Raw genomic sequence first — 57,671 nt, 5'->3', positions numbered from 1 at the left:
GTTCTTATAGAAAAGAAAAAGCTTTCTATAGAAGAAGCTATAAAAATATTTGAGACTAATGAGAAAAATGCGAAAGCTGATTTATTTAGATATAAAGAATCAGATACTGTAAGTATATATAAATGTGGATGGATAAAAGATTATTTTTATGGTTATATGGTTCCATCTACAGGATATTTAAAATTATTTGATTTGAAATACTATAATCCTGGAGTTGTTATACTTGGACCTAAAAAAGATCATCCAGATAAGGTAGCTAAATTTATAGATCAACCGAAGCTTGCACAAGTTTACAAAGAAGCAGAGGAATGGGCTAAGATAATGAATGTTCATAAGATTGCTATGTTAAATCGTTTGATTGAAGATGGAAAGTATGGAGATATTATAAGAACTGTAGAGGCTCTTCATGAAAAGAAAATATCTCAAATAGCTGACATGATAGTTAAGAACAAGAAAAAGAGCAAGGTTATATTGATTTCAGGGCCATCATCATCAGGTAAGACTAGTTTTGCACAAAGGTTATCTATACAATTGAGAGTTAATAAGCTAAGTCCTGTATCAATATCATTAGATGATTATTTTGTAAATAGAGAGGATACACCTAAAGACGAAAATGGTAATCACAATTTTGAGTCTATTTATGCTATTGATTTAGATCTTTTCAATGACGATTTACAAAAACTTATAAATGGAGAAGAAATACAAGTTCCTTATTTTAATTTTAAGACTGGCAAAAGAGAGTATAGAGGAAATTCGTTAAAGGTAGATTCGGAGCAACCTATAATAATAGAGGGAATACATGGTCTTAATGATTTGCTAACGGAGTCTATTTCTGAAGATCATAAATTTAAGATATATGTGAGTGCTTTAACTCAGCTTAATTTGGATGAGCACAATAGAATACACACAACGGATGTAAGGCTTATAAGAAGAATGGTAAGAGATAATCAGTTTAGAGGACATAGTGCAGTAAGAACTATTCAGATGTGGTCTATGGTAAGACGTGGTGAGAAAAATTATATTTTCCCATATCAAGAAAATGCAGATGTTATGTTTAATTCTGCTTCTGTATATGAATTGTCTGTATTGAAAAAATATGCAGAGCCTTTGTTAAAAGAAATAGATCCTAATTGTAAAGAATACAGAGAGGCCAATAGATTATTAAAATTCCTACAATATTTTGTTACAATAGAAGATGAGGGTGATATTCCACCAACATCTATACTTAAAGAGTTCATAGGCGGAAGTAGATTGGTACATTAGATAGAACGGGGGAAATGGGAGTTGGAAAAAATATTACAAAAAATAATAGATGATAATAAAATGTATACTGAATATGGAAATGTGGCTACTTATATTCCGGAATTAAAAAAGGCTAATAAGAATGATCTGGGGATTTGTATAGTAGACATGGATAATAATATCTATGAGGCGGGTAATTGCGGTAAAAAATTTACTATACAAAGTGTTTCAAAGCCTATAACTCTTGCTCTAGCTCTTATGGATAATGGAAAGGATAAGGTTTTTTCTAAGGTTGGAATGGAACCTAGTGGAGATCCTTTTAACTCTATAATGAAACTTGAAATATCAAAGCCTTCAATTCCTTATAATCCGATGATAAATGCTGGGGCTATAATGATAACGTCTATGATTAAAGGACAAAACAATGCTGATAAGTTAAATAGGATGCTTCGCTTTTTTAAAAAACTTTCAGGAAATGAAAACTTGAGCGTAAATGAAGAGGTTTACATGTCTGAAAAGCATACTGGTGATAGAAATAGAGCTATGGCATATTTTCTAAAAAGCGAAGGAGTTTTAACTGAAAACGTAGAGGAAGTGCTTGATTTATATTTTAAACAATGTTCTATTGAGGTGACGGTTAGAGATTTAGCTAGAATAGGTGTAAACCTTGCATCACGTGGTGTTGATATATTAACTGGAAAAAGATTAATGGATGAAGAAGTATCTAAGATAGTAAAAACATTTATGGTTACATGTGGTATGTATGATGCATCTGGAGAGTATGCTATAAATGTTGGAATACCTTCAAAATCAGGAGTTGGAGGAGGAATTATGGGAACTGTTCCTAATAAAATTGGAGTAGGAGTATTTGGACCATCTCTTGATAAAAAAGGAAACAGTATAGCAGGTATAAAAGTTATGGAAAGTATATCAGAAAAATTGAATTTAAGCATATTCTAGAAACTATATATAAAAAATATTTTGACAATTGCAATATTAAATAATATAATATATAAAAACTAAGTGAAGGTGATTCTATGAAGGATATATTAGTTTTAAGGGATATTGAACAAATAAAGGCGGTGTCTCATCCGTATAGAGTAGATATACTGGAGGCTTTTGCAGAAGAGCCTTTATCAGCTAAACAATTGTCAGAATTATTATCAGAACCGCATGCTAAAATCAATTACCATATAAAAACATTATTAAATGCGGGCATATTAGAATTAGTAGAAGAAAAAGTTAAGTCTGGAATTATAGAAAAATACTATCTTCCAAAGGCAAAAATGGTTATTATGGATAAGAGTATCTTAAACTCTGCTGTTTACGATGAAAATGTAGCTAGAACACTAAATCAAGTTTCAATATCTTTATTTGAGAAGATAAGCGATGATTTTTATAGAGCAGCTGAAAATGATGAGGTTAAATCTAAGCACGTAAGACATTATAATCAGTATTACTTAACAGAGGACGAATGTAAAGAAATAATGGATGCTTTAGAAAAAAAGATTACTGAGGTTTTAAATGGTAAGGATAAAATAGATAGAGAGAATACTAGACCATATAATATAACATTAATGGGAGTACCTGATTTAAGAAAAGAGAAGAAAGCAAAAAAATAGACATCGACAATTTGTTGATGTCTATTTTTTTTGGGTATATTAAAGGTATAATTGAATTTTTAAAGAGGAGTGATTGTATGTTAGTTATAGGACCACATATATCAATAGCAAAGGGATATTCAAAAGCAGCTAAAGTTGCTTTAGATATAGGAGCTAATACATTTCAATTTTTCACGAGAAATCCAAGAGGAGGTAATGCAAAGGAATTTAATGAAAAAGATATAGCTGAGTTTCAAAGCATAAGAAAAGAAAATGACTTTGGAGCAATGCTTGCTCATGCACCTTATACTATGAATCTTGGTGGTAAAAAAGATGATGTATATGAGTTTGGAAGAAGGATATTTAAAGAAGATATAAAGAGAATGGACAAACTAGAAATAGAATATATGTGCTTTCATCCGGGGAGTCATGTAGGTGGAGGCATAGAATTTGGGGTAGATAGAATAGCGAATGCTTTGAATGAATCTTTAACAGAGGATCAAAATGTAACGATACTTCTTGAAACTATGTCTGGAAAAGGCACCGAAATAGGACATAAATTTGAACATATAAAAAATATTATAGATAAGATTGATTATAAAGACAAAATTGGTGTATGTCTTGACACCTGTCACATATTCTCAGCTGGGTACGATATAGTAAATAATCTCGATGGAGTACTTGATGAATTTGACCAAGTAATAGGACTTGATAAATTAAAAGTAATACATTTTAATGATAGTATGATGCCATTTAATAGCAATAAAGATAGACATGCAGGTATTGGAGAAGGAAAAATAGGTTTTAAGGCTTTGATGGAGTTTATGACTCATGAAAAACTTAAACATCTTCCGTTTTTCTTGGAGACTCCTTATGATGATAAAGGTCATAAAAAAGAAATTGAGATGATAAATAATTTTTTATTTTAACAAAAGACTCTGTTATAATTAATAAATAGTAAATTATAAGGAGGAGTATTTGTGAGAAGACTTGGAAACACAGATTTGTATATAAAAAGAGTAGGATTTGGAGGATTACCTATTCAAAGAGTATCTCAAGAAGATTGTGACAAAATAATTGATGAGCTTATAAAAAATGATGTGAACTTTATAGATACAGCAAGAGCTTATACTGTAAGTGAAGAATATATAGGAAATAGTATAGAAAATAAGGACTATAAATTTATAATAGCTACAAAATCTATTAATAGAGACTATGAAGGAATGAAAAAAGATATAGACATAAGTATTAATAATTTAAAGTGTGAGAAAATAGATTTATATCAAATGCATAATGTAAAAATAGAAGAATATAATTCTTTATTTGAAGATAATATGGCGTATAAGGCTTTATTAGAAGCTAAAGAACAAGGTAAGATAAAGTATATAGGAATAACTAGCCATAATGTAGAGGTCATAAAAAAGGCTATAGAAGATGAAAAATTCGATACAATACAAATACCTTACAATATGGTTGAAACTCAAGGAGAGGAAGTATTAAAGCTTGCAAATGATAAAAAAATAGGAACTATAATAATGAAGCCACTTGCTGGAGGGGCATTGACTGATGTAAAGCTTGCACTTAAATACATAATATCAAAAGAATATATAGATGTTGTAATACCTGGAATGGACAAGGTTGAGCAAATAAAAGAAAATGTATCTGTACTAGATGATCAAATTGAATTGACTAAAGAAGAAAAAGATTGCATAAATAAAATAAAAGAAGAACTAGGAAACAGTTTTTGTAGAAGATGCGAATATTGTATGCCTTGTGTTGAAAATATAAATATACCTCTTCAATTTTTATTAGAGGGATACTATACTAGATATGATTTAAAAGAGTGGGCTGTAAAGAGATATGAAAGTCTAGATAAAAAGGCATCTGACTGTATAGAATGTGGACTTTGCGAACAAAAATGTCCATATAATTTAAATATTAGAGAAATGTTAAAAAATGCAGCTAATATATTAGAAAAATAAAATTCGCTTTATGCTAACGCATAGCTCATATCGCCAACGAGTCCTAACGGGCTCCGTTGCTCAAAAATAGTTGATAGTTTAGTTTTTTTAATCTATATTATGCATAGTTTGGAAATTATAATTTATTTGAAGGTAAAGATTTGCTATGTGAATTAAGTTTCGCCTCTATGGGAACTATATTGGATAATAATATATAGAGAGGTGAAATAGGTGAGTGCTTTTGTTGCTAGTTTGATAACGGGACTTTGTACTGGAGTAGGAGCAGTTCCTATATTATTTATAAAAAAATTAAATGAAAAAACTGAAGATATACTTCTTGGGTTTGCTGCAGGAATAATGGTATTTGCTGGGGCTTATAGTTTAATATATCCTTGTATTGAACAAGGTCATAATATACAGGCTGTAGTTGGAATACTTTTAGGAGCTTTTTTGATGTACTATTTAGAAAAGAAAATACCAGAAGATAAGGTTGACGGAAATTTCATATTTGTTGTAGCTAACATAATACACAACATACCAGAAGGTTTTGTTATAGGGGCTGGGTATGAGGCTGAAGGAAAAAATACTGGAATATTATTTGCAATAGCTATAGCAATACAGAATATACCAGAAGGATTAATTGTAGGAAATGTACTCAAGAATACCCTACATTCAAAGTATAAGGCTATAGTATATACGTTTTTGATAGGCTGTGGAGAACCATTAGCTGCTGGTATAGGGATTTTAACACTTCAATACATAAGGCTTTTAATACCTTTTTCTATGGCGTTTGCTGGAGGGTCAATACTTTATGTTGTGTCTAATGAAATGATTCCTAAGTGTCATTGTAGAGGAAATGAAAAAAAGGCTACATTTGGATTTGTATTGGGATTTGTGGTTATGGTTATTATGAGAGGAATAATATAAAAAAGTATAAGCAAGAAATCTTTATAATGAAGATTTCTTGCTTATACTATAACTAACTTCATATTCTGATGCTTTATAAAGTTCGATTTCAACTCTTGGATTTTCCTTGTCTATAAAGTCGAATAATAATACTGGTTTTAACTGTTTATCATTTTTTATTATTCCGCTTTTTTCTATACCATCGCAAATACTCTTTGGATAATTATGTAGATCTCCCATTTTTTTGTTCGGAAAATAAAGTTTTAAAACTGTAATTACATCACCCTCAAGAGGTTCTGTTTGATGTTGTTGATTTATATGCCCTGCTATCATATTTTCATAAGCTACATATCTTGAATGTTTTCCTTGCTTTGGCATCCAAGATTGACCGTGTACATTATGAAGCTTAAAGTTGGATTTACTTATAGGTCTTCCTGGTATAACAACTTTTATCATTAAATCACCTCTTTAAGTATTTTATAATGTAGAATAAAGGATAGTCAAATTAAATTGTATGAAAGGAAAATTTAGATGAAGCAAAATATTAAAAGATATTGTAAGAACTTAAATATAGATTATGTGGGGATTGCTGGAATCGGATCTTATTATGAATTAGAAACAATATTAAAAAATAAGACTGATAAAGGCCACTATACAGGACTTGAAGAAAAGAATATACAAAAAAGGATAAATCCAAGACTTACAATGGAAAATGTAGAGTCTGTTATTGTTTGTTTATTTCCATATTTCTCGGGAAATGTAGAAAATACGAATATATCAAAATACACACATAGTTTAGATTATCATATACTAGTAAAAGAAAAGCTTGAGCAACTAGCAATGATTATAAAAAAAGACATTGCTGAATTTGAATACAAGATATTTGTAGATAATGGACCATTAGTAGATAGATATTTAGCGCAAATATCTGGACTTGGATACTTTGGGATAAATAACAATATAATAAATGACGAATATGGTTCATACGTATTTATAGGATACATAATGACGAATATTAAATTAGAAGAGGATGATAAATTAGACAAAACATGTATAAATTGCGGAGAATGTATTAGAAAATGCCCTGGTGGAGCTCTTCTTGGAAATTTTGAGATGAATCCTAAAAAGTGTTTATCATTTATAACTCAAAAAAAAGAAGAATTAACTAATGAAGAGAAAACTTTATTTGAAAATAATCTTACTGTTTTTGGATGCGATATATGCCAAGATGTATGTCCTCATAATAAAAAAATAAATACTACTAAAATAGATGAATTTACAAAAAACTTAATGTACAACATAGATTATGAGGAAATAAAAATTATATCAAATAAAGAATTTAAAAGAAGATATAGAGATAGAGCGTTTAGTTGGAGAGGGAGAAAGGTTATACTTAGAAATTTAGAAATAATAAATAAAAAATAAAAGAGTCATATAATACTTTTTATGAATAAAGTATTATATGACTCTTTTTTTCTAATAGGAAATTATATGCTTTCTAGTTTGTAAGAAATTGAGAATATCAGTTATTAAGTGAAATTTTTTTCTAAACAAATAACGTATTAAAACATACTATGTATTAATACGGGAGGGGGTATAGTATGAAATACAAAACAACTGCAGATATTGAACCTTTAAAGGAAATGCTTGGGCAAGAAAAGGCTATAGAGGCTATGGAGTTTGGTTTAAAAATAGATGATGTAGGATACAACTTATATATAAGTGGGGAAACTGGAACAGGAAGAACATCGTATGTATTAAAAAAATTAAAAGAATATACGAAAAATAAGGTTGATCAAAAGGATTGGTGTTACGTATACAACTTTGAAGAGCCAAGAAAACCAATAGCACTTGAGTTTGAAGTAGGTAAAGGAAAATTATTTAAAAGAGATATGGAAAAGTTTATAGATGATTTATATATAGAGCTTCAAAAAGCGTTTGAAAGTGAAGAATTTGAAATGGAAAAAAATAAGATATTAGATGAATATGAGATAAAAAAAGAAATTTATATAAAAAAGATGAAAGAGTATGGAGATGAAAGAGGATTTAAGCTAAAAAATACTAAATATGGGATGGTATTTGTACCAAAGGATGAAGAAACTGATACAACATCAGAGGAGTTCGTTAAGTTAAAAAGAGAAATGGAGAGTATAACTATAAAAGTTATATCAAAAATAAAAGAATTAGAGATGACAGCAAAAGAAAATTTATTAGAATTAGAAGAAGAAATAGGAATTTATATAATAAAACCTCATATAAAATATTTAATAGAAGAATATGGTGAAAACTATAAAGTAAAAAAATACTTGGCTCATTTAAGTGATGATTTATTAGAAAATATGTATATATTTTATATAGATGAAGAAGAACTAAAAAATATAAATGAAAAAGAATACTTAATGAAATATAAGGTTAATTTATTTATAGATAATGTAGCAAATTCAAATGTAGATAAGGCTCCGGTAGTAATAGAACTAAATCCAACATATTTAAATTTATTTGGTAAAGCTGAATATGAAAGCATAAATGGAACTATAAAAACTGATTTTTCAAAGTTGGTTCCAGGAGCGTTTCACAAGGCGAATGGAGGATATTTAATATTATATGTAGACCAAATATTAAGAAATCCTCACTGTTGGGATATGCTTAAGATATGTCTTCAAACTAAAAGAATAAAAATAGAGACATTAACAGGTTTAAAGCCAGAGGCTATACCTATTAATGTTAAGATAATATTAATAGGTAGTCAGTATCTGTATAATATGCTTTATATGTATGATGAAGAATTTAATAAATACTTTAAAGTAATGGTAGACTTTGATAGTGAAATGGATAAAGACAATGACAATGAAATGGGAGTTGCTAAATTCATATCGTCTTATTGCAATGATAATAATTTAAAGCATTTCACATATGATGCAGTTCAAGTTGTGCTAAAATATAGTTCAAGACTTGTTGAAAGTAATAAAAAATTATCAACTAGATTTAATAAAATATCTGAAATATTGATAGAGTCAAATTTATTTGCAAAAATGAGAAATTCAGAATTTGTAGAGGATATCGATGTTAAAAAAGCTATACATGAAAAGTGGAATAGAGTAAATAAGATAGAGAAAAAAATAGACAGTATGTATGAATCAAATCAGCTTTTGATAAGTGTTGATAAGGAAAAAGTAGGAGTTATAAATGGTTTGTCTGTTCTTAACATGGGAGAATATTCATTTGGAAGACCTGTAGTAATAAGTGTTACAACAAGTCCAGGAAATAAGGGAATAATAAATATAGAAAGAGAAGCGAAACTTAGTGGAAAGATACATGACAAAGGGGTATTAATACTTGGTGGATATCTGCTTGAGAATTTTTCAAAAGAAAAGCCAGTTTCTATTACAGCTAATATATGTTTTGAACAAAGCTATAGTGGAGTAGACGGAGATAGTGCATCAGGTGCAGAATTGTATGCATTACTATCTTCATTAAGTGAAGTTCCTTTAAAGCAAAATATAGCTGTTACGGGGTCTATTAATCAAAAAGGAGATGTTCAGGTAGTAGGAGGAGTTACTCAGAAAATAGAAGGGTTTTACAGTGTATGTAAACAAAAAGGCTTGAATGGAAAACAAGGAGTTATAATACCTAAAAATAATTTAGAAAACTTAGTTTTAAAAGATGAAGTACAAGAGAGTATAGATAAAGGCGAATTCTATATATATCCCATAACTAGAATAGAAGAGGCTATCGAAATATTAACAAATAAGTCTTTTTCTGAAATATATGATAAAATAATAAAGAAACTAAATAAGTTTTATGAAATATCAAGATAGCTTTAAGCTATCTTGATATTTAAAGTTATAATGAATAATAAATTATAACTTTAAATATTTGAATAATATTGATGAAAGAACTGTAGTATCAACTATTTTAAGCAACAGAGTCATGAGACTTGTTGGCGATATGAGCCATGCGTTAGTATGAAGTGAATTTTTGTAAATGGAAGTGATTAATATGATAGTTGGAGCTTGTGAAATAGAATGTATAATATTTGAATGCAATTCTTTAAAAGAAAAAAGACATGTGATAAAAAGTATAATACAAAGATTACAATCCAGATTTAATATATCAATAGCTGAGGTGGGTGAAAATGACAAGTGGCAAAGAAGCATAATAGGGTTTAGTGTGGTTTCTAACTCTAATAAACATATAGATGCTACTATCGGTTCTATTATAAATTTTATTGATAATGACGAAAGAGTTGAAATTATTAACATAAATACCGATATTTATTAGGAGGCACAAAATGCAGGTAGATAAAATATTAGATATACTAGAAAATGATTATCCAGATGCAGAGTGTGAGCTTAACTACGAGACTGAATTTGAACTTTTAATAGCAACGATATTATCAGCTCAATGTACAGATGTTAGAGTTAACAAGGTTACAAAAGATTTATTTAAGAAGTATAATAAAAGTTATGAATTTGCGTCACTAAAAGAGGAAGAGTTACAAGAATTAATAAAAAGCTGTGGGTTGTATAAAAGTAAGGCAAAAAAAATAATAGATTCATCAAAAATGATAGTAAATGAATATAATGGTAATGTACCTAATGATTTAGAAAAACTAATTAAATTACCAGGGGTTGGTAGAAAAACGGCGAATGTTGTTTTGAGTAATGCATTCAATATTCCTGCTATGGCAGTTGATACTCATGTATTTAGGGTAAGCAATAGAATTGGAATTGTTGATTGTAAGACTCCTGAAGCAACAGAAATTGAATTAATGAGAGTTATACCTAAGTATAGATGGACAAAAGCTCATCATCTACTTATATTTCATGGAAGAAGGACATGCAAAGCTAGAAAGCCCGATTGTAATAATTGTTCTATAAATAAGTATTGCAGGTATTATAATAAAATTGATATTAAAAAGATAAATTGATATATGGGAGGAAGTTTAATTGAAGAAATTTAATTTGGTTTTGATTTGTGGATCTATTCTACTAGCATTTTTAGCAGGTATTATTTTATGGAGTTATTCTATTAAAAATGATGATAAAATATATGAGAATGTATATATAAATGATATTTATGTAGGAGGATTGTCAAAAGAAGAAGCTAATAGTTTATTAGATTCAAAATACAATAAAAAAACTATAAAGCTTACATACAATGATCAAGTCTTTGATTTGAATTTTGATAAAATAGGGTTAGATTTTAAAACTGAAGAAGCTGTTGAACTAGCATATGAAGTTGGGAGAAATAAAAACTTTATATATAATATAAAGACTGTGATGGATCTCAAGAACCATCATCAAATGACTATAACTCTTAAATTGGAGTATGATAATCAAAAGTTAGATGATAATTTGACTCAAATAGCTAACAAAATAGATAAAGAACCACAAAATGCAAAAATAAATATAAAAAATAAGGCTATAAATATAACAACAGAAACTAGTGGGTATATAATAGATAAAGAAAAACTAAAAGAAACGATACTTAATAATATAGAAAATAACAATTATTCAGATATAATTATACCAGTAAAAGAAATACATGCTCAGATAACTAAGGAATACTTATCTAAAATAAATACGTTATTAGGAGAATTTCCAACAACATTTAATGCAGGAAATTACAATAGAAGTTACAATGTTAAGCTTGCATCTGAAAAGGTTAATGGGATATTATTAAATCCTGGAGAAGAGTTTTCATTTAATGATACTACAGGTAAAAGAGGTTTATCACAAGGATTTAAGATGGCACCGGTTATAGTACAAGGACAAGTACAAGAGGGTGTAGCAGGAGGAGTATGCCAGGTATCATCGACACTATACAATGCAGTTCTTTATTCTGGAATAACTATAACAGATAGAAGAAATCATACAATTCCATCATCTTATGTATCTAAAGGAAGAGATGCCACTGTATCATTCGGTAGTATAGATTTTAAATTTAAAAATTATTATCAAAATCCTATATATATAGAAAATATAGTTGTTTCAAATAAAGTGATTTCTAGAGTTTATGGAAATGTAAGTGATAAAAAGAATATAGAGATAACTACTGATATTACACAGACAATACCAAGACAAGTTGAGGTTAAAGAAGATCCTGCTATGTTATTAGGAAAAGAGCGAATAGATGAAAAAGGACGAGATGGATATAGAGTTGATACATATAGAGTTTATTATGAAAATGGAAAAGTAGTAAAAAAAGAGCTTATATCAAAGAGTTATTATCCGCCTAGAAAAAAAGTTGTATATACAGGTACTAAGAAGACAAGTCAAACTAAAAATACACCAGATGTTAAAAATAAAAATTCTATTCCAACTAATGTAGATAAACAAACAGATCAAAGTACAGATGAGAGTATAGATAACTTGATGTTTCAATGAAAAATAGGACTTTATAATCAAACATACTTTGACGATATAGACTATAGGCTATAATGAAATAGGCCTGTAGTCTATTTTTAAAAGAGGTGGGATGAAGTGGATAGAGAATTATATGATAAAAAAGTAAAGTGCCCTATATGTAAAAATGAATTTACTACAAAAAAAGTAAAAACTTCTGCTCTTAGAATAGATAAAAGAGACACCGATTTGTATGTTCATTATAAAACTGTAAATCCATATTTATATTCGGTGTGGGTATGTCCTAAATGCGGTTATGCAGCTATGGAGGGTAAGTTTAATAGTATAAAAAAGTATCATCATAATATAATAGTAGAAAATATAACTACTCTTTGGAATTCCAAAGAGTACGGGGGAAAAAGAAATGTAGATGAGGCCATACAAACGCATAAATTAGCTATACATGAAGGAAATATACTTAATTGGGAGAAATCTTATATAGGAGGATTAGCTCTTAGGTTATCATGGTTATATAGATTAAAAGAAGATAAAGAACTTGAAATTAAATTTCAAAAATATGCATTGACTATATTTACTGATTGTTTTTCAAAAGAAACCTTTCCTATGGCCGGAATGGATTCTGTATCTATGGCGTATCTAATAGGTGAATTAAATAGAAGGTTCCAAAACTATGAAGAATCTATAAAGTGGTTTCAAACAGCTTTAAAAGATCCTAATATAAAAAGAAAGAAGCTTGTAGAGAATATGGTTAGAAACCAATGGTCTACGGCTATAGAGGAACACAAAAAATTCAAACAATCACATAGTGAAGATGAAAAATGTAATGAAGAATGTGACGATATTGAAGAAAACGAAAAAAAAACAAAGGAGAGAATAGAGATTGAGCCAAATAGTGATGGTAACAGGGGGAGCAAGATCAGGAAAAAGCTCTTTTTCAGAGGAGCTTTGTAAAAGTAGATCAGAAAAAGTGGCTTATATAGCTACTTCTATAGCTTTTGATGATGGAATGAAAGATAGAATAAAAAAACACAGAGATTCAAGGCCACAACATTGGCATACATATGAAGTATATAAGGATATATACAATATAATCGATGATATAAAAAATAAAAATGATACTGTTTTATTGGATTGTGTAACTTTGCTTGTAAACAACCTTATGTTTGAGTTTGACATTGATTGGGATAAAATATCTAGAGAAGAAATTGACAATATAGAAAGTTATATAAATGAGCAAATTGTAAAATTAATAGAGTCTATAAGAGATACAGATTTATATTTTGTATTTGTAACAAATGAGCTAGGCATGGGTATAGTACCAGAAAATAGATTGTCTAGAATATATAGAGATATAGCCGGAAAAGTGAATCAGAAAATAGCTACACTAAGTGATGAAGTATATTTGGTGGTAAGTTCTATACCGGTAAAGATTAAGGGGTAAGGATATGAATAGATTTTTAAGTATATTAACATTTTTGACTAGAATACCTGTGAAAGTCAATATAGAATTTGATGAAAATTTTAATAAGGGTATGATATATTTTCCAACAGTGGGATTTATATTAGGTGTATTATATTATTTAGTTACATATATTACTACAAATTTATTTGGCGTTTATATAGGAAGCGTAATATTTGTACTTTGTGGAGTAGTATTAACTGGAGGACTTCATTTAGATGGAGTTGGAGATACATTTGATGGAATTTATAGTTATAGAGATAAAGAAAGAATACTAGAAATTATGAAAGATTCAAGGCTTGGAACTAATGCTCTTTTAGCCGTATTATTTGTAATCCTTTTAAAAATAGGGTTCATATATAAATCTCTAAATTCAAATATATATTATACAGCAATATTGATGCCTATATATGGTAGACTTGCTATAGCTTTTGCATCATATAATAACAAAAGTCCTAGAAAAAATGGTATGGGAAATGTATTTATAGGACAAATAAATAAAATTCAGATATCTATATGCTGTGTTTATACTGTAGTGTATATAGTTTTATTAAATGTATTTTTTAATTTTGGTTTAAAACTAATGGTTTATAATATAATATTTATGATTGTATTGTGGATTTTAATTAGATTTTATACTAAATATATAACTAGCATAATAGGAGGAATAACAGGAGATATATTAGGGTGTATTTGTGAAATTACAGAGGTAATATATTTGCTGTTTATTTGTTTGGGGGTATATATATGATAAAATTTATATTTATAAGACATGGTTTAACATTAGATAATGAGAGTATGAAACTTTCTGGGTTTATAGATAGTGAACTAAGTGATAAGGGTAAAAAGCAAGCGAAACAAACTAGCATTAGATTGAAAGATGAAAAAATAGATTTTATATATTCAAGTCCTTTAAAGAGAGCTATAGATACGGCTAAAGAAATATCTCAAATAAACAATGTAGATATAAATATTTTAGACGAACTTAAAGAAATGAACTTTGGCGATTTTGAAGGGTTAACATTTAAGGATATAGAGTCTAACTATAAAGAAGAATATGAAAGATTAAAAAATAAATCTTTTGAATATAATTTTCCAAATGGAGAGAATATGATAGGATTTCACGGCAGAATATCTAACAAAATCGATGATATAATTAAGGAGCAAGATGATAAAACTGTATTAATAGTGTCGCATGCTGGGGTTATAAGGGCTTGTTTATCTCATCTTATAACTAAAGATCATACATATCATTGGAATTTTAAAATAGATAATTGCAGTATAACTATAGTTGAAGTTGTTGATAATTTCTCTGTTATACACAATTTAAACAATACTGAGCATTTGAGGTGATAAAAATGAAATATAAATTAATAGTAACTGATATGGATGGAACTCTTTTAAGTAACCATAAAGAAATTACTAAAGAAAATAAGAAGGCTTTAAAGAAAGCAACGGAAATGGGAGCAAAGGTAGCAATAGCTACTGGAAGAATATATACATCTGCTAGATATTATGCAAATTTATTAGAACTAGATGCTCCGATAATAGCTTGCAATGGAGCTATTATAAGAGAAGAAAAAACTAATAATACATTATATAAAAATACTATGAATAAAGACGACTGTAAAAAGGTAGCAAATATATGTGATGAATTTGGTATATATTATCATTTTTACAATGATACAGGGTTTTATTGCAAAGAACTTAAATATTCATCTCTTCAATATTCTAAGTGGAATGAAACACAAACAGAAGAAAATAGAGTGAATATAAAAGTTATGGATGATCCTATAAAATTCATACAGAATACAGAGGATATACTAAAATTTGTAGTAATTGATGATGACCTAGATAAACTAGATAAAGTGAGAAAAGAACTTGAGAAAATAGATAATATAGAAGTTAGTAAATCATGGCATAACAATATAGAAGTTATGAATAACGGTGTGAGCAAGGGTCAAGCTGTGAAAAAACTTGCAGAGCATTTTGGATTCAAGCAAGATGAAATAATAACATTTGGAGATAATTTTAATGATTTGAGTATGATAGAATACGCTGGAATGGGAGTTGCCATGGGAAATTCTGAAGATAAGGTAAAGGAAAAAGCTAATCTTATAACTGATTCTAATGAACGAAGTGGAGTGGCGAAAGCGTTAAATGAATTATTAAATATAAAATATTAAAGAAGGTTGTGAATGTATTGGAAAAAGAAATTGTATCTATACTTGGGTGTAGAGAATATGATTACAATTTGGTAAAAGAATCAATAGAACAATCCTTTGAAAATTTAGGTGGAATAGATAAATATATAGATAAAAATGATACGGTTTTACTAAAGTTAAATCTTCTGATGAAAAAGAAACCAGAAGATGCAACTACTACACACCCTATATTTGCAAAAGCATTAGCACAGACTATCATAGATTATGGAGCTAAAGTTATTATAGGAGATAGTCCAGGAGGTCCTTTTAACACAAATTTATTAAAAGGAGTATACAAGGCGTGTGGAATAGAACAAATAGCAAATGATACAGGAGCAAAACTAAATTACAATACAAATTCAGTAGAAATTAAGAATGACAATGGACTAATATTAAAAAAAATAACTGCTATAGAAATTTTGAATGAAGTAGATAAGGTTATATCTGTTTCTAAGTTGAAGACTCATGGCATGATGATGTTTACGGGCGCAGTTAAAAATATGTTTGGAGTAGTTGCAGGTCTTGAAAAAGCAGAGTATCACGTTAGAATGCCAGAAAATGTTGATTTTTCAAATGCTTTGGTTGATATATGTATGGCATCTAAACCTATATTATCTTTTATGGATGGTATAGTTGGGATGCAAGGAGAAGGACCAAGTGCAGGGGATGCAAGAGATATAGGTGTTGTTATAGCGTCTACCAGCCCATATCATTTAGATGTTGTAGCAACTAATATTATTGGATTAAAGTCTATTAAAGTACCAACTATTCAAAGGTGCGTAGAAAGAAATCTATGCTCTGGAACCTTTGAAGATATAGAATTAAAGGGAGATAATATAGAAAGTTTTATAATAGATGATTTTGTAATTCCAGAGATAAGAAGCTTAGACTTACTAGATGGGAAAGTACCAAAATTTTTAAGAGAAATACTTAATGTTTTTTTACAGCCAAGACCTGTATTTATACATGATAAATGTGTAGGATGTGGAGATTGTGCAAAAAATTGTCCTCCTAAGGTTATAAATATGGTAGATAGAAGGCCTATAGTGAATTTAGATGGGTGCATAAGATGTTTTTGCTGTCAAGAATTATGTCCTGTGGAGGCTGTTGATATAAAAAGACCTTTATTAATGAAACTGTTAGCAAAGCTATAAAGTTGTTTTAAAGAAAAAATTAATATATAATTATATGGAAATTTATAAAGTAAAACTTAATTCAGATGAAGTCTTAGAACTCTTAGCTTTCGGATGAATATAAATATTAATAATAATGAAGTTTAGAATAGGAGAATGTTTATGTCGATAAATATAGTTTTAGTAGAGCCTGAAATACCTCAAAATACAGGAAATATAATAAGAACATGTGCTGCAACTGGAGCAACACTGCATTTAGTAAGACCTCTTGGGTTTTCTATGGATAACAAATATTTAAAAAGAGCAGGACTAGATTATTGGGATTTAGCAGATGTTCAGTACTATGATAGCTTTGATGAGCTTAAAGAGAACAATAAAAACGCTAAGTTTTTTTATTCTACAACGAAAACTAATCAAAATCATAGTGATGTAAAATATGAGAAAGGCTGTTTTATAGTATTTGGAAAAGAGACTAAAGGTCTTCCTGTAGATTTACTTAATGATAATAAAGAAACATGTATAAGAGTGCCAATGAGAGATATAGAAAGAGCTAGATCGTTAAACTTATCTAATTCTGTTGCTATAGTTGCTTATGAAGCATTAAGACAAATTGGTTATCCAGACATGAGATAAGGGGTGTGGAATATGGTAAAAATAGTTACAGATAGTGTATCTGATTTACCTAGAGAGTACATTGAAAAATACGATATAAGAGTTATGAATCTAAATATTATGTTTGGAGAAGAGACATACAAGGATAGAGTAGGAATAACTCCTAACGAAGTATTTAAAAGAATTAAAAATAATAATGAACTTCCTAAAACAAGTCAAGTAACTCCATTTGAATTTATACAGACATTTGATGAGCTAACCAATGAATCTAATGAAGTGTTAGCAATTTTAATGTCTTCTAAAATGAGTGGAACATATAATTCTGCTGTTATTGCGAAGAATGAACTTAGTGACAAAAAAATAGAAGTTATGGATTCTAAAGGAATAACATTAGGATATGGTCTAATAGTAATAGAAGCTGCTAAAATGGCTAAACAAGGAAAGTCACTTGATGATATAAAGGAAAGAATACAAGTTATGATAGATAACATGGAATATTTAATAGTATTTGATACATTAGAATATGCATATAAAGGTGGAAGGATAAGCAAAAGTCAGTACATGATATCTAACTTTTTAAATATAAAGCCTATAGTTACAATGAAAGATGGAGAAATAGTAGTAAAAGATAAGGTTAGAGGAAGAAAGAAAGTTATAAAGTGGTTAACTGATTATATAAAAAATAATAATATAGATATTACTGATAAGGTTATAGGCATTAATCATGTAAATGATTTAGATTATCTAGAAAAGCTGAAGACTGACCTAATTAAAGAATTTAATCCAAAAGATATAATAGTTTCAGATGTTGGTTGTACTGTAGCAGTATATTCAGGGTTAAGTGCTATAGCTATCTATTTTGAAAAGGGGGCGTAATATGAGTATAAAAATAATAACAGATAGTTTGTCAGATTTACCAAAAGATTTGATAAAAAAGTTTGACATTGAAGTGCTTCCTCTTACGGTTATATTTGAAGATACAGAATATAGAGACGGTATAGATTTAACTAGCGAGGAATTTTATAAAAAGCTGAAGGAAAGCTCATCAATTCCTAAAACTAGTCAAATTACACCTGCTAAATTTAAAGAGGTTTTTGAAAAGTATTTAAGTACACATGAACATATAATTTATATATCTGGCTCTTCTAGAGCAACTGGTACATATCAATCATCTATTATAGCTAAAGATTTACTTGAAAATGATAATATATACATATTTGATACTATGGCTTTGTCATTTGGATGTGGTATTATGGTTTTAAAAGCAGCTGAAATGGCTAAAGAAGAAAAAGATGTTCAAGAAATTCTATTAGAATTAGAAAATATGAAAAATAGTGTGGATCATATATTTACAGTTGATACATTGGAATACCTTCAAAAAGGAGGAAGAATTTCATCCACTAAGGCAGCTATAGGAACTATATTAAATATAAAACCTATACTTACTGTTGAAGAAGGTCTTGTTTCTCAACTTGATCAAGTTAGAGGTAAGAAAAAAGTTATATCTAAGATGATAGAAATAGCTAAAAAAAGAAGTAATAATATACAAAATCAGATTATAGGTGTAAGTCATGCTGAAAATGAAGAATTATTAGATGAATTTAAAAGAGTTATAAAAGAAGAATTAAAACCTAAGGATATAATCGTTACAAATATAGGATCAGCCATAGGAACACATGCAGGTCCAGGAACTATAGCAATATTTTATATGAAATAATATAAAAAAGACTCTCAAAGTATTGAGAGTTTTTTTGTTAAGAGGATCATATAATTTTAAATTAAAATGGATTGTTGTCAAAAAATAATCATAATTGCAAAATGTCGAAATGTTTTGAAAAAATACTGTAATATCTATTGATAAAGTTATAACTTTTATTTATAATGTACTTAAGAGATATAAAAAAATTAAATAGTTGCTGGAAGAAGAATAAGGGAGAGAGCTAAACGCCGCCGAAGGGACAAGTTTTATTTTAACCTAAAAAATGAAATGAAATTCTCAGGCAAAAGGACCTTATTTAGACAGAACTCTGGATAAAACAGAGAAGTGAACTCGTAGGGTATCACTTCTCTTTTTTTATACGCATATTATACAGAAAATTCTGAAATATATTTTATATAGGAGATGATGTATATGAAGATAATCACTAATAATTCATTAGTATTACAAAAATTTGATGATATATATGAAGTAGAGTATATAGATGGAGATTTTATGGAAATACTAACTACTTGTAGGGATTATATACATAACAAATATAAATTATTGACACATCCATTGGCTGGAAGTATAAAGCCAAATGAAACACCATATAAAACCATAATGATAGATGATGTAGATAAATTAGATACCGAATCGCTTTTGCTTATCGAAAAAGCTATAAACACTACTAAAAAATTTCAAAACAATTTTAAAACACCATTGTGGATAGATACAGTATTAGAAGATTTTAAAGTTATAGACCTAGATCTAATAAACAATGTTATAGAAACTGTTAATTATTACGTTAAGTAAAAATGTATATGTTACCTTAAAGTTAAAAGTTCTAAAACTTCATCTAAATTAATTTTTGCTTTATATAAAAAAAGAAATAAAATTTTTATAAAACAATGCTAAAAATTTAACAAATCGTAATGAAGAATAACTCAGTTTGTTTATATTAGCAAAAACTTGCTAATAATAAATATAAATTATATGCAAAAATTTGAAAAGGAGGTAGTTTTATGTTATCACTGGATAAAAATATATTTGAAACAGAAGTTCTGCAAGCACAAGGGTATATTTTAGTGGATTTTTGGAGTGAAGGATGTGAACCTTGTAAAGCTTTAATGCCAGATGTTGAAAAATTATCTGAGGAATATGCTGATAAAATCAAATTTTGCAAGTTAGATACAACCAAAGCTAGAAGACTTGCTATAAAGCAAAAGGTTCTAGGTCTTCCAACCATAGCTTTATACAAAGATGGTGAAAAGATAGAAGAAGTTACAAAAGATGATGCTACTAAAGAAAATATAGAAAATATGATAAAGAAGTATTTGTAAGTTTTTAAAGACTAAAATTGAATGAAACAAATTTATTTTTAGTCTTTTAAATAAAAAGGGAGGTGACATTATGCGTCTAGAGTTAGGAAATATCTTCATTAAGGATCTAAAATTTGATAATAAAACTAAGGTTGAGGATGGAATATTATACGTAAATAAAGATGAGATGATCAAAGAAATTGGAGCAGATGAGCATATAAAGTCAATTGAAATTGAGATTGCTCGTCCGGGAGAAAGTGTAAGAATAACTCCAGTTAAAGACGTTATAGAACCAAGAGTTAAGGTTGAGGGTCCAGGAGGAATATTCCCTGGAGTATTGTCAAAGGTAGATACTGTAGGAAGTGGAAAAACTCATGTGCTTAAAGGAGCTGCTATTGTTACTACTGGTAAAATAGTAGGATTCCAAGAAGGTATAGTCGATATGTCTGGTCCAGGAGCTGAATATACTCCTTTTTCAAAATTATTAAATCTAGTAATTACAGCTGAGCCTGTAGAGGGATTAAAACAACATGAGCATGAAAAAGCTGTTCGTATGGTTGGATTTAAAGCTGCAGCATACTTAGGTGAAGCTGGTAGAGATGTTGAACCAGATGAAACTAAAGTTTATGAAACTGAGCCTTTACTTGAATCAGTTAAAAAATATCCAGACCTTCCAAAGGTAGGATATGTATATATGCTTCAAACACAAGGATTACTTCATGATACATATGTATATGGAGTTGATGCAAAGAAAATAGTTCCAACTATACTATATCCAACAGAAATAATGGATGGAGCAATAGTAAGTGGAAATTGTGTATCGGCTTGCGATAAAAACCCTACTTATGTACATGTTAATAACTCTATAGTACATGATTTATATGAAAAGCATGGAAAAGAAATAAATTTTGTAGGTATTATTATAACTAATGAAAACGTTTATCTTGCGGATAAAGAGAGATCTTCAAATTGGACTGCTAAATTATGTAATTATTTAGGATTAGATGGTGCAATAGTTTCTCAAGAAGGATTTGGAAATCCTGATACAGATCTTATAATGAACTGTAAGAAAATTGAAGGCCAAGGAGTAAAGACTGTTATTGTAACAGATGAATACGCAGGAAGAGATGGAGCGTCTCAGTCATTAGCAGATGCAGATTCTAAAGCGGATGCAGTTGTTACAGGAGGAAATGCAAATCAAGTAATAGTTTTACCCCCAATGGAAAAAGTTATAGGACATGTTGAATTTGTAGATACAATAGCTGGTGGATTTGATGGAAGTTTAAGAAATGATGGAAGTATAGAAGTAGAAATTCAAGCTATAACAGGTGCTACAAATGAAACGGGATTTGGATACTTAACTACTAAAGGATATTAGAAGAGAGGGTGAATATAATGGGATTTTATGATGCTAAAAAAGTTATTATAATTGGCGATAGAGATGGTATACCAGGCCCTGCTATGGAAGAGTGCTTAAAAGGCACTGGAGCAGAGGTTGTATTTTCATCAACAGAGTGTTTTGTCTGAACTGCTGCAGGAGCGATGGACCTTGAGAATCAACAACGAGTTAAGGATTTAACTGAAAAGCATGGAGCTGAAAACATCGTTGTTCTTTTAGGTGCCGCTGAAGCTGAAGCTGCTGGTCTAGCAGCTGAAACAGTAACTGCAGGAGATCCAACTTTTGCAGGACCACTTGCAGGTATTGAACTTGGACTTAGAGTATATCACGCTGTAGAAGATAAATTTAAAGGTGAAGTTGATGAATCTGTATATGAGGATCAAATAGGTATGATGGAAATGGTTCTTGAAGTAGACGAAATAATAGAGGAAATGAAGAATATAAGAGATGAATTCTGTAAGTTTAATGATTAGTAAAAAACCTGAGAGGGGTGAGCGTTAATGGAAAAAATAAAAGTAGTTCATTATATTAATCAATTTTTCGCAGGAATAGGAGGCGAGGAAAAGGCAGACACGAAGCCTTTAGTTATGGAAGAAATGCCTCCTATTAGTAAAAACTTAGATAAACTTTTAGGTGAAGAAGCCGAAGTTGTGGCAACTATAGTTTGTGGAGATTCATATTTTAATGAAAATTTAGAATCAGCAAAAAAAGAAGTTATGGATATGATAAAAGGATTTAATCCGGATTTATTTATAGCTGGACCAGCTTTTAATGCAGGAAGATATGGAGTAGCATCTGGATCGATTACTAAAGAAGTAAAAGATCAGCTTAATATACCTGTTCTTACTGGGATGTATCCTGAAAATCCAGGAGCAGATATGTTCAAAAAAGAACTTTATATAGTTGAAACAAGTAATTCTGCTGGTGGCATGAGAAAGGCTCTTCCTAGTATTGCTAAGTTTGCACTAAAACTTGCTAAAAAAGAAAATATAGGCTCACCTAAAGCTGAAGGTTATATTGAAAGAGGTGTTAGAGTAAATTACTTCTCGGATGTTAGAGGATCTTTAAGAGCTGTAGACATGATGATTAAAAAATTAAAAGGTGAGGAATATGTAACTGAGTATCCTATGCCTGATTTTGATAGAGTAGATCCAAATCCAGCGGTAAAAGATTTATCAAAGTGTAAAATTGCAATTGTAACTTCGGGTGGAATAGTTCCAAAAGGAAATCCTGATAGAATAGAATCATCTTCAGCATCAAAATATGGAAAATATGATATATCTGGATTTGATAATTTAACTGAAGAAACTCATGAAACTGCTCATGGAGGATATGATCCGATTTATGCAAATGCAGATGCTGACAGAGTATTGCCTGTTGATGTTTTAAGGGATTTAGAAAAAGAAGGAGTTATAGGAGAACTGAATAGATACTTCTATGCTACTGTAGGTAATGGAACATCTGTTGCAAATTCTAAGAGATATGCTAATGAATTTTCTAAAGAATTAGTTGAAGATGGTGTAGATGCAGTTATATTAACTTCTACATGAGGTACTTGTACTCGTTGTGGTGCAACGATGGTAAAAGAAATAGAAAGAGCTGGAATACCTGTTGTTCATATTTGTACAGTAGTTCCTATATCTTTAACAGTTGGAGCAAATAGAATAGTTCCAGCTATAGCAATACCGCATCCTCTAGGAAATCCAGTTTTAGATGCTAAAGATGAAAAATCACTTAGAAGAAAATTAGTTGAAAAATGTTTAAAAGCTTTAACTACAGAAGTTTCTGATCAAACTGTATTTGAAGATTAAGAATATGAAAAAACTGGGCAGGTATATACTTGTCCGGTTTTTCATTATAGTATATAATATTTTATGCTTAACAAATATTAAAATATATTATATAATGTTTATAACAAGTCCTACTAATAATATATTTATATAAGAATTTTATAGAATTTAAACTAATTTATATTAAAAGATTTAAATTTGAATAAATATAAAGATTAATTGAAATAATAATTTACATAAAAGTATGAATGTATCTTTGGGAAGATAAATTTTAAAAAAATTATATTTTTTTGAAATTTAAAAGGATTTTAAGCAGAAATATAAAATAGATAATATTCATGAAATATTCAATTAATATTGCATGAAATAATATATTAAAATAATAATCAAATCAAATGAGGAGGTTTATTTTTATGGCAATGAAGAAAAAATTAATTTCTCTTGCATTAACTGCAACATTACTTGGAACTATGGTAGTTGGGTGTTCTAAGCCTGCAGAAGAAAATGCTGGAGGAACTGAAGGTGCAAAAACAGTTAAGGTTGGTATGGTAACAGATACTGGTGGAGTTAATGACCAATCATTTAACCAATCTGCATGGGAAGGTCTTAAAAAAGGTGAGGCTGATTATGGAATAAAAACTAGTTATCAAGAATCAAAGCAAGATGCAGATTACGTACCAAATATAGAAAATCTAGTAGATCAGGAAAACGATTTAATTTGGGGAATTGGATTTAAGATGGCAGATGCTGTTAAGGAAGCTGCTGAAAATTACCCAGATCAAAAATTTGCTATAATAGATAACTCTTATGGAGATGAAACTCCTGAAAATGTAATAGGAGTAACTTTTAAAGAAGAGCAATGTTCTTACTTAGTTGGATTAATAGCGGGAAAAATGACTAAAACTAACAAGGTAGGATATATCGGTGGAATAGAAGTACCAGTTATACAAAAATTTGAATATGGATTTAGAGCTGGAGTTAAGGAAGCTAATCCAGATGCAGAAGTATTTGTTCAATATGCAAACTCATTCAGTGATCCAGCAAAAGGTAAAGCTATAGCTAAGCAAATGTACTCAAACGGAGCTGACATATTATATCATGCAGCTGGAGATACTGGAACTGGTATGATAGAAGCAGCTAAAGAAGAAGGAAAATATGCAATTGGTGTTGATAGAGACCAAAATTCTCTAGCTCCTGATAATGTTATAACTTCAGCAATGAAGAGAGTTGACAATGCATTATATGATGTAAGTAAAAAGTTAACAGAGGGAACTTTCGAAGGTGGAACAACTGTAACTTATGGTTTAGCAGAAGGTGGAGTTGACATAGCACCAACTACTGAAAAGCATGTTTCAAAAGAAATAATAACATATGTTAATGAAGAAAAGCAAAAGATTATTGATGGAGAGATAGTAGTTCCTTCAAATCAAGAAGAATTCGATGCTATGAAATAAAAATATTAATAAAACTAAAGCCCAGATATAATTCTGGGTTTTAATTTTTCTCGATTATAAAATGATAAGAAAAATTATGTTTAAAAGAATTTTGAAAAAAGTCAAAATTTATTGTTATATTAAAAAAAATTTAGTATAATTAAGAGGACGAAAGTAAAAAATGATTTAAGGAGGGATGAAAGTTGGACAATACAAAAAGAAATGTAGATTTTAGCAAAAAAGTTGTACAAATGAAAGATATAACCAAAAAATTTGGAAATTTTACAGCTAATGACAATATAAATTTAACTGTCCATAAAGGAGAAGTACATGCACTGCTTGGAGAAAATGGCGCAGGTAAATCTACACTTATGAACATATTATATGGTCTGTATCAACCGACTTCGGGAGAAATATATATAAATGAAAAAAAGGTAGAAATCGATAATCCTAATGTAGCTATAGAAAATGGAATAGGAATGGTGCATCAGCATTTTATGTTAATCCCCCCATTCACAGTAGCGGAAAACATTATCCTAGGAATGGAACCAACTAGTGCATTTGGGAAAATTGATATGCAAAAAGCAATTGAAGATGTAAAAAAGATATCTGAACAGTACGGACTTTATGTTGATGCTATGGCAAAGGTTGAGGATATTACAGTTGGAATGCAGCAAAGAGTTGAGATATTAAAGGCGTTATATAGAGGAGCAGAAATTCTTATACTAGATGAACCTACTGCAGTTTTAACTCCTCAAGAAATAAAAGAATTAATAAATATTATGAAAAATTTAACGGAACAAGGAAAATCTATAATTATAATAACTCATAAACTAAAAGAAATAAAAGAAGCAGCGGATTTTTGTACGATAATAAGAAGAGGAAAATATATAGATACAGTTGAAGTTGAAAAAACTACTGAAGATGATCTTGCAGCTATGATGGTTGGAAGAGAGGTAAACTTTAAAGTTGATAAAAAGGAACAAAAACTAGGTGATGTAGTTTTTAAAGTTGAGGATTTAGTAGCAAAAGACAATCGAGGTTTAGACGTTTTGAATAAACTTTCTTTAGAAGTTAGAAGAGGAGAAATACTAGGAATCGCTGGAATCGATGGAAATGGACAATCTGAACTTGTTGAAGTACTTACAGGACTTAGAAAAGCTGAAAGTGGAATCGTTTTCATAAATGATAAAGACATAACTAATAAGACTCCAAAAGAAATGTTCGAAAACGGACTTTACAATATACCTGAGGATAGACAAAAAAGAGGTTTGGTTCTTGATTTTACTGTCGCAGAGAATATGGTTCTTGAAAATTATGGAAAAACTCAGTTCTCTAAAGGATTTAGATTATTAGAAGATAATATAAAAAGTTTTGCTAGAGATTTAATAGCTAAATTCGATGTTAGACCAGCGGATGAGAATTTAAAAGCAAGAGCATTATCTGGAGGTAACCAACAAAAGATAATCATAGCTAGAGAAGTAACTAATAATCCGGATTTATTAATAGCTACTCAACCTACAAGAGGACTTGATGTTGGAGCTATAGAGTTTGTTCATAAATCATTAATAGAGCAAAGAGATAAAGGAAAAGGAGTGCTTTTAGTATCTTTAGAATTAGACGAGGTTATGAGTGTCTCTGATAGAATAGCGGTAATTTACGAAGGAAAGATAGTTGGTATCGTAGATTCTAAAGACGCTGATGAGAATACTCTGGGTCTTATGATGGCAGGAGGTACTGAAGATGAAGAAAAATAAAAAAATAATTAATGATGCACTTTTGTATACAGTAATATCTATAGTTTTAGGATTATTAGTTGGAGCTATTGTTCTTAGTGTATCTGGATTTAGTCCTATAGAAGGATATTCTGAGATGATGAAAGGTGTATTTGGAAAACCTAAGTATTTAGCTTGGACGGTAGTAAAGTCAACACCTTTAATTCTTACAGGTTTATCTGTAGCATTTGCATTTAGAACAGGATTATTCAATATAGGAGCTGAAGGTCAGTTTATAATTGGAGCTTTAACTGCAACTCTTGTAGGATATTTTGTTCATCTACCGGCAATTATTCATATTCCATTAACTCTTTTGAGCGGATGCTTAGCTGGAGCTATATGGGGAGGAATTGCAGGACTATTAAAATCTAAATTTGGAGTAAATGAAGTTATATCTACTATAATGCTTAACTGGATAGCATTTTATCTTTCAAATTATTTTATAATGATGGAAGGATTTAAGAAACCTGGTACAGAGGCATCGTTTAATATACAAGACACTGCAACTATAGATATAACATGGCTTAAATCTTTAGTTGGACCAGCTACAAAAGTTAACTGGGGAATAGTAATTGCTTTAATATTGGTAGTGGTAATATCATATTTACTATATAAAACTGTTTTGGGATTTGAACTAAGAGCAGTTGGATTTAATAAAGATGCAGCAGAGTATGCGGGAATAAATGTCAACAAATCTATGGTAATATCAATGGCTATAGCAGGACTTTTAGCAGGTGCAGCAGGATCTATGCATGTTATGGGAGTATCGCATAAGATAACTATACTTGCAGCACAAGAGGGGTATGGTTTTGATGGGATTGCAGTTGCACTAATAGGAAATAATACTCCTATAGGAGCTATATTTGGAGGATTTTTATTTGGAGCTCTTAAATATGGTGGCGGTAAAATGCAAAATATTGGAGCGCCAACTGAAGTTATAAATATAGTTATAGGTGCTATAATTTACTTTATCGCAGCAAGTAGAATGGTAAAAATTATGATAGATAAAATGAGGGGAGGAAAAGCTGATGTTTAGTAAGAATTTGGCTATGATACTTAGTACAACCCTTATGTACTCAACACCGCTTATATTTACTTCTTTAGGAGGAGTTTTTTCTGAAAATGCCGGCGTTGTAAATATAGGGCTTGAAGGTATGATGACTATAGGAGCTTTTGCGGGAGCAGCAGCGGCCGTAATGACAGGAAATCCGTGGATAGCATTTTTAGTAGCTGGTATAGCAGGAGGAATATTTGCACTTTTACATGCTATAGCTACAATAAAATTTAATGCAGATCATGTAGTTTCAGGTATAGCAATAAACTTTTTAGCTCCAGGTTTTGCATTATTTTTATGTAGAAGATTATTTAATGGATCAACTATGACTCCTGCTATGAAGTTAACTCAGAAAATGCCAAGACCGTTAAATGGCATTTTTCCTAAGGGAAGCTTTATAGATATAGTATTTAACACATATGCTACAGTTTATATAGCATTTGCTTTGGTTTTAGTTACTTGGTTTATACTTTATAAAACTAAGCTTGGTCTTAGAATAAGAGCAGTTGGAGAGCATCCAAAAGCTGCTGATACATTAGGAATAAATGTATACAAGATGAAATATTTATGTGTAGTATTATCTGGTATTCTTGCAGGTTTTGGTGGAGCATCAATGAGTTTAGCTATAGTTTCAACGTTTAGACCTACATTGATCTCGGGTCAAGGTTATATAGCACTTGCAGCTCTTATATTCGGTAAGTGGAAGCCACAAGGAGCTATGCTTGCATCATTATTATTTGGTGCATCTACTGGACTTGTTGTATTCTTAGGAAATCCAAGTGTAGGATTTAGTGTATCAGAAAACTTACTATCAATGGTACCGTATTTAATAACTTTAATTGTATTGGTATTATTTGTTGGAAAAGGAAATGGACCAGCAGCTAATGGACAAATATATGAAAAAGGTGAAAGATAATAATATGTTTATGAAGAGGCGATTTTATCGCCTTTTTTGTTGCAAAAAAATAATATAAAGAGGTGAATTATGAAGTTTTTAGATAAACCATTTATACCACAAAAAAAAGTGAGTCATATAATAATAGATTCTAGAATACCGAAAGATATAGAATATGAATTAAAAAATAGAAATATAGAAATAATAAAGACATACGGATGTGAAGAATTGTATGAAGCAGTTAAATATCATGCAGATATGCAAGTGTGTTATTTAGGGAACGGCGATATAGTAGTAGCTCCGAATTTGTATGAACAATATAAAAATATATTGAGTGTATATGGATTTAATATAATTAAAGGAACAAATTATATCAAAAATAAATATCCTTATAATATAAGTTATAATGTAGCCTTATTTGGAGAGTATGCTATACATAATTTCGAATATACAGATGAAAATATTATCCAATATATAAATAACAACAATATCAAAAAAATAAATGTAAAGCAGGGTTACTGCAAATGCTGTATATGTATTGTAGATGAAAACTCAATAATAACATCTGATAAAGGTATATATAAAGAGGTTTCAAAATATAATGAAATAGATTGCTTATTAATACAAACAGGAAGTATAGATTTGTTTGATATGAATTATGGTTTTATTGGAGGTGTTAGTGGTCTGATAGACTGTGGGGAATTAGCTTTCTTAGGTGATATAAGAAAACATCCGGATTATAATAAAATAAAAGAGTTTGTGAATAAACGAGGGAAAAAGATAATATCTTTAGGAAATAATAGATTGATGGATTTAGGTTCTATAATGCCTGTTATGACTAGAAAGGAGTGACTTTGATGGAACACATATATTTGGGTATAAGTAATGAATATAAGGATTTGGCAAGTGCTATTAAATTAAACAAAAACGTAAATCAATCAGACGGATTAATCGAGATAGATATACCTGTTTATGAAGATAAACAACAAACAAAATTATTAATATGTTCACAATTAACCAACTTCATTATAAATACAGTTAAAAATAAAATCTTAAAAGAGGTTGTAAATACAAGCTATAGAAATACATATTTATCTGAAATAGAAAATATATATAAATATTCTTTAGATTTGTTTAACAATAGAGAAAAGGAGATAAAAGAAATTTTGTTTGATAGAATGTATACTTATCTTTCAGATAATGATTATCTAAATATAAATGGATTTATAAAGTTTAGATTAAGAGATTTTATGGATTATATAATAGAACTGAAAGATAGAGGTTTTGAAGAATACTTAATTGAAAAAGACTATAATGAATTTGTGAATTTATTGAAATATTTTGTGGATGTGCAAGAAGAAAAAATAGATATTTTAAAACTATATATAGAGAAAGATGGGTCATTTAAACTATGTGATAAGAATGATAGAAATTTAGAGGAAAAATATATCGAAGATATATTTAATATAGCATTAAAAGAGAATATGAATGAAGAAGATTTTTTAATAAGTTCCTTAATAACATTATGTCCAAAACAAATATATATTCAAGATAACTTAGAAAACAATGTATCAAAGGAGATAATAGAAACTATAAATGCTATATTTGAAGGAAGAGTTACGGTTGGATATAGAGCTTAATGCTCTATTTTTTTGTCTTTAATTGACATTCTAATCTTATGAATATAAACTAATCTTAGAGTTTATCCGTAAAAAATTGTTATGATATTAACATGGATTATATTAATAAAAAAATTTGGAGATGATTTAATGAATGATATATTAAATTTTTCGAATGTAAACTGTAAGAACTGTTATAAGTGTATAAGAGAATGTCCTGTTAAAGCTATAAAAATAGAAAATGACAAGGCCTATATAGTAGAGGAATTGTGTATTGGTTGTGGAAAATGTTTTAAAGCATGCCCTCAGGATTCAAAAAAAATGATGTCTGATTTAGGTCAAGTCAAAGAGTACATAAGACTAGGATATAAAGTGGTAGCAAGTGTAGCACCTTCTTCAGTGGCAGATTTGGAAAATATGAATTATAAAAAATTTGTAGCAGCTCTTAAAAATATAGGATTTTATAAAGTAGAAGAAACCATAGTAGGGGCAAAAATTGTGACTGAAGAATATGAAAATTATATAAAAAATAATAAGCAAAAAATATATATATCTTCATGTTGTCCTACTATAAATTATCTAATAACTAAATATCATGAAAAAGTAATTAAATACTTAATACCTATAGATTCTCCTATGATAGCTCACGGTAAATATTTGAAAAAAATCTACGGAGAAGATGTAAAGGTGGTTTTTATAGGACCTTGCATATCTAAAAAATATGAATCTTTAGATGGTGATAATTTAGGCGCAGTCGACAAAGTTATAAGCATACAAGAATGTATAAGCTTAATAAATGATATAGACATAGAAAATGTAGAAGAAAATGAATTTGACAATAAACCTTTAGGTGATATATCATTGTTCCCTGTCGAAGAAGGAATGAACTTTAATATGGAAAATATAACCAAAATAAAAGTTTCTGGAATGGACAATGTTAAAAATTTGATTAAAAGTATAGAAAATAATGAACTTAGCAATATGTTTATAGAACTTAATGCATGTATAGGATCATGTGTAGGTGGAGTAGGATTTAAGCACGATAGAGGGATACATTATAGAAAAAACAAGGTAAAACAATATACTTTAGGTAGAACTTTAGATGAAGAATATTTGAATAAAATAAGATGTGTATTTGAAAATTTAAGATTAGAGAAAGAATTTAAGAATTATGGTATAAAATTCGATACTCCTACTGAATACGAAATAAGAGAAATATTGGTTTCTATAGGTAAAAAGACAGTGAAAGATGAATTAAACTGTGGAGCTTGCGGATATGATACTTGTAAAGATAAGGCTATAGCTGTTCATAGAAACTTAGCTCAAAGGCATATGTGTATGGGGTATATGAAGGATAGAGTGGAAGCTGTAAGCAATGTTATATTTGAAGCTACTCCAAATTATATAGTAATAGTAGGTCATGATTTTAGAATAATAGATATAAATAATGCTATGGCAAATGTAATAAAAAAACCGAGAGAAGAATTAATTGGAGAGTACATAGGAGATTATATAGAGATTAATCACTTCATAGATGTTTTATACAATAAAGATGATATTATATCTAAAAAACTAAAGTGGAAAGAGTATAATAAAGATATTAAAGCAAGTATAATTTCTTTAAATGAACATAGAGCCTTACTTGGAATATACATAGATATAACAAAAGAAGAAAATCAGAAAAAGACAATAAAAGAAGTTAAGTTAAATACTATAAATACAGCTCAAGATGTGATTAATAATCAGATGAGGGTAGCTCAAGAAATAGCGTCTTTACTTGGAGAAACTACTGCAGAAACAAAGGTTATATTGACAAAATTAAAAGAATTGGCTATGAAGGGGGAGGAAGAAGATTAAACAATATTTTGTAGATATAGCATATTTAAGCTTGAATAAAGATAAAGAAGAGCTATGTGGTGATAAAGTTGAAATAGAAAAGTTTGATGAAGGGTGTATAGCCGTATTATCAGATGGTTTAGGCTCTGGAGTAAAAGCTAACATATTGGCTACACTTACATCTAAAATAGCTGTGACTATGATAAAAAATGGTCTTAGCATAGCAGAGGTTGTAGATACAATAATTAATACATTACCTACTTGTAAGGTTAGAAATCTGGCTTATTCTACTTTTACGATAATATATATATCAAATGATGGTGAATGCTATATAGCTAGATTTGACAATCCAGAGGTGCTTTTTAAAAGAAATGGAAAAATTGATATAATTAAAGGTGAAGAGGTTATAATATCGGGTAGGAGAGTTAGAGAGTCTAAATTTAACTTAAAGAAAGACGATATAATAGTTTCTGTTAGTGATGGAGTAATAAATGCTGGAGGTGGAAAAATTTTAAATCTAGGATGGGATTTAAAAAATATATCTGAATACATTCAACTTATTCCATCTAACATATCTTCCCTGAGTTTGACTAAAAAATTAATTGGAATATGTGACGATTTATATCTTCAAAAACCAGGAGATGATACAACTGTACTTTCGATAAAAATAATGAAAAATAAACATGTAACCTTGTTTACAGGACCACCAACAGATCCTGAAGATGATAAAATAGTAGTTCAAAAACTTATTAAAAATACAGGTAAAAAAATAGTTTGTGGAGGAAGTGCTGCTAAAATAGTTGCAAGAGAGTTAGATACTGATTTTGAAATGGATATGAAGAATATAAATGGAGATATACCTCCTATTGGATATATAAAAAATATTGATTTAGTTACTGAAGGTGTGTTGACCTTAAAAAAAGTACTTGAAGTACTTGACGATTATAAGAATAATAAATATCATATAGATGATATATTTAAAGATGATAAAGATAAAAATGCAGCATATAAAATACTTAAAATATTAATAGATGAATGTACTAATATTGATTTTTTAGTTGGAAGAAGTGTAAATTCAGCTTATCAAAGTTCTGATTTTCCTGATGATTTGGCAGCTAAAATTCAAATAGTAGAAAAGATAAAAGACAAATTAATAGGACTAGGTAAAGTAGTCAATGCATTATATTACTAAGGAGGAAGCAAATGACAATTATGATGAAAATACTATTTTTAGGAGTTATAGGAGCTGTTATAGGTTGGGTTACGAATATACTTGCTATAAAGTTGATATTTAGACCTATAAGACCTGTAAATATACCTATTATAAACTTAAAAATAGAGGGACTTATACCAAAGAGAAGAAAAGAAATAGCAAAATCCATAGGAGATGTAGTAGAACAAGAACTTATATCTGTAGAAGATATAATAACTAATATGATAAAGGAAGAAGATAAAGATAACCTTATGAAGGCTCTAAAACTTAAGGTTGATGAGATTATAGAACAAAAACTTCCTCCTTTTATACCTGTATCATTTAAGGGTATGATAAAAGAATATTTGGACAAAATAATTCAGGAAGAAATAGGACACGTAATAGGAGATTTAAGTGGATATTTAGTGCATAAATCAGCTAATAGAATAAAAATAGGAAAAATGGTAGAAGATAAAATAAATGAATTTGATTTAGAAAAATTGGAAGAAATAATAATAAGTATAGCAAAAAAAGAATTAAAGCATATAGAAGTATTAGGGCTTATATTGGGATTTTTTATAGGTATACTTCAAGGTTTAATTGTAATGAATTTTTAAAAAAATATTGACAATTCATTTTATGAGATATATAATCATATAAAATCAAATTAATGATAAAGCGATGAATAAGGAAGAGTAAATTGTACCCAGTTTCAAGAGAAGAAGTGTCACCGGCTGAGAGCATTTCTAGATATGGATAATTGAAAACTACCTTAGAGTTGAATTGAGTAATTTTCAGATGAAAAATTCAGGTTGATTACCTTATAATCTTCAAGAGGGCTTTTGCCAACTTGGGTGGAACCGCGAGCTTATACTCGTCCCAGATTTTATGGGACGAGTTTTTTTATATTTAAAAATCAAAACAACTAATAAATACAGGAGGGTGAATATAATGGGTAAAGTAAAGATTACTTTAAAAGATGGATCAGTAAAAGAATTTGATAAAGGAATATCTATACTGGATATTGCTAAGTCAATAAGTGAAGGTCTTGCAAGAAGCATAGTTGCAGGTCAAGTAAATGGAAATTCTGTAGGAGTTAACTATAAGTTAGAGGAAGATTCAGAAGTTAACTTGTTAAAATTTGACGATGCTGAAGGTAAAGAAGTATTCAGACATACAAGTTCTCATATATTAGCTCAAGCTATAAAAAGATTATATCCTGAAGCAAAGCTTGCTATAGGGCCAGCAATAGACAGTGGATTCTATTATGATATAGATTTAGAAGAAAGATTGACTAGTGAGCATTTAGAAAAAATACAAGCTGAAATGAAGAAGATAGTTAAAGAAGACTTAGCGATAGAAGGTTTTGAACTTTCAAAAGAAGAAGCTATAAAATTAATGAAGGAAAAAAATGAAGATTACAAGATTGAATTAATAGAAGATCTTCCAGAAGGAGAAGTATTATCTTTTTATAAGCAAGGAGATTTTGTAGACTTATGTAGAGGACCACATCTTGCTACTACTAAAAAAGTTAAATCTATAAAGTTATTAAGTGTAGCTGGTGCTTACTGGCGTGGAGATGAAAAAAATAAAATGCTTCAAAGAATATATGGTACTTCATTTGAAAAGAACAAAGATTTAGAAGCTTATTTAACAATGCTTGAAGAAGCTAAAAAGAGGGATCATAGAAAATTAGGTAAAGAATTAGGATTATTCGTAATTCCAGATGAAGGACCGGGATTCCCATTATTCTTACCAAGAGGAATGGAGCTTAAAAATAAATTATTAGAATATTGGAGAGAAATTCATAGAAAAGATGGATATGTTGAAATAGAAACTCCTATTATATTAAACAGAGAACTATGGGAGACTTCAGGACACTGGTACCACTATAAAGAGAATATGTATACAGTTCAAATTGATGAATCGGATTTTGCTATAAAGCCTATGAACTGTCCTGGTGGAATGCTTGCATATAAAACTCAAATGCATTCATATAAAGATTTTCCAATGCGTGTTGGAGAATTAGGAAGAGTGCATAGACATGAATTATCTGGAGCGCTACATGGACTTATGAGAGTTAGAGCATTTACTCAAGATGATGCACATATATTTATGCTACCAGAACAAATAAAAGATGAAATAAAGGGTGTTGCTAATCTAATAGATGGTATATATAAGACTTTTGGATTTAAATATCATGTAGAATTATCTACAAGACCAGAGGATTCTATTGGAACTAATGAAGAGTGGGAAATAGCTGAAAATGGATTAAGAGAAGCTTTAGAAGAATTAGGATTAGACTACAAATTAAATGAAGGTGACGGAGCATTCTACGGACCTAAGATAGATTTCCATTTACAAGATTGTATAGGAAGAACATGGCAATGTGGAACTATACAACTAGATATGCAGTTACCTCAAAGATTTGACTTAACTTATATAGGAAAAGATGGCGAAAAGCATAGACCTGTTATGATACACAGAGTTGCATTTGGAAGTATAGAAAGATTTATAGGAATATTAATAGAGCACTTTGCAGGTAAGTTCCCATTATGGTTAGCTCCTGTTCAAGTTAAGGTACTTCCTATATCTGATAAATATATAGACTACGCAAATAAAGTGAAAGAAATATTATTTGACAAAGGAATAAGAGTAGAAATAGACAATAGAGCAGAAAAAATAGGATATAAAATAAGAGAAGCACAACTTGAAAAAGTTCCTTATATGTTAGTAGTAGGAGAAAAGGAACAAGAAAATAATGAAATATCTGTTCGTTCAAGAGATAAAGGCGAAGTAGGATCTATATCTGTTGATGAATTTATAGAGAGTATATTAAAAGAAGAAAAAGAAAAAGTTAATAGTTTATAATAAAAAAGCCTATACATTATGTATAGGCTCTTTTTATTATATCTTTTAGTTCTTCGTGAGTTAAAGTTTCGTTTTCAAAAAGGTGGTTGGATACTAGGTGAAGTTCGTCTAAATGTTGTTTTAATATGTTTAGTGTTTGATCATAACACTCTTTAATTATAGAGTTCGATTCATTTTGAATCTTATTTATCATTAGGTTTTTGTAATTCCCTTCAATTGTACTAGAACCTAATGAACTCATTCCATATTCACAAATCATTTGATCTGTAATAGAACTTACTTTTTTCAAATCATCTTTAGCTCCTGTTGATGAATGGCTGAATATTAATTCTTCAGAAGCTTTTCCAGCAAGGAGTATTTTTATTTTGTTTAGAAGTTCTTCTTTTGTGTGTATAAACCTATCTTCATCTGGAAGCTGAAGTACATAACCTAAAGCTTGGCCTCTAGGAACAATGGATATTTTTTGAATAGGATTTATTCCAAGTAGGTTGCTTATAAGAGCATGCCCAGCTTCGTGATAAGATACTATCTTCTTTTCTCTTTCTACTAATTTACTATTTTTACTTTCAAGTCCAGCAAGAATTCTTTCAATAGCATTATCAAAATGTTGTTTATTTATAGTGGATTTATTTTCTCTTACAGCCATTATAGCAGCTTCGTTTGCTATATTGGATAAGTGAGCACCACTAAGTCCATGTGTTTTTTTTGCTAGTTCTTCAAGATTTACTGATTCTTCTAAAGGTTTATTTTTTGTATGAACTTTTAGAATTTCATGTCTTGTATAGCAGTTTGGATTTCCTATATATATATGTCTGTCAAATCTTCCGGGTCTAAGTAAAGCTTCGTCTAATAAATCTAATCTGTTTGTTGCACCTATGATTATCACGTTTGAGTCTTTGTTGAATCCATCCATTTCAACTAGAAGTTGATTTAAAGTTTGATCTTTTTCGTTGTTGCTTTCTAGATGTCTTTTTGCTCCTATAGCATCTATTTCATCTATAAATATGATGCTTGGAGATTCTTTTCTAGCTTTTTCAAATAGAGTTCTTACTCTTTTTGCACCAACACCTACATATTTTTCTACGAATTCTGATCCGGTTGTATTAAAAAAAGCTGAGTTAGTTTCGCCAGCAACAGATGCAGCAAGTAATGTCTTTCCTGTTCCAGGAGGACCATTGAATAATACACCTTTTGGAATAGTAGCACCCATTTTTTTGTATTTTTCTGGGTTTTTAATAAAATCTACTAATTCAAATAACTCTTCTTTTACTTCGTCAAGACCAGCTACATCTTTAAAAGTAGTTTTTGGTTTTGAAAAAGTTCCATCATCTTTGCCAGTATCTTTTTCCATCTTACTTTGATTAAAAGCGAATACCGGCATATTAATTTTTTTAAATATTTCTTTAATCATACTCATAATGTAACACCTCTAAATGTTAGGTTATTTTGTAGTTATTTTTAGTTTCTCCTAAAAGTGTAAGATTATTAATTGTTAATTTTACCATTAGAAAAATAAACAAGTTTTTATAAAAATTTCACGTGTGGTTTTTTGAAATTCATAACGGAAACTAAATTATTTTCATGATATTATTATTAATATTTAGTATTCATAATATACAATTAAAATTTTGAAAAAAATATTGACACATTAGATTAAAAATGATATTATAATTAATGTTAAATGAAGTAGAAGTTATCCACTTCTCACCTTACTCTTATGGTTGTAGGGTTAATAACTAGATTTACAATCTTGGTTATGTTGAGTATAAACGGATAGCTTGTGCTATGCGTTTTTTTTATTTTAATATAATATAGATAAAATTTTATATAATATAAATTTTATTATTTTAATATTATTTGGAGGTGTCTAACTATTAAAGAGCTACCAATTAATGAAGAGATAAGAGACAAGGAAGTAAGACTTCTATCTCAAACAGGTGAGCAGTTAGGAATTGTTTCAGCTAGAGAAGCACAAATAATGGCTAATGAAGCAAATGTGGATTTGGTTAAAATATCACCAAATGCAAATCCGCCAGTGTGCAAAATTATGGATTATGGTAAATTTAAATACGAACAGTCTAGAAAAGAAAAAGAGTCAAAGAAAAAGCAAAAAACAGTAAGTTTAAAAGAAATAAGATTAAGACCATCAATAGAAGAAAATGACTTGAACACTAAGGCTAAGCAAGCTATTAAGTTTTTATCAAAAGGTGATAAGGTTAAAGTGGAACTTAGATTTAGAGGAAGAGAACTTGGCCATAAAGATGCAGGATTAGTGGTTGTTAAGAAGTTTTTGGATATTGTTAAAGAAGTGGGAACTCCAATGAATCACCCTAAATTTGAAGGGAATAGATTGGTTGTAACATTAGATCCTAAAAAATAATTATACTTTGAGAGGAGGAAATTAGCATGCCAAAAATGAAAACTCACAGAGGAGCAGCTAAAAGATTTAAAGCTACAGGAACAGGTAAATTAAAGAGAGCTAAAGCTTATAAGAGCCACATACTAACTAAAAAGAGTGCTAAGACTAAGATGAACCTTAGAAAAGCAGGAATAGTAAGTGTTGGGGATCAAAGAAGAATATCAAGATTATTACCATACCTATAAAATAAATATTTAAACAAAGGAGGTCGCAAAAAATGGCAAGAGTAAAAAAAGCAATGAACGCTCGTAAAAAACATAAAAAAATATTAAAGCTTGCAAAAGGATACAGAGGATCTAGAAGTAGATTATTTAGACCGGCTAATGCATTTGTAATGAAAGCATTAAAGCATGCTTATGTAGGAAGAAAGCTTAAGAAGAGAGACTTCAGAAAGCTTTGGATTCAAAGAATAAATGCAGGAACTAGAATGCACGGATTATCTTACTCTAAATTCATAAACGGATTAAAAGTAGCTAATATCAACATAAACAGAAAAATGTTAGCTGAAATGGCTATAAATGACGCTGAAGGATTCAAGCAATTAGTTGAAACTGCTAAGCAAAATTTAAAATAATAAAATGAAATCCTTAGATTTTATCTAAGGATTTTTTTTATTGTATTATAAATATTATTAGATTTCATTATCGAAGACATTACGGCAACTCCATTTGAACCACATTCATATACTATTCTTATATTATTTTCGTTTATTCCACCTATACAAATTACAGGAATTTGTATATTTTGTTTTAATTTTCTTATAAATTCTATACCTTTGGGTTTAAGTCCTTTTTTACAATCTGTTGCGAATATATGTCCTGCTATTATGTAATCAGCTCCTAGGTTTTGAGCTTGTATTGCTTCTTCTACACTATGTATAGAAATTCCTATTATTCCATCAAAAGTAGGAAGCTTATTTTTTATACGGTTGAAGCCTGTATGAAAGCCATGGCACTTCAAATCCCTAGCGACATCCAAATTACCATTGATTATAAGTGGAATATTTTTCTTATCTGCTATTAGCTTTATTTCTTTTGCCATTTCATAAAGGTCATGATAAGTTAGATCTTTTTCTCTAAGTATTATACTATCTATTCCAGCGTTCACAGATTCTTCAACTACTCTGAATATATCGCCATCAGGTATTAATTTTCTATTGGTTACAAGATGTAACATTTTCATTATCATCCCTTAATATATTAATATCTTTACCATCTAGTATTTTGTTCATGTTTCTCATAGAGCACATTTTTCCGCACATTGTACAACTGTCTTCATGTTTTGGCATAGATTCTCTTCTGAATTTTCTAGCTTTATCTTCATCTATACAAAGGTCAAACATCTTTTCCCAATCTAAGTTTCGTCTAGCTTCACTCATTTTATAATCCCAGTCTTTTGCTCCTTTGATACCTTTTGCTATATCTGCTGAATGAGCTGCGATTTTTGTTGCTATTATACCTTCTTTCATATCATCTAGTGTAGGTAGTCTTAAATGTTCTGCTGGTGTTACATAACATAAAAAGTCAGCACCGCAACTTGCTGCTATAGCTCCACCGATAGCACTTGTTATATGATCATATCCTGGTGCTATATCAGTTACAATAGGACCCAAAACATAGAAAGGAGCACCATGACATAATTTTTTCTGAAGAAGCATATTGGCTTTTATATCATTAATAGGCATATGTCCAGGACCCTCAATTATAACTTGAACATTTCTTTTCCATGCTCTTTTTGTAAGTTCACCTAAAACAATAAGCTCTTCAATTTGAGATGCATCAGTAGAATCATTGATAGAACCAGGACGGCAAGCATCACCAAGACTTAAAGTAACATCATATTCTTCACAAATATCTAAAAGCTTGTCAAAGTATTCGTAAAATGGATTTTCTCTATTGTTAAGTTCCATCCATGCGAATAACAAAGAGCCGCCTCTTGAAACTATATTGGTAAGGCGCTTGTTTTTTTTGAAGGTATCACAAGTTACTTTAGTAAGACCAGCATGAATAGTTACAAAATCTACACCATCTTTTGCATGTTTTTCAACAACATCTAAAAACTCTTCGGCTTTTATATCTTGAAGCTCTCTATCATAAAAACCAACAGCATCATACATTGGAACAGTTCCTATCATTGCTGGTGATATTTCAACAACTTTTTTTCTGAATTCTTCTGTTTTGCCAAAAGAACTAAGATCCATTATAGCTTCAGCTTTAAGATCAATTGCTTTTTTTACTTTCTCTATTTCAGGTTCTATATTTGGACAATCCTTTGATATTCCTAAATTTACATTTATTTTAGTTCTAAGACCTTCTCCTACACCCTCGGCACTTAAAGATTTATGGTTTTTATTAGCTGGAATGGCAACTTTACCATTAGCTACTAAATCTCTAAGTAAATTTACATCTATATTCTCTTTTTCAGAAACTATTTGCATTTCCTTAGTTATAATTCCTTTTTTTGCAGCATCCATTTGAGTTGTATAATTCATATTAAAAAAACCTCCATTTATAATTTTATATATGTACCCAATCTTTAAAAATAGGTTGATAACCTTTTTCTACAAGCGATATTGCAACCTCTGAAACACTTCTTGAATCTGATATTTCAAATTGACTAGAACTTTTATTAGACTGAGAATGTCCTCCAACCTCAGTACAAACTCCTGCTGACAGTTTATTAACTCCAAGAGGAATAAGATTTTCTCTAAACTCTTTATTTTCTCTAGTTGATATATTTATACCAGCATAAGGCATGAATAACTTAAGAGCTAACATTATTTGAACTAAGTTTTTGTCATTTACATCATGTAAATCCATAAAACTTCCTACATGTGGTCTTATTCTAGGAAGAGAAAAACTAATTGATACATCTAAATATTTACTTTGAAGATAATATCCGTGAAGACCAGTCATGAAAGCCTCAATTCTAAAATCGTAAAGACCAAGTAAACATCCTATACCCACAGACCTCATTTTAGATTTACATCCTCTCTCTGGAGCATCGAGTCTGAATTTGTAGTTTTTCTTAGGGCCTGCTATATGAACCTTGTCATAAATATCTTCGTTATATACTTCCTGGTATATAGTAAGAGAATCTACACCGGCAGATATTAATTCTTTGTATTCATCTTCTTCAAGTGGATAAATTTCAATACATATAGAATCAAAATACTTTTTAAGCACGTTAACACAATCTTTTATATAAGAAACAGGAGTTTTAGATTTAGATTCTCCAGTTAAAATCAATATATGTTTAAGTCCAGTTTTAGCAATGTTCTTAGCCTCTAATTCAACTTCTTCAAGAGTTAATTGTTTTCTACTTATGTCATTTTCAACATTGAAGCTACAGTATGCACATTTGTTAGAACAATGATTAGCTAAATACATAGGTGTATATAAAACTATAGATTTTCCAAAATGTTGTAATGATAATTTATTTGACTTAGTTGCCATTTGCTCTAGATGCTTTTCGGCAGTAGGAGATAAAAGTCTCAAAAAATCAAGTTTATCCAATTTGCCCTTATTTATTATATTTAATATATCTTCATCGGTTGTATTTTTAAAAAAGGTATCAAAGTCAAAATCCTTGTATTTTAAGTATTCATCATAAAAACTCATTATTACTCATCTCCTTGCAAAAAACCTGTAAGAGGAGATGAAGCGCTGGCTATTTTTTTGACTGATCCTACTTTTGCAAGGTATGCTTTTCTTCCAGCAATTACAGCATTACGAAAAGCATCTCCCATCATGATTGGGTCATTTGATGATGCTATAGCTGTATTTATAAGAACAGCATCTGCACCCATCTCCATTGCTTGTGCTGCTTGAGAAGGTTTTCCGATACCTGCATCTACAACTATAGGTATATCGATCTCATCTATTAGAATTTGTATCATTTCTTCGGTTCTAATTCCTCTATTAGTTCCTATAGGAGAACCGAGTGGCATTATAGCGCTAGCGCCAGCATCAACCATTCGTTTGGCATCCATTAAATCTGGATTCATATAAGGAAGAACTACAAAGCCTTCTTTTGCTAATATATCTATAGCTTTAATAGTTTCGTAATTATCTGGAAGAAGATATTTGTTATCGGAAATAGCTTCGATTTTTATCCAATTACCACATCCGGCTGCTTTTGCAAGTCTTGCTATTCTAACCGCTTCTTCAGCATTTCTAGCACCAGAAGTATTAGGAAGTAAAATACAATTTTTATCTATGTAATTTAATATATTTTCTTTTGGTGAATCTAAATTAACTCTTCTTAAAGCCATTGTTATAACTTGAGATTTAGAAGAAGTTATAACTTTAGGTAATATATCATTTGAAGAATATTTTCCTGTTCCTATAAATAATCTGCTATCTAACTCGGTTTCACCTATTTTTAATTTATCCATAATAAATCCCCCTTAAGTTTCTTGTTCACCTAGAATAAGTCTTAAAACCATATTAGCTTGATGATTAGCAGCAATTCCAACTCTCGGAGCCATAAGTCCGCATCCTGGTTTTGATTCTGATTTGTTATCGCCAACAATATATAAATTATCTTTTATTTTTTGAGTGATTATTGAATTTGATGAAAAATATCCTGCTAGTCCAGACGCTGCTATTACCTTCTTCTCTGGCATTTCAGAGAGAATTGTATTTACTAAAATAGCTTTTGATTTAGGATTATCAAATGCTTCGACTATAATTTCAACATCTTCAAATATATCTTTTATATTATTTTTATCTATAAATATATTTTGTGTATAAACATCTACGAATGGATTGCACTGATAGATGATATCTTTAATTGCATCTGTTTTGTTCATTCCAATATGTTTTACAAAATATTGTTGTCTATTTAGATTGCTAGGCTCTACTACATCGAAATCAAATAAAAGTAACTTCCCAATACCTATTCTAGCTAGTGATACAGCTATATTAGACCCAAGACCGCCAAGACCCGCTATTGCCACTTTAGATTTTTTAATTTTTTCATGAACATTAGGTGTATGTCTTGATACCAAAAGATGTTCTAATTCTGCTTTAGATGGTTGCTCACCTTTTTTTATAAGTGTTATATCATCGGATTCATTAAGTGTTGTATCTTTATTTATAATAAATCCGTTGAGTATAATTACATCAGCGTCTTTTTTTATAAAATCTCTAACCCTATAAGCTGTTGTATTTGGCTCTATATTGTATTTTTTCTGATTCACATATATTATCAATATTAACCACCTCCAACAAAATTGATTATTTCAACTTTATCGTTTTCGTAAAGATTTGTACTCTCGTATTGATCTTTAGGTATTATATTTAAATTGACCTCAACTACAATGGTTTGTGGATTTAAATTGAGTTTTGAAATAAGGTCTTTAACTGTAATATATTGGTCGAAAGACATTTTATCTCCGTTGACAATCATGTTGATTCCTCCTTTCAGATAAAAATAGAAATAAAAAAAGGTGCAAATCCCAGAAAAAGGATTTGCACCTATATATTTACATACAACAATATATACACATACACTTCCCTACGCTGGCATTATCCAGATCAGGTTAAGGGTTAAAGACTTATGGGTCTTAATCTCAGCTGGCCTACCAGCACCCCTAGCGAAAACTATTTAATTTAGGTTCATAATAACACATTAACAAATATTGTTCAACAATATAATTCAAAAAGTTTAGAAATGACAATGAAAGTATATATTTACCACATAAGGTAAATAATATAGAAAAATAGGTTAAAGGAGGGGTTGTATGAGAATTCCAAAACATATAGGGGTAATACCTGATGGTAATAGAAGATGGGCTCAAAACAACGGTATGAGTAAGGAAATGGGATATGATAAAGGGCTTAATCCTGGGCTTGAATTATTTAGAACTTGCAAAAAAATGGGTGTAGAAGAACTAACATACTATGGGTTCACGGTAGATAATACGAAAAGACCATCTATTCAAACTAATGCATTTACTAAAGCTTGTGTAGATGCTGTAAAGATGCTTGAAAATGAAGATGCTTCTTTATTGGTTGTAGGAAATCATAAATCACCTATGTTTCCAGAGGAGTTAAAAGAATATACAACAAGAAAAGATTTTGGAAAGGCAGATATGAAGGTGAATTTCTTGGTGAACTATGGATGGAATTGGGATCTTGGAAACTTGAAATTTGACGAATCTACTACTAATAGGAATAAAATAATAGAAAATATAAATTCAAAAGATATATCAAGACTAGATCTTATAATAAGATGGGGTGGTAGAAGAAGACTTAGTGGATTCTTGCCAGTTCAATCTATATATGCTGATTTTTATGTGGTTGATGATTATTGGCCTGATTTTAAACCGGGACATATACATGAAGCTTTGAATTGGTATGAAACTCAAGATGTAACTCTTGGAGGTTAAAATAGTTGGTATTTAATGGTTAAGTAAACTTAAATGAATATTAAATGCTACAAAATCAGAAAATAACGAAAAATGCAAAAATTACAAAAGAACGTCGTTAGGTGTATTCATATGCAGTTTTTTGATATAATATGTAAGAGTGTTAAAATTTTATAAAACTAGAAGGAGAAAATCAATACAATACAATCTTACGGAGGTATTATAAATGAGCTTTAAATTACCTAAATACAGAAAACCAAATTTTGAACAAGAATTTTTAAAGAAGGCACCAAATGTTACAACTGTAGAAGTTGTTAAAGAAGGTGTTGCACCAGATAATTATCATGGAAGTACAATATACCCTGAATACTTAAGAGTTGATGGAAAATGGGTTTTAGCTAAAGAAAGTAGAATGGACTGTGTAATGACTGTAACTGAAGATAATGATGTTGAGGTAAAAGAGTTTAGAAACTTGCACGTTGGAGATAAAGTTATAGTTGGAAGAACTGAAGATGCTAGTGAAGGAATTTATGTATATACTGAAGGTTTTAATTCTGAAGAGGAAGAAGAAGAAGAGACTTTTGCATTTAGAGCTGGAAGATCTAGAGAAACTGCATATTCTAAAGACTATGATGATTTATATGATGCTTTAAGATATGAAAAAGAAAATGGATATATAGTTTGGGTATTAGGACCAGCTGCTGTATTTGATAAAGATTCAAGAGAGGCTATGCAAGCTTTAATAGAAAATGGATATGCCCATGCATTTTTAGGTGGAAACGCAGTAGCTACACACGATTTAGAGGCGGCTACTATAGGAACTGCTCTAGGTCAAGATATATATACTCAAAAATCTATGAAGGATGGACACTATAACCACTTAGATTTATTAAATAAAGCTAGAAGAGCGGGATCTATAGAAAAACTTATAGAAGAAGAAAATATAGATAATGGACTTATATATGCTTGTGTTAAAAACAATGTACCTATAGTACTTGGAGGCTCAATAAGAGATGATGGACCTCTTCCTATAGTTATCGGAGATGTATATCAAGCTCAAAATGAGATGAGAAAGCATACTAGAAAAGCTACAACTGTTATATGTCTTGCAACTCAACTTCATTCAATAGCAACTGGTAATATGACTCCGTCTTATACAGTTGTAAATGGGGAAGTAAGACCTGTATATATATATAGTGTTGATGTTTCTGAGTTTGCAGTTAACAAGTTAAGAGATAGAGGTACTTTAGAAGTTAGTACGATAGTTACTAATGTTCAAGATTTCTTAGTTAATTTAAAAAATAATTTAACTAAATAATAAATAAAACAAAAAAGATAACTTAAATTTTATTTTGAGTTATCTTTTTTAAAGAAATTAGGAGTATTTACAACCAGCATTTTTACGTTTTTATTTGTGTGGTTTACCCAATTGTGATTTAAAGAAGAATTAAAATGAACACAATCCTCAGGATGAAGCACATACTTTCTATTGTTAACATAAAGAGTTAATATACCCTCTAATACATATATAAACTCTTCGCCTTCATGAGAATATTCCGTTACTTCTTCGTCGCCTTCATATGGAAGAACGTTCACTAATTTTGGCAACATGACTTTGTCTTCTATGTTTTGAGATAGGTGGTAATAAACTACCTTAGAATTTACTACTTGAGATACTTCTTGTTCGTAGCTTTTCATTATCACAGAATCATTATTTTTTTGTCTTGAGAAAAAATAAGTTAATTCTACATCTAAAACAGAAGCAATATTATTTAGACAATCTATAGCAACGCTTGTTAATCCTCTTTCAAGTTGAGATAAAAAGCCTATAGATAATCCGGACTTTTCGCTTAAAACCTTTAAGGTCATAGACTTACTTTGTCTTAAGGTTTTTATTTTTTTTCCTATATCTTTATTCATAATTGTACCTCTTTTCATTAGCTTGAAATTATTATTTTGCATGTGTATTATATTATAGCATTGGTTTAAATATTTTGAAATGAATATTACCCAGTATTTGAATCATTATCACAAGGTTCAACGTGTATTATAACCTCTTTTACCCCATTAAACTCAAATATAACTCTATCTTCTATATAATGAGATAAAATGTGGGTCTTCTCAAGAGTAAGATGTTTATCTACTAGTATGGTAAGATCTACTCTTATGCGATTTTCTTTTCCGTGTGTTCGTATGTTATTACAATATAAGACTTCATCAATTTCGGTTACAAGGTCATGTATCTTTATAGGATCAATCATAGCACCGTCACATAATACCTTTATTGCAGGAGTTAATATTTCAATCGAGGCTTTTATAATTAGAATAGATATTATAAAAGAAATTATTATATCTAGTATTATAAATCCCATTTTTATAGTAAATAAGCTTATTAAAACGGATATAGACACATATATATCACTTTTTGTGTGAATAGAGTCTGATATTAGTATTTCACTTTGAAGTTCTTTTCCTTTTTTAAACTCATAGTTTGAAACCCACAAATTAATCATTAATGTTAGTATCATTATTATAAAATTATATATATTAATATTAGGTAGAGTTGGATTTAACAATTTATTATATGAACTTGTTATTATTTTAAGAGACATTGAAAATAATAATAAAGATATAAAAATAGATGCTAGGGTTTCAAATTTTTCATGACCATAAGGATGCGTATCATCAGGTGGTTTAGAAGAAATATATATAGCAAATATTCCTACTATATTAGATGAACTGTCTCCTAGAGAGTGAATACCATCTGCAATCATACTTGATACATTCGTGACGTATCCATAAAATATTTTTGAAAAAGCTACGATTAGATTTAATATTAATATAAATATTAATACTTTTTTCACATTAGTATAGTAAGTATCGTAAGTCAAATTAATCACTCCTTTAATAAAGTATTATAAAAATGAGTTATTATTCATTGAAAATAGTTACTTAATATAATAAAATAGTAGTTATTATGTTGAGATAAATCTAAACATCACAATATATACATTGATTAAAAATTTATAAATTATTTGTTTTGGACTTTATTAAACTAAAATAAATAAATTTAATGGTGTATAGTTTATTACTATGTATTAAAAACAAGCTTGAATATTGGATTGAATAGTATATAATTTACATTGTTTGAATTAATGTGAAATTATTACAGTATATTCTTATTACGTAAAGAGGTGAAAAAATGTTAGGTAAGTATATTCGAAAAAAGAATAGACTATCTCCAGCTCAAATAATGGTTATAGGGTTTGCAATGATAATATTAATAGGAGCTATGTTTTTAAATACTTCTATGGCAACAAATAGCGGCGAAAAAATAGGATTTGTAAATGCACTATTTACTTCTACGTCAGCTGTTTGTGTTACTGGTCTTGTTGTAGTAGATACAGGGACTTATTGGACTGTATTTGGCAAAGTAGTCATTATAACTTTAATACAAGTTGGAGGGCTTGGATTTATGAGTATGGCGACGTTGTTTGCTATACTAGTTAGAAAGAAAATATATCTACACCAAAGGCTTTTGATACAAGAAGCATTAAATCAATATGATTTATCTGGGCTTGTAAGGCTTACAAGACATATATTAATAGGAACTTTTATAATAGAAGGTATAGGCGCTGCTATACTATCTAGTGTATTTATTCCGCAGATGGGATTTGCAAAAGGAATAGGATATGGAGTGTTCCATGCTATATCGGCTTTTTGTAATGCAGGATTTGATTTGATGGGTAACTTCTCATCGCTTACATCATACGTAGACAATATTACTATTAATATTGTAATAATGATACTTATAATACTAGGTGGATTAGGATTTCCTGTTATGTTTGATGTTATGAAGAAAAGAAAATTATCAAAGCTTAACCTTCAGTCTAAAATAGTAATTTCTATAAGTTCTTTTTTAATATTATTTGGATTTATACTATTTCTTGTAATTGAGTACAATAATCCTGATACTTTAGGAGGACTTTCATTTAAAGGAAAAGTCTTGGGTGCTCTTTTTCAATCTGTAACAACAAGAACGGCTGGATTCAATACTATAGATCTTGCTGCTATGAAGGACAGTTCAAAGTTTTTAACTGTTATATTAATGTTTATTGGAGGATCTCCTGGGTCGACTGCGGGAGGTATAAAAACTACTACTATAGGAGTATTATTTCTTGCTGTAATAGCTTTTGTAAAAGGAAAAGATGATGTTGAAGCGTTTGGAAGAAGGATATCTTATACTGTTGTAAACAAGGCTTTGGGAGTTATTGCTATAGGTCTTAGTGTTGTCGTATTTGTAACTATGACTTTAAGTTTGACTGATACAAACTTTAAATTTATTCATATATTATTTGAAGCTGTCTCTGCTTATGGAACTGTAGGACTTAGTATTTTTGGTAGTCCGAACTTAACTACTGCTGGTAAAATATTAATAGCTTTATCTATGTTTGCAGGAAGAGTGGGAGCTTTAACTATATTATTTGCTATTTCAAATAGAAAGAAAAAAAATCTTATAAGATATCCAGAAGAAAAAGTAATTGTGGGATAGAGAGGAGTTTTGTTTATGAAGCAGTATGTAGTAATAGGATGTGGAAGATTTGGTACTTCTGTAGCTACAACATTATATCTTTTAGGACATGAGGTTATGGCTGTAGATAAAAATTATGATATCGTACAAGATATAGCCGACAAGGTAACTCATGCAGTTCAAGCTGATGCTATTGATGAAAATACAATGAGATCTTTAGGTATTAGAAACTTTGATGTTGCAGTTATAAGTATAGGTGCTGATGTTCAGTCATCTATAATGGCTACATTAATAGCTAAGGAGCTTGGAGTAAAACACGTACTTTGTAAAGCTCAAAATGAACTTCAAGCAAAGGTACTTTATAAAATAGGAGCAGATAGAGTAGTATTTCCTGAAAGAGATATGGGAGTTAGAGTAGCTCATAATCTAGTATCTCAGAATGTTTTAGATCATATAGAACTAGATCCTAACTATTCTATAGTTGAGATAGTAACTCCTAGTGATTGGATAGGCAAAAGTCTTATGGAATTAGATTTGAGAGCTAAATATGGAATAAATGTTATGGCTGTAAAGCATAATAATGATATAGAAATATCTCCATCGCCTGATGCAAAGTTTCAAAATGAAGATATACTGGTTGTTATAGGGGAGAATACTAAAATAAACAAAATAAGTGCAGAGGACAGATAATAATGATTGTAGAAATAACTAGTAAAGATAATGAAAGAATAAAATATACGAAATCTTTGCTTAAATCAAAAAAAAGAAGCCAAGAGAAAAAATTTATAATAGAAGGCTATAGAATAGTGAATCAGGCTATGCAGTGTAGTGCTATTATTGATTATATTATGTATAATGATGAATTTTTAAATAAAGATGAGCATAAAAAATTTATACAACAATTAGAGTCTGACAATTATAAACTATACAAAACAACTGATAAGCTTTTTAAAGAAGTGTGCGATACTGAAAAACCACAGGGAATAATAGCTGTAGTTGAATACAAGGAGTATTCTTTAGATGATTCATTAAAAGAAGAAACAGATTTTATAGTAATACTTGATAGAATACAAGATCCAGGTAATATGGGAACTATAATAAGAACTGCAGATGCAGCTGGAGCACAGTGTATTTTTTTATTAAAAGGTTGTGTGGATGTATATAATCCTAAGGTTATAAGGTCTACTATGGGATCAATATTTGATATGAATATTGTAAATTGTACTGATGAAGATTTAGATATTATAAAGAATAGAGGATTTAATATAGTTTCTAGTTATTTAAATACGGATAATTATTATAATACCGTTGATTATGGGAAACAGGTAGCTTTGGTTATAGGTAATGAAGGGAACGGTATAAAGGATGAAATAATAGATAAGTCTGATATATTGGTTAAGATACCTATATACGGAAAAGCAGAGTCGCTAAATGCTGCCATGGCTTCTGGAATACTCATGTACGAGATAAAGAATAAATTGACTTGCAAATAGATGAATGATTAACAAAAAACGGAGCTTTTAATAAGCTTCATTTTTTTTTGTTCAATTATCCAAATAAGAATTTAATAAAAATTTAACAAAAATCATAAAGGATTTTAGAAATTATTGTAGAATACATTATAAAACAATCGAAAAAAGTCGATTAAAAAGGAGGAAATATATGAAATTTACAATTAAAACTAAATTGATTATTTTGGTTTTAGCATTAATAGTAATACCTTTATCGATTTTAGGAAGTACATCATATGTAAAATCGAAAAAGGTATTAGAAAAACAGTTTAGGCATTCTATGGAAGCTCTTAATAATGATATTGAGGAATCTATTGAAAATTATTTTGATGGATATAAGCATGGGATTAAAATGATAGGTGCAAATGTTAATGCTGAACAAATACTTATTCATCCAGAATATGAACCTTTTTTAATGGAATTATTAGAAAATTATATAGAAAGTTATCCGGATGCAACTAACATATACATGGGAACAATCGATGGAGGTTTTAGAATATATCCTAATACAGAGATGGCAAGCGATTATGATCCTAGATTAAGACCTTGGTATCAAAAAGCTGTGGAAAAACAAAGTGTTATTTTTACAGATATATATATTGATGTTGCTAATAAGAAACAATCAATTGCTTGTGCATATCCGGTTTATGAAAATGGAGATAAAAATAAATTGGTTGGCGTGGTGAGTGTAACAATACCAATAGATGTATTAGCCAATAAAATAAATGATATAAAAGTGGGAGAAAAAGGATATCCATATATTTTAGACTTTAATGGAAATTTTATTACACATAAAAATTCTGAATTAATAGGAAAAGAAATAAATGTACCAGAAATAAAAAAAGTTGTAAATAGTGATTTAGATGAAGGAATTGTAGATTATAAATGGAAAGAAAATGATGGAAGTATATCTGAAAAATTTTCAGCGTATAAAAAAATGCCAGAGTTTGGATGGACAGTTTTATCTGCTGTATATGTAGATGAAATAAAAAAAGATACGAGTGGGATACTTAGCAGTGCTATATTAATAGGAATAATTATACTTGCAATTGCATCAGTAGTAGGTATAATGATTGCGAATAATATGACAAAAAATATGAATTCCATAGTGAATGGTATGAACAAGGTAAAAGATGGAGATTTTACAGTAGAATTAAATGTTAAGTCAAATGATGAGATTGGATTGATGTCAAATAATTTTAATATCATGATAGAAAATGTTAAGCATCTTTTAAATAACGCAAAGAATGTAAGTGAAGAAGTATCTAGTGCTGCAACAAATCTTGTAGTTACATCAGATCAGACTAGTGCATCCAGTGAAGAAATAGCAAAAACGGTAGAAGAAATAGCAAGAGGAGCAGGTCAGCAAGCAGTAGATGCAGAAAATGGAGCAAGGCTTGCATCTAATTTAGATGATAAATTCAATAAATTGGCAAATAATACGGATACTATGTTTAAAAATGCAAATGAAGCGATTGATATAAATATAGAGGGAATAAATGTAGTTAATGAACTTAAAGAAAAAACTGATTTAAATAACCAATCTATTAATAAAATAGAGGATGCAGTAAAACAGTTAAGTGAAAAATCTAGCAATATAGAAAATATATTACAAACAATAAGATCTATAGCGGATCAAACAAATTTATTGGCATTAAATGCAAGTATAGAAGCAGCAAGAGCAGGAGAAGCTGGAAAGGGATTTGCAGTTGTTGCTGAAGAAATAAGAAAGCTTGCACAAGGATCAAATGTTGCAACTGATGAAATAAAAGAAATAGTAGATGCTATAAAAAGTGAAAGTAAAAATACAGTTGAAATTATGAGTGAAGTAAAAAATGTTTCTGTTGATCAAAATAAATCTGTAAAAGATGTAAATAATTCATTTGGGAAAATATCAAAATCAATAGATAATATTACAAATGAAATAGAGCAGGTTAATAAATTTGTAATAGAGATAATAAAAGATAAAGATTTGATAGTTGAGGCTATAGGAAGCATATCAGCAGTATCAGAAGAAACAGCAGCAGCGTCTGAAGAAGTAACAGCTTCAGCTCATCAGCAATCGAGTGATGTTGATAAAGTTGCAAAAAGTGCAGAAAGACTTAATGAACTTTCAGCAAAATTAAATGAACAAATAGATAGATTTAAAGTGTAAGAGTGACCTCCTTAAAGTAAATGACTTTAAGGAGGTTTTTTCTTCACAAAAAATAAAATAATTGATTATAAATACAACAAAAGATAATTCAAATGAAGTATGATAAACTAATACTATATAAAAAATAAGGAGATGATATAGGTGTTGATGAGATTGATACTTTTATTTACTATAGTTCCATTTGTTGAATTGGCTATATTGTTTAAATTGAATGATTATATAGGTTTTTTTAGTACAATAGGAATAGTTATTTTTACAGGAGTTTTAGGAGCTTACTTAGCAAAATCACAGGGAAAAGAAATTTTGTTTCGAATAAGACATGAAATGCAGGATGGAAGACTTCCTGGTGATCAATTGATTAATGGGTTATGTGTTCTAGTAGGAGGAGCTATGCTTTTGACTCCTGGTATTTTAACTGATATGGTTGGATTTATTCTTGTTATACCTGTGACTAGGGAATTTGTTAAGGGGTTTGTTAAGGATAAGTTGCAAAGAATGGTTGATGAGGGAAAAGTTAATTTGTATTTTAGATGGTAGAGAGAAAATAATTATAAAGATAGAGAGTTATATCTTTAAGATAAATAATCTTAGGGGTGTAACTTTTATATTTGCTGGTTAAGCGAAAAATAAAGGTCATTAAAATACCGCTATTTAGTCAATATTTTAATAAAACTACAGATTCTGCTTTATAAAATATACTAAAAGTTCTAAACTCCCTACGGTCAGACAACGAACTTTTTTAACGTATATTTTAACATCACAATCTAAGTTTTATAGTAAAATATTAACAGAAAAATAGCTAACATTTAAATAACCTTTATTTTGACTGTTTGAGGATTGAATTGAAAAAATTGAATAAAGAAAATAAAGCTTAATGTTATAATTATTTTTAATTATGGAAATGATTCTATTAATAGAGAAAAGAAGATTTCTATCACATCAAAACAGTTATTGAAAAGAAAGTATGAAAAAGAGTTAAACGCTAAATATTTAGCGTTTAACTCTTTTTCATTTCCAAGGAAATTATATAATCTATAATGTTGTACAATGATTTGAAATGCAATTATTGTTATTTATTCAAAAATAATCAAAAAACATGATACTATTATATATATTGAATATATGGAGGGCTTTGGAATGTGGGACGATATATTTTTATTAGTAGCAGGAATATATCTTATAATAGGTGGTATATACAAAATTAGAAGATGTGAAGTAATTGATATAGAGGTAAACAAAATTTTTTATAATTTTGTAGTTATAAAAGATAAGAAAAATTATTGTAAGTTATTAGGGCAAAGCAGATGCTTTTTATCAATATGTTTATTATCTATTTGTTTTATAGGTTGTAAATTAGAGATTATATCTGTTATTTATATTATTGGATTAATTCTTGTAATTAGATATATATTTTTTTATCAGATTTATGAAAGTTATAGGATTGAAATAACATTTTACATAGTGGGTTCTGGAATATGGATTATTTTAAAGGTTACAAATTTTATTTATTCAACAATATAGTGGTAAATAGGTAAAGGGGAGATTGAATGAAATTTTGGAAAAAGATATTTACATATCATTTTATTTTATTCATAATTATCTTTAATTTAGGAGGAGTTTTTTTAATAGAGAGTATGCATAGTTTAAGCTTAGATAGGGAAATTGAAAGAGGCTTAAGTGAGCATTTAAGTATATATTCTGGAATGAAATTAATCGGTAAATATAGATTGAATTATGATGAAAAATTTAATAAGGATATGCTTCGTATAACTATGAAAGACTTTTTAAAAAGTTTCCATGATCAAAAAATATATATTGAAATTTTAGATAGATACAACAATACAGTTTTTACTAATTTTGATTTTCGTATTTCTAAGGAAAGAGACGAGTTAAAAAATCCTTATATAGATAAAAGAAAATATGTAATAAGGGATGTAGGGGATAAAACACTTCTGTTTATAACAAATGAATTGAATGTAGGTGGAGAACAGCTAAAATTTACATATGTAAGAGATGTAACATATATTTATGAGGATAGAAAAAAAGTATATTATTTTTTCATTAAGTTAGATATTATCATATCTATTATACTTGCATTTGGAACTTATATTTTAAGTAAACGCATAACAAAACCTATAGATAAGCTTATAGACTCTATACAAATTATTGAAAATGGTAATTTTTCAGAACGGGTAAATATAAAATCTAATGATGAAATTGGTGTTTTATCCGGTCATTTTAATAAAATGGCATCTGTTGTTGAAGAAAAGATGAATCAGTTAAAGAAAAATATAGATGAAAAACAGAGGTTTATAGATAATTTAACACATGAAATAAAAACTCCATTAACTTCTATTATTGGATATGCTGATTTCTTAAGAAATACAAAATATAATGAAGATGCATTTTCAAAAGGACTAAATAGCATATTTAAACAAGGAAAAAGGCTTGAAGCTCTTTCGTCTAAAATGATGAATTTAATAGTGTTTAAAAGAGAAAATTTTGTAATGAAAAAAGAAAATATTAAAAATATATTAATAGAAATAAAAGAATTTTTAAAACCAAAACTTGAAAATAAAAATATAGAATTAATTATTTCTGGACAAGATATGGAAATTTTAATGGAAAAAGACTTGATTGAGAATTTAATAATTAATTTAATTGATAATGCAATAAAAGCTTCTCATTATAATAGCGAAATAAATTTAAAGTTATATAAAAATGAAAATTCAAAATCTGTTATTGAAGTAAAAGATGAAGGAATAGGAATAAAAGCAGATGATTTACAAAATGTATTTGAACCTTTTTATATGGCTGATAAATCAAGGAAAAAATTAAATGGTAGTGCGGGATTGGGACTTTCTATTTGTGATGAGATTGCAAAAATTCATAAAGCTAAATTATCGATAGAGAGTAAATTTAATATAGGTACTTCTGTAAAAATAATATTTGATTAAAGTTTACAGATTCTTTACAATTTGTATATAGTTACAATAAATTGTATTATTAAAATTTAGTTGTAAAAAAATACAATTAAAGGAGATTTATTCTATGAAATTAAAAAAACTAGTACCTATTATTTTGAGTATATCAATATTATTGGGGGGATGTAGTAGCTTTTCTTCTGTTCAAAAAGACAAGGTTATGGTTGAAAAAACAAATGATGAGGAAAATAATGCAAAGATTAGTAAAGAAGAAGCAAAGGAAATAGCGGTTGATTATCTTAAAAAATATTATGATATAAAAGAAGATAAAAAAGAATTAAAGAATTTGATAAAAGAGGTAAAATACATAAAAGATCCAGAAGAAACTAGAGATTATCTGTATGGAATAGAGTCAAATGGAGCTTGGAGAGTATTATGGGATAAAGAAGGAAATAAAGAGCATTCTTATAATGTACTAATAGATGCTAAAGATAAAAAATTATTAGAAATACAAAATTATGTAGGAGTAAATACAAAAGGAATAACAAAGAGAAAAACTATAATTGACTTAAAACAAGCAAAACAAAAGGCATATAATTTTATTAAGAATAATGAGTTAGTAGATGATATAAATAAATTAAAGTTAACGGTTATTTATGGTAAGGGAATCGGCAAATTTATATTTTTGTATAATGAAGAGGAGTATATATTTGTTGATGTAGATATGACTATAGACAAAGTTTCTAGAATAAATCGCAATATTGCACCTATTTATATATGCGATGATACACATTTAAATATAAAAAAAGAAAAAGCTATAGAAATAGCTCTTGATGGAATTGAAAAGTATTTTAATGGAAAAGTAGATACAAGCAAATTAGTAGAAGATATTAGCTTGTATAAAGAAATAGAGCTTCCAAATGGTAAAATAAGACCTTCAAGTTGGAATATACACTGGAGAGATTTAAGGGTAAAAGAAGAAAAAAATAAAGATATTGAATACAGTGCTTCTATAGATGCAAATACAGGAGAACTAAGAGAGGTAGGATATATTAATAAAGACTTAAATCAAAAAACTTCAAAAATTAGTGATGAAGAAATGGAGCAAATAGCACTTGATTTTATACAAAAAAGTAAGTTTGTAAGTGATATAAAAGATTTAAAAGAACCTAAAATAGACAGATGGAAAAATTATAATCAAGAAGGAGGTGCAGTAGGATTTAAATATAAAGATGAAATCCTATGGGCTTATATTGATTTTATAAATAAAAAGGTAGAATATATTGGGTATGGACTAAGATAAGGATTGAGGTGTGTAATAGTATTGGAAAAAATTTTAATTGTTGAAGATGATACAGATATTTCGGATTTAATACAGATGAATTTAAGT

Annotated in this window: 59 protein-coding genes, 2 riboswitches and 2 other annotated features (2 of these 63 cut by a window edge); of the genes, 49 read left to right on the top strand and 10 right to left on the bottom strand. The window is 29.1% G+C overall.

Annotated features, from left to right (window positions below):
* From WJW32_RS07870 to WJW32_RS07845, 6 genes are all read left to right on the top strand, one after another.
* Positions 1-1,263, top strand: the 3' portion of a protein-coding gene (locus tag WJW32_RS07870) for a nucleoside kinase (RefSeq protein ID WP_340257080.1). Its footprint begins 396 nt before the window's first position; 1,263 of the gene's 1,659 nt are visible here — the last part of the coding sequence; its start codon lies beyond the left edge, outside the window; the stop codon is at positions 1,261-1,263.
* A gap of 21 nt (positions 1,264-1,284) precedes the next feature.
* Positions 1,285-2,202: a glutaminase A gene (gene glsA / locus WJW32_RS07865; RefSeq protein ID WP_340257078.1), complete on the top strand. Its 918-nt coding sequence runs from the start codon at positions 1,285-1,287 to the stop codon at positions 2,200-2,202.
* Positions 2,203-2,279: 77 nt separating this feature from the next.
* Positions 2,280-2,864 (top strand): helix-turn-helix domain-containing protein, encoded by a 585-nt coding sequence (locus WJW32_RS07860; RefSeq protein WP_340257076.1) that lies wholly within the window; start codon positions 2,280-2,282, stop codon positions 2,862-2,864.
* Positions 2,865-2,941: 77 nt separating this feature from the next.
* Positions 2,942-3,772: a deoxyribonuclease IV gene (locus tag WJW32_RS07855; RefSeq protein WP_340257074.1), complete on the top strand. Its 831-nt coding sequence runs from the start codon at positions 2,942-2,944 to the stop codon at positions 3,770-3,772.
* A 51-nt stretch (positions 3,773-3,823) separates the two neighbouring features.
* Positions 3,824-4,825 (top strand): aldo/keto reductase, encoded by a 1,002-nt coding sequence (locus WJW32_RS07850; RefSeq protein ID WP_340257072.1) that lies wholly within the window; start codon positions 3,824-3,826, stop codon positions 4,823-4,825.
* Positions 4,826-5,035: 210 nt separating this feature from the next.
* Positions 5,036-5,731, top strand: coding sequence for a ZIP family metal transporter (locus WJW32_RS07845; protein WP_340257070.1), 696 nt, complete (start codon positions 5,036-5,038; stop codon positions 5,729-5,731).
* 21 nt (positions 5,732-5,752) lie between these two features.
* Here WJW32_RS07845 and WJW32_RS07840 read toward each other — a convergent pair whose 3' ends face one another.
* Positions 5,753-6,166, bottom strand: a complete 414-nt coding sequence (locus WJW32_RS07840) for a RusA family crossover junction endodeoxyribonuclease (protein ID WP_340257068.1) — start codon at positions 6,164-6,166, stop codon at positions 5,753-5,755.
* Positions 6,167-6,241: 75 nt separating this feature from the next.
* Between WJW32_RS07840 and queG the strand changes: the two genes are divergently transcribed.
* The 29 genes from queG (at position 6,242) to thrS (ending at position 36,368) form a co-directional block, all read left to right on the top strand.
* Positions 6,242-7,135, top strand: a complete 894-nt coding sequence (gene queG, locus WJW32_RS07835) for a tRNA epoxyqueuosine(34) reductase QueG (protein ID WP_340257066.1) — start codon at positions 6,242-6,244, stop codon at positions 7,133-7,135.
* 176 nt (positions 7,136-7,311) lie between these two features.
* Positions 7,312-9,528: a Lon protease family protein gene (locus WJW32_RS07830; RefSeq protein ID WP_340257064.1), complete on the top strand. Its 2,217-nt coding sequence runs from the start codon at positions 7,312-7,314 to the stop codon at positions 9,526-9,528.
* Between the two features lie 181 nt (positions 9,529-9,709).
* Positions 9,710-9,991 (top strand): DUF503 domain-containing protein, encoded by a 282-nt coding sequence (locus tag WJW32_RS07825; protein ID WP_340257062.1) that lies wholly within the window; start codon positions 9,710-9,712, stop codon positions 9,989-9,991.
* 10 nt (positions 9,992-10,001) lie between these two features.
* The gene (nth, locus tag WJW32_RS07820) at positions 10,002-10,640 is read left to right on the top strand and encodes an endonuclease III (RefSeq protein ID WP_340257060.1); all 639 of its coding nucleotides are present in this window, start codon (positions 10,002-10,004) and stop codon (positions 10,638-10,640) included.
* 19 nt (positions 10,641-10,659) lie between these two features.
* The gene (locus tag WJW32_RS07815) at positions 10,660-12,099 is read left to right on the top strand and encodes a VanW family protein (protein ID WP_340257058.1); all 1,440 of its coding nucleotides are present in this window, start codon (positions 10,660-10,662) and stop codon (positions 12,097-12,099) included.
* 96 nt (positions 12,100-12,195) lie between these two features.
* Positions 12,196-13,029: a DUF2225 domain-containing protein gene (locus tag WJW32_RS07810; protein WP_340257056.1), complete on the top strand. Its 834-nt coding sequence runs from the start codon at positions 12,196-12,198 to the stop codon at positions 13,027-13,029.
* Entirely contained in the window at positions 12,959-13,519 is a 561-nt protein-coding gene (gene cobU, locus WJW32_RS07805) for a bifunctional adenosylcobinamide kinase/adenosylcobinamide-phosphate guanylyltransferase (protein ID WP_340257054.1), read from the top strand. The genes WJW32_RS07810 and cobU overlap by 71 nt, the downstream gene beginning before the upstream one ends.
* A gap of 4 nt (positions 13,520-13,523) precedes the next feature.
* A complete protein-coding gene (gene cobS, locus WJW32_RS07800) occupies positions 13,524-14,288 on the top strand; it encodes an adenosylcobinamide-GDP ribazoletransferase (protein WP_340257050.1) in 765 nt (254 codons plus the stop codon).
* Positions 14,285-14,890 carry a histidine phosphatase family protein gene (locus WJW32_RS07795; RefSeq protein ID WP_340257048.1) on the top strand — a complete coding sequence of 202 codons (606 nt, stop codon included), beginning with the start codon at positions 14,285-14,287 and terminating at the stop codon, positions 14,888-14,890. The genes cobS and WJW32_RS07795 overlap by 4 nt, the downstream gene beginning before the upstream one ends.
* Before the next feature lie 5 nt (positions 14,891-14,895).
* A complete protein-coding gene (locus WJW32_RS07790; RefSeq protein ID WP_340257046.1) occupies positions 14,896-15,723 on the top strand; it encodes a Cof-type HAD-IIB family hydrolase in 828 nt (275 codons plus the stop codon).
* Positions 15,724-15,731: 8 nt separating this feature from the next.
* Positions 15,732-16,895, top strand: a complete 1,164-nt coding sequence (locus WJW32_RS07785; RefSeq protein WP_340257044.1) for a DUF362 domain-containing protein — start codon at positions 15,732-15,734, stop codon at positions 16,893-16,895.
* Positions 16,896-17,036: 141 nt separating this feature from the next.
* Positions 17,037-17,507 (top strand): tRNA (uridine(34)/cytosine(34)/5-carboxymethylaminomethyluridine(34)-2'-O)-methyltransferase TrmL, encoded by a 471-nt coding sequence (gene trmL, locus WJW32_RS07780; RefSeq protein ID WP_340257043.1) that lies wholly within the window; start codon positions 17,037-17,039, stop codon positions 17,505-17,507.
* A gap of 12 nt (positions 17,508-17,519) precedes the next feature.
* The gene (locus WJW32_RS07775) at positions 17,520-18,362 is read left to right on the top strand and encodes a DegV family protein (RefSeq protein WP_340257041.1); all 843 of its coding nucleotides are present in this window, start codon (positions 17,520-17,522) and stop codon (positions 18,360-18,362) included.
* Between the two features lies 1 nt (position 18,363).
* Entirely contained in the window at positions 18,364-19,203 is an 840-nt protein-coding gene (locus WJW32_RS07770) for a DegV family protein (RefSeq protein ID WP_340257039.1), read from the top strand.
* Between the two features lie 203 nt (positions 19,204-19,406).
* Positions 19,407-19,508, top strand: a riboswitch (glycine riboswitch).
* 109 nt (positions 19,509-19,617) lie between these two features.
* Entirely contained in the window at positions 19,618-19,998 is a 381-nt protein-coding gene (locus WJW32_RS07765; protein ID WP_340257037.1) for a GrdX family protein, read from the top strand.
* Positions 19,999-20,207: 209 nt separating this feature from the next.
* Positions 20,208-20,525: a thioredoxin TrxA gene (gene trxA, locus WJW32_RS07760; protein ID WP_340257035.1), complete on the top strand. Its 318-nt coding sequence runs from the start codon at positions 20,208-20,210 to the stop codon at positions 20,523-20,525.
* 70 nt (positions 20,526-20,595) lie between these two features.
* On the top strand, positions 20,596-21,882 hold the full coding sequence (locus WJW32_RS07755; RefSeq protein ID WP_340257034.1) for a glycine/sarcosine/betaine reductase component B subunit: 1,287 nt from the start codon (positions 20,596-20,598) through the stop codon (positions 21,880-21,882).
* A gap of 17 nt (positions 21,883-21,899) precedes the next feature.
* A complete protein-coding gene (gene grdA / locus WJW32_RS07750) occupies positions 21,900-22,376 on the top strand; it encodes a glycine/sarcosine/betaine reductase complex selenoprotein A (RefSeq protein ID WP_340257032.1) in 477 nt (158 codons plus the stop codon).
* Positions 22,377-22,403: 27 nt separating this feature from the next.
* Positions 22,404-23,714 (top strand): glycine reductase complex selenoprotein B, encoded by a 1,311-nt coding sequence (grdB, locus tag WJW32_RS07745; protein WP_340257030.1) that lies wholly within the window; start codon positions 22,404-22,406, stop codon positions 23,712-23,714.
* A 398-nt stretch (positions 23,715-24,112) separates the two neighbouring features.
* Positions 24,113-25,147 (top strand): BMP family lipoprotein, encoded by a 1,035-nt coding sequence (locus tag WJW32_RS07740; RefSeq protein ID WP_445330223.1) that lies wholly within the window; start codon positions 24,113-24,115, stop codon positions 25,145-25,147.
* Between the two features lie 230 nt (positions 25,148-25,377).
* Positions 25,378-26,883 (top strand): ABC transporter ATP-binding protein, encoded by a 1,506-nt coding sequence (locus WJW32_RS07735; protein ID WP_445330222.1) that lies wholly within the window; start codon positions 25,378-25,380, stop codon positions 26,881-26,883.
* Positions 26,870-27,937, top strand: coding sequence for an ABC transporter permease (locus tag WJW32_RS07730; protein ID WP_340257024.1), 1,068 nt, complete (start codon positions 26,870-26,872; stop codon positions 27,935-27,937). The genes WJW32_RS07735 and WJW32_RS07730 overlap by 14 nt, the downstream gene beginning before the upstream one ends.
* The gene (locus WJW32_RS07725) at positions 27,930-28,871 is read left to right on the top strand and encodes an ABC transporter permease (RefSeq protein ID WP_340257022.1); all 942 of its coding nucleotides are present in this window, start codon (positions 27,930-27,932) and stop codon (positions 28,869-28,871) included. Before WJW32_RS07730 ends, WJW32_RS07725 begins: the two co-directional genes overlap by 8 nt.
* 69 nt (positions 28,872-28,940) lie before the next feature.
* Positions 28,941-29,702: a DUF6873 family GME fold protein gene (locus WJW32_RS07720; RefSeq protein ID WP_340257021.1), complete on the top strand. Its 762-nt coding sequence runs from the start codon at positions 28,941-28,943 to the stop codon at positions 29,700-29,702.
* A 5-nt stretch (positions 29,703-29,707) separates the two neighbouring features.
* Positions 29,708-30,490, top strand: a complete 783-nt coding sequence (ytxC, locus tag WJW32_RS07715; protein ID WP_340257019.1) for a sporulation protein YtxC — start codon at positions 29,708-29,710, stop codon at positions 30,488-30,490.
* Between the two features lie 129 nt (positions 30,491-30,619).
* Positions 30,620-32,326, top strand: a complete 1,707-nt coding sequence (locus WJW32_RS07710) for a [Fe-Fe] hydrogenase large subunit C-terminal domain-containing protein (RefSeq protein ID WP_340257017.1) — start codon at positions 30,620-30,622, stop codon at positions 32,324-32,326.
* A 31-nt stretch (positions 32,327-32,357) separates the two neighbouring features.
* Positions 32,358-33,497 carry a SpoIIE family protein phosphatase gene (locus tag WJW32_RS07705; protein ID WP_340257015.1) on the top strand — a complete coding sequence of 380 codons (1,140 nt, stop codon included), beginning with the start codon at positions 32,358-32,360 and terminating at the stop codon, positions 33,495-33,497.
* An 11-nt stretch (positions 33,498-33,508) separates the two neighbouring features.
* The gene (locus tag WJW32_RS07700) at positions 33,509-34,114 is read left to right on the top strand and encodes a DUF445 domain-containing protein (protein ID WP_340257013.1); all 606 of its coding nucleotides are present in this window, start codon (positions 33,509-33,511) and stop codon (positions 34,112-34,114) included.
* 55 nt (positions 34,115-34,169) lie between these two features.
* Positions 34,170-34,382: a binding site (T-box leader), on the top strand.
* A 66-nt stretch (positions 34,383-34,448) separates the two neighbouring features.
* Entirely contained in the window at positions 34,449-36,368 is a 1,920-nt protein-coding gene (gene thrS / locus WJW32_RS07695; RefSeq protein WP_340257011.1) for a threonine--tRNA ligase, read from the top strand.
* A gap of 16 nt (positions 36,369-36,384) precedes the next feature.
* Here the strand turns inward: thrS and WJW32_RS07690 are convergent, their stop codons facing one another.
* Positions 36,385-37,779 (bottom strand): ATP-dependent metallopeptidase FtsH/Yme1/Tma family protein, encoded by a 1,395-nt coding sequence (locus tag WJW32_RS07690; protein ID WP_445330221.1) that lies wholly within the window; start codon positions 37,777-37,779, stop codon positions 36,385-36,387.
* A 267-nt stretch (positions 37,780-38,046) separates the two neighbouring features.
* Positions 38,047-38,173 (top strand) — a sequence feature (ribosomal protein L20 leader region).
* 47 nt (positions 38,174-38,220) lie between these two features.
* On the opposite strand from WJW32_RS07690, the gene infC reads away from it, so the two are divergent.
* From infC to rplT, 3 genes are read left to right on the top strand one after another with little or no spacing between them, the layout of a single operon-like run.
* Positions 38,221-38,748 carry a translation initiation factor IF-3 gene (infC, locus tag WJW32_RS07685; protein ID WP_445330220.1) on the top strand — a complete coding sequence of 176 codons (528 nt, stop codon included), beginning with the start codon at positions 38,221-38,223 and terminating at the stop codon, positions 38,746-38,748.
* Between the two features lie 26 nt (positions 38,749-38,774).
* The gene (gene rpmI, locus WJW32_RS07680) at positions 38,775-38,972 is read left to right on the top strand and encodes a 50S ribosomal protein L35 (protein ID WP_277731454.1); all 198 of its coding nucleotides are present in this window, start codon (positions 38,775-38,777) and stop codon (positions 38,970-38,972) included.
* A gap of 32 nt (positions 38,973-39,004) precedes the next feature.
* Positions 39,005-39,361 carry a 50S ribosomal protein L20 gene (gene rplT / locus WJW32_RS07675; RefSeq protein ID WP_340257005.1) on the top strand — a complete coding sequence of 119 codons (357 nt, stop codon included), beginning with the start codon at positions 39,005-39,007 and terminating at the stop codon, positions 39,359-39,361.
* Between the two features lie 20 nt (positions 39,362-39,381).
* Here rplT and thiE read toward each other — a convergent pair whose 3' ends face one another.
* From thiE to thiS, 6 genes are read right to left on the bottom strand one after another with little or no spacing between them, the layout of a single operon-like run.
* Positions 39,382-39,963, bottom strand: a complete 582-nt coding sequence (thiE, locus tag WJW32_RS07670) for a thiamine phosphate synthase (protein ID WP_340257003.1) — start codon at positions 39,961-39,963, stop codon at positions 39,382-39,384.
* Positions 39,941-41,278, bottom strand: a complete 1,338-nt coding sequence (gene thiC / locus WJW32_RS07665; RefSeq protein WP_340257001.1) for a phosphomethylpyrimidine synthase ThiC — start codon at positions 41,276-41,278, stop codon at positions 39,941-39,943. The genes thiE and thiC overlap by 23 nt, the downstream gene beginning before the upstream one ends.
* A gap of 25 nt (positions 41,279-41,303) precedes the next feature.
* On the bottom strand, positions 41,304-42,407 hold the full coding sequence (gene thiH, locus WJW32_RS07660) for a 2-iminoacetate synthase ThiH (protein WP_340256999.1): 1,104 nt from the start codon (positions 42,405-42,407) through the stop codon (positions 41,304-41,306).
* 2 nt (positions 42,408-42,409) lie between these two features.
* Positions 42,410-43,183 (bottom strand): thiazole synthase, encoded by a 774-nt coding sequence (locus tag WJW32_RS07655; RefSeq protein ID WP_340256997.1) that lies wholly within the window; start codon positions 43,181-43,183, stop codon positions 42,410-42,412.
* 12 nt (positions 43,184-43,195) lie between these two features.
* Positions 43,196-44,002, bottom strand: a complete 807-nt coding sequence (gene thiF / locus WJW32_RS07650) for a sulfur carrier protein ThiS adenylyltransferase ThiF (RefSeq protein ID WP_340256995.1) — start codon at positions 44,000-44,002, stop codon at positions 43,196-43,198.
* Positions 44,003-44,004: 2 nt separating this feature from the next.
* Positions 44,005-44,199 (bottom strand): sulfur carrier protein ThiS, encoded by a 195-nt coding sequence (thiS, locus tag WJW32_RS07645; RefSeq protein WP_340256993.1) that lies wholly within the window; start codon positions 44,197-44,199, stop codon positions 44,005-44,007.
* An 88-nt stretch (positions 44,200-44,287) separates the two neighbouring features.
* A riboswitch (TPP riboswitch) is annotated at positions 44,288-44,395 on the bottom strand.
* A 138-nt stretch (positions 44,396-44,533) separates the two neighbouring features.
* Here thiS and uppS point away from each other — a divergent pair.
* Positions 44,534-45,181: a polyprenyl diphosphate synthase gene (uppS, locus tag WJW32_RS07640; RefSeq protein WP_340256991.1), complete on the top strand. Its 648-nt coding sequence runs from the start codon at positions 44,534-44,536 to the stop codon at positions 45,179-45,181.
* Positions 45,182-45,386: 205 nt separating this feature from the next.
* Positions 45,387-46,478, top strand: coding sequence for an ornithine cyclodeaminase family domain (locus WJW32_RS07635; protein ID WP_340256989.1), 1,092 nt, complete (start codon positions 45,387-45,389; stop codon positions 46,476-46,478).
* A 29-nt stretch (positions 46,479-46,507) separates the two neighbouring features.
* Here WJW32_RS07635 and WJW32_RS07630 read toward each other — a convergent pair whose 3' ends face one another.
* A complete protein-coding gene (locus tag WJW32_RS07630) occupies positions 46,508-47,080 on the bottom strand; it encodes a helix-turn-helix domain-containing protein (RefSeq protein ID WP_340256987.1) in 573 nt (190 codons plus the stop codon).
* Between the two features lie 86 nt (positions 47,081-47,166).
* On the bottom strand, positions 47,167-48,051 hold the full coding sequence (locus tag WJW32_RS07625) for a cation diffusion facilitator family transporter (protein WP_340256986.1): 885 nt from the start codon (positions 48,049-48,051) through the stop codon (positions 47,167-47,169).
* Positions 48,052-48,362: 311 nt separating this feature from the next.
* Between WJW32_RS07625 and WJW32_RS07620 the strand changes: the two genes are divergently transcribed.
* The 9 genes from WJW32_RS07620 to WJW32_RS07580 all read left to right on the top strand — a co-directional run.
* Positions 48,363-49,712, top strand: a complete 1,350-nt coding sequence (locus WJW32_RS07620) for a TrkH family potassium uptake protein (RefSeq protein ID WP_340256984.1) — start codon at positions 48,363-48,365, stop codon at positions 49,710-49,712.
* A 15-nt stretch (positions 49,713-49,727) separates the two neighbouring features.
* Positions 49,728-50,381 carry a potassium channel family protein gene (locus tag WJW32_RS07615; protein WP_340256982.1) on the top strand — a complete coding sequence of 218 codons (654 nt, stop codon included), beginning with the start codon at positions 49,728-49,730 and terminating at the stop codon, positions 50,379-50,381.
* Positions 50,382-50,383: 2 nt separating this feature from the next.
* Complete coding sequence (locus tag WJW32_RS07610) at positions 50,384-51,184, top strand: TrmH family RNA methyltransferase (protein WP_340256980.1); 801 nt, start codon at positions 50,384-50,386, stop codon at positions 51,182-51,184.
* A gap of 169 nt (positions 51,185-51,353) precedes the next feature.
* Positions 51,354-53,357 (top strand): methyl-accepting chemotaxis protein, encoded by a 2,004-nt coding sequence (locus WJW32_RS07605; RefSeq protein WP_340256978.1) that lies wholly within the window; start codon positions 51,354-51,356, stop codon positions 53,355-53,357.
* Between the two features lie 147 nt (positions 53,358-53,504).
* On the top strand, positions 53,505-53,894 hold the full coding sequence (locus WJW32_RS07600) for an FxsA family protein (protein WP_340257341.1): 390 nt from the start codon (positions 53,505-53,507) through the stop codon (positions 53,892-53,894).
* A gap of 600 nt (positions 53,895-54,494) precedes the next feature.
* Positions 54,495-54,878 carry a hypothetical protein gene (locus tag WJW32_RS07595; protein WP_340256976.1) on the top strand — a complete coding sequence of 128 codons (384 nt, stop codon included), beginning with the start codon at positions 54,495-54,497 and terminating at the stop codon, positions 54,876-54,878.
* A 26-nt stretch (positions 54,879-54,904) separates the two neighbouring features.
* Positions 54,905-56,314: a sensor histidine kinase gene (locus tag WJW32_RS07590; protein WP_340256974.1), complete on the top strand. Its 1,410-nt coding sequence runs from the start codon at positions 54,905-54,907 to the stop codon at positions 56,312-56,314.
* A gap of 94 nt (positions 56,315-56,408) precedes the next feature.
* Positions 56,409-57,584, top strand: a complete 1,176-nt coding sequence (locus WJW32_RS07585) for a YcdB/YcdC domain-containing protein (protein WP_340256972.1) — start codon at positions 56,409-56,411, stop codon at positions 57,582-57,584.
* 21 nt (positions 57,585-57,605) lie between these two features.
* Positions 57,606-57,671: the beginning of a response regulator transcription factor gene (locus WJW32_RS07580; RefSeq protein ID WP_340256970.1), read on the top strand. It continues 594 nt past the right edge of the window; the window shows 66 of its 660 coding nt (coding positions 1-66); it begins with the start codon at positions 57,606-57,608; its stop codon lies off the right edge, out of view.

This window comes from Tepidibacter sp. Z1-5, from assembly GCF_037844525.1.
Lineage (GTDB): Bacteria > Bacillota > Clostridia > Peptostreptococcales > Peptostreptococcaceae > Tepidibacter_A.
Note: the sequence above shows the minus strand (reverse complement) of the source record. Positions and strands in the feature narration are given on the sequence as shown.

Bases quoted from the DNA above. Each gene is read 5' to 3' on its own strand.
- WJW32_RS07860 (WP_340257076.1), top strand. From the start codon at position 2,280: ATGAAGGATATATTAGTTTTAAGGGATATTGAACAAATAAAGGCGGTG.
- WJW32_RS07855 (WP_340257074.1), top strand. From the start codon at position 2,942: ATGTTAGTTATAGGACCACATATATCAATAGCAAAGGGATATTCAAAA.
- WJW32_RS07840 (WP_340257068.1), bottom strand. From the start codon at position 6,166: ATGATAAAAGTTGTTATACCAGGAAGACCTATAAGTAAATCCAACTTT.
- queG (WP_340257066.1), top strand. From the start codon at position 6,242: ATGAAGCAAAATATTAAAAGATATTGTAAGAACTTAAATATAGATTAT.
- WJW32_RS07830 (WP_340257064.1), top strand. From the start codon at position 7,312: ATGAAATACAAAACAACTGCAGATATTGAACCTTTAAAGGAAATGCTT.
- WJW32_RS07825 (WP_340257062.1), top strand. From the start codon at position 9,710: ATGATAGTTGGAGCTTGTGAAATAGAATGTATAATATTTGAATGCAAT.
- nth (WP_340257060.1), top strand. From the start codon at position 10,002: ATGCAGGTAGATAAAATATTAGATATACTAGAAAATGATTATCCAGAT.
- cobS (WP_340257050.1), top strand. From the start codon at position 13,524: ATGAATAGATTTTTAAGTATATTAACATTTTTGACTAGAATACCTGTG.
- WJW32_RS07795 (WP_340257048.1), top strand. From the start codon at position 14,285: ATGATAAAATTTATATTTATAAGACATGGTTTAACATTAGATAATGAG.
- WJW32_RS07790 (WP_340257046.1), top strand. From the start codon at position 14,896: ATGAAATATAAATTAATAGTAACTGATATGGATGGAACTCTTTTAAGT.
- trmL (WP_340257043.1), top strand. From the start codon at position 17,037: ATGTCGATAAATATAGTTTTAGTAGAGCCTGAAATACCTCAAAATACA.
- WJW32_RS07775 (WP_340257041.1), top strand. From the start codon at position 17,520: ATGGTAAAAATAGTTACAGATAGTGTATCTGATTTACCTAGAGAGTAC.
- WJW32_RS07770 (WP_340257039.1), top strand. From the start codon at position 18,364: ATGAGTATAAAAATAATAACAGATAGTTTGTCAGATTTACCAAAAGAT.
- WJW32_RS07765 (WP_340257037.1), top strand. From the start codon at position 19,618: ATGAAGATAATCACTAATAATTCATTAGTATTACAAAAATTTGATGAT.
- trxA (WP_340257035.1), top strand. From the start codon at position 20,208: ATGTTATCACTGGATAAAAATATATTTGAAACAGAAGTTCTGCAAGCA.
- WJW32_RS07755 (WP_340257034.1), top strand. From the start codon at position 20,596: ATGCGTCTAGAGTTAGGAAATATCTTCATTAAGGATCTAAAATTTGAT.
- WJW32_RS07740 (WP_445330223.1), top strand. From the start codon at position 24,113: ATGAAGAAAAAATTAATTTCTCTTGCATTAACTGCAACATTACTTGGA.
- WJW32_RS07735 (WP_445330222.1), top strand. From the start codon at position 25,378: ATGAAAGATATAACCAAAAAATTTGGAAATTTTACAGCTAATGACAAT.
- WJW32_RS07730 (WP_340257024.1), top strand. From the start codon at position 26,870: ATGAAGAAAAATAAAAAAATAATTAATGATGCACTTTTGTATACAGTA.
- WJW32_RS07725 (WP_340257022.1), top strand. From the start codon at position 27,930: ATGTTTAGTAAGAATTTGGCTATGATACTTAGTACAACCCTTATGTAC.
- WJW32_RS07720 (WP_340257021.1), top strand. From the start codon at position 28,941: ATGAAGTTTTTAGATAAACCATTTATACCACAAAAAAAAGTGAGTCAT.
- ytxC (WP_340257019.1), top strand. From the start codon at position 29,708: ATGGAACACATATATTTGGGTATAAGTAATGAATATAAGGATTTGGCA.
- WJW32_RS07710 (WP_340257017.1), top strand. From the start codon at position 30,620: ATGAATGATATATTAAATTTTTCGAATGTAAACTGTAAGAACTGTTAT.
- WJW32_RS07700 (WP_340257013.1), top strand. From the start codon at position 33,509: ATGACAATTATGATGAAAATACTATTTTTAGGAGTTATAGGAGCTGTT.
- thrS (WP_340257011.1), top strand. From the start codon at position 34,449: ATGGGTAAAGTAAAGATTACTTTAAAAGATGGATCAGTAAAAGAATTT.
- WJW32_RS07690 (WP_445330221.1), bottom strand. From the start codon at position 37,779: ATGATTAAAGAAATATTTAAAAAAATTAATATGCCGGTATTCGCTTTT.
- rpmI (WP_277731454.1), top strand. From the start codon at position 38,775: ATGCCAAAAATGAAAACTCACAGAGGAGCAGCTAAAAGATTTAAAGCT.
- rplT (WP_340257005.1), top strand. From the start codon at position 39,005: ATGGCAAGAGTAAAAAAAGCAATGAACGCTCGTAAAAAACATAAAAAA.
- thiE (WP_340257003.1), bottom strand. From the start codon at position 39,963: ATGTTACATCTTGTAACCAATAGAAAATTAATACCTGATGGCGATATA.
- thiC (WP_340257001.1), bottom strand. From the start codon at position 41,278: ATGAATTATACAACTCAAATGGATGCTGCAAAAAAAGGAATTATAACT.
- thiH (WP_340256999.1), bottom strand. From the start codon at position 42,407: ATGAGTTTTTATGATGAATACTTAAAATACAAGGATTTTGACTTTGAT.
- WJW32_RS07655 (WP_340256997.1), bottom strand. From the start codon at position 43,183: ATGGATAAATTAAAAATAGGTGAAACCGAGTTAGATAGCAGATTATTT.
- thiS (WP_340256993.1), bottom strand. From the start codon at position 44,199: ATGATTGTCAACGGAGATAAAATGTCTTTCGACCAATATATTACAGTT.
- uppS (WP_340256991.1), top strand. From the start codon at position 44,534: ATGAGAATTCCAAAACATATAGGGGTAATACCTGATGGTAATAGAAGA.
- WJW32_RS07635 (WP_340256989.1), top strand. From the start codon at position 45,387: ATGAGCTTTAAATTACCTAAATACAGAAAACCAAATTTTGAACAAGAA.
- WJW32_RS07630 (WP_340256987.1), bottom strand. From the start codon at position 47,080: ATGAATAAAGATATAGGAAAAAAAATAAAAACCTTAAGACAAAGTAAG.
- WJW32_RS07620 (WP_340256984.1), top strand. From the start codon at position 48,363: ATGTTAGGTAAGTATATTCGAAAAAAGAATAGACTATCTCCAGCTCAA.
- WJW32_RS07615 (WP_340256982.1), top strand. From the start codon at position 49,728: ATGAAGCAGTATGTAGTAATAGGATGTGGAAGATTTGGTACTTCTGTA.
- WJW32_RS07610 (WP_340256980.1), top strand. From the start codon at position 50,384: ATGATTGTAGAAATAACTAGTAAAGATAATGAAAGAATAAAATATACG.
- WJW32_RS07605 (WP_340256978.1), top strand. From the start codon at position 51,354: ATGAAATTTACAATTAAAACTAAATTGATTATTTTGGTTTTAGCATTA.
- WJW32_RS07600 (WP_340257341.1), top strand. From the start codon at position 53,505: ATGAGATTGATACTTTTATTTACTATAGTTCCATTTGTTGAATTGGCT.
- WJW32_RS07595 (WP_340256976.1), top strand. From the start codon at position 54,495: ATGTGGGACGATATATTTTTATTAGTAGCAGGAATATATCTTATAATA.
- WJW32_RS07590 (WP_340256974.1), top strand. From the start codon at position 54,905: ATGAAATTTTGGAAAAAGATATTTACATATCATTTTATTTTATTCATA.
- WJW32_RS07585 (WP_340256972.1), top strand. From the start codon at position 56,409: ATGAAATTAAAAAAACTAGTACCTATTATTTTGAGTATATCAATATTA.